39 protein-coding genes and 1 pseudogene are annotated in these 44672 nt (G+C 72.7%); 24 read left to right on the forward strand and 16 right to left on the reverse strand.

Annotated features, from left to right (window positions below; genetic code table 11):
* On the forward strand, window positions 1–1638 hold a 1638-nt coding region (locus DKT68_RS09340), incomplete at its 5' end, for an EAL domain-containing protein (protein ID WP_236646806.1).
* 22 nt (window positions 1639–1660) lie between these two features.
* Here the strand turns inward: DKT68_RS09340 and DKT68_RS09345 are convergent.
* Window positions 1661–2680 (reverse strand): LacI family DNA-binding transcriptional regulator, encoded by a 1020-nt coding sequence (locus tag DKT68_RS09345; protein WP_109817026.1) that lies wholly within the window; start codon window positions 2678–2680, stop codon window positions 1661–1663.
* A gap of 411 nt (window positions 2681–3091) precedes the next feature.
* Here DKT68_RS09345 and DKT68_RS09350 point away from each other — a divergent pair, with 411 nt between their 5' ends.
* The 5 genes from DKT68_RS09350 (at window position 3092) to DKT68_RS09370 (ending at window position 9656) form a co-directional block, all read left to right on the forward strand.
* Window positions 3092–4372: an ABC transporter substrate-binding protein gene (locus DKT68_RS09350; protein WP_109817027.1), complete on the forward strand. Its 1281-nt coding sequence runs from the start codon at window positions 3092–3094 to the stop codon at window positions 4370–4372.
* A gap of 89 nt (window positions 4373–4461) precedes the next feature.
* A complete protein-coding gene (locus DKT68_RS09355) occupies window positions 4462–5481 on the forward strand; it encodes a carbohydrate ABC transporter permease (RefSeq protein ID WP_109817028.1) in 1020 nt (339 codons plus the stop codon).
* Between the two features lie 65 nt (window positions 5482–5546).
* On the forward strand, window positions 5547–6389 hold the full coding sequence (locus DKT68_RS09360; RefSeq protein WP_109817061.1) for a carbohydrate ABC transporter permease: 843 nt from the start codon (window positions 5547–5549) through the stop codon (window positions 6387–6389).
* Window positions 6386–8836, forward strand: coding sequence for a glycoside hydrolase family 2 protein (locus DKT68_RS09365; RefSeq protein ID WP_109817029.1), 2451 nt, complete (start codon window positions 6386–6388; stop codon window positions 8834–8836). The genes DKT68_RS09360 and DKT68_RS09365 overlap by 4 nt, the downstream gene beginning before the upstream one ends.
* A gap of 274 nt (window positions 8837–9110) precedes the next feature.
* The gene (locus DKT68_RS09370; protein WP_109817030.1) at window positions 9111–9656 is read left to right on the forward strand and encodes a hypothetical protein; all 546 of its coding nucleotides are present in this window, start codon (window positions 9111–9113) and stop codon (window positions 9654–9656) included.
* Window positions 9657–9754: 98 nt separating this feature from the next.
* On the opposite strand, the gene DKT68_RS09375 is transcribed toward DKT68_RS09370, so the two are convergent.
* The 6 genes from DKT68_RS09375 to DKT68_RS09400 are packed head-to-tail and all read right to left on the reverse strand — an operon-like array spanning window position 9755 to window position 14748.
* Window positions 9755–10498 (reverse strand): copper homeostasis protein CutC, encoded by a 744-nt coding sequence (locus DKT68_RS09375; RefSeq protein WP_109817031.1) that lies wholly within the window; start codon window positions 10496–10498, stop codon window positions 9755–9757.
* The gene (locus DKT68_RS09380; protein WP_109817032.1) at window positions 10495–11511 is read right to left on the reverse strand and encodes an asparaginase; all 1017 of its coding nucleotides are present in this window, start codon (window positions 11509–11511) and stop codon (window positions 10495–10497) included. The genes DKT68_RS09375 and DKT68_RS09380 overlap by 4 nt, the downstream gene beginning before the upstream one ends.
* Window positions 11508–12377 (reverse strand): amino acid ABC transporter permease, encoded by an 870-nt coding sequence (locus tag DKT68_RS09385; protein WP_109817033.1) that lies wholly within the window; start codon window positions 12375–12377, stop codon window positions 11508–11510. Before DKT68_RS09385 ends, DKT68_RS09380 begins: the two co-directional genes overlap by 4 nt.
* A complete protein-coding gene (locus tag DKT68_RS09390; protein ID WP_109817034.1) occupies window positions 12374–13018 on the reverse strand; it encodes an amino acid ABC transporter permease in 645 nt (214 codons plus the stop codon). The genes DKT68_RS09385 and DKT68_RS09390 overlap by 4 nt, the downstream gene beginning before the upstream one ends.
* 16 nt (window positions 13019–13034) lie before the next feature.
* Window positions 13035–14000: a glutamate ABC transporter substrate-binding protein gene (locus tag DKT68_RS09395; RefSeq protein ID WP_109817035.1), complete on the reverse strand. Its 966-nt coding sequence runs from the start codon at window positions 13998–14000 to the stop codon at window positions 13035–13037.
* 19 nt (window positions 14001–14019) lie between these two features.
* On the reverse strand, window positions 14020–14748 hold the full coding sequence (locus DKT68_RS09400; protein WP_109817036.1) for an amino acid ABC transporter ATP-binding protein: 729 nt from the start codon (window positions 14746–14748) through the stop codon (window positions 14020–14022).
* Window positions 14749–14939: 191 nt separating this feature from the next.
* Between DKT68_RS09400 and DKT68_RS09405 the strand changes: the two genes are divergently transcribed.
* Window positions 14940–16130, forward strand: a complete 1191-nt coding sequence (locus tag DKT68_RS09405) for an ROK family transcriptional regulator (protein ID WP_201748971.1) — start codon at window positions 14940–14942, stop codon at window positions 16128–16130.
* A 154-nt stretch (window positions 16131–16284) separates the two neighbouring features.
* Here DKT68_RS09405 and ilvD read toward each other — a convergent pair whose 3' ends face one another.
* Complete coding sequence (gene ilvD, locus DKT68_RS09410; RefSeq protein ID WP_109817063.1) at window positions 16285–18132, reverse strand: dihydroxy-acid dehydratase; 1848 nt, start codon at window positions 18130–18132, stop codon at window positions 16285–16287.
* Between the two features lie 129 nt (window positions 18133–18261).
* Between ilvD and DKT68_RS09415 the strand changes: the two genes are divergently transcribed.
* The 5 genes from DKT68_RS09415 (at window position 18262) to serA (ending at window position 26415) form a co-directional block, all read left to right on the forward strand.
* Window positions 18262–20616: a putative bifunctional diguanylate cyclase/phosphodiesterase gene (locus tag DKT68_RS09415; RefSeq protein WP_407940714.1), complete on the forward strand. Its 2355-nt coding sequence runs from the start codon at window positions 18262–18264 to the stop codon at window positions 20614–20616.
* A 187-nt stretch (window positions 20617–20803) separates the two neighbouring features.
* Window positions 20804–22687: an acetolactate synthase large subunit gene (locus DKT68_RS09420; RefSeq protein WP_109817038.1), complete on the forward strand. Its 1884-nt coding sequence runs from the start codon at window positions 20804–20806 to the stop codon at window positions 22685–22687.
* Entirely contained in the window at window positions 22687–23202 is a 516-nt protein-coding gene (gene ilvN, locus DKT68_RS09425; protein WP_109817039.1) for an acetolactate synthase small subunit, read from the forward strand. Before DKT68_RS09420 ends, ilvN begins: the two co-directional genes overlap by 1 nt.
* A 56-nt stretch (window positions 23203–23258) precedes the next feature.
* Complete coding sequence (ilvC, locus tag DKT68_RS09430; RefSeq protein ID WP_109817040.1) at window positions 23259–24272, forward strand: ketol-acid reductoisomerase; 1014 nt, start codon at window positions 23259–23261, stop codon at window positions 24270–24272.
* Between the two features lie 544 nt (window positions 24273–24816).
* The gene (gene serA, locus DKT68_RS09435; RefSeq protein ID WP_109817041.1) at window positions 24817–26415 is read left to right on the forward strand and encodes a phosphoglycerate dehydrogenase; all 1599 of its coding nucleotides are present in this window, start codon (window positions 24817–24819) and stop codon (window positions 26413–26415) included.
* 84 nt (window positions 26416–26499) lie between these two features.
* On the opposite strand, the gene DKT68_RS09440 is transcribed toward serA, so the two are convergent.
* Together DKT68_RS09440 and DKT68_RS09445 are read right to left on the reverse strand one after the other, a co-directional pair.
* The gene (locus DKT68_RS09440; RefSeq protein ID WP_109817042.1) at window positions 26500–26856 is read right to left on the reverse strand and encodes a hypothetical protein; all 357 of its coding nucleotides are present in this window, start codon (window positions 26854–26856) and stop codon (window positions 26500–26502) included.
* A 450-nt stretch (window positions 26857–27306) separates the two neighbouring features.
* Window positions 27307–28149 carry an FAD:protein FMN transferase gene (locus tag DKT68_RS09445; RefSeq protein ID WP_109817043.1) on the reverse strand — a complete coding sequence of 281 codons (843 nt, stop codon included), beginning with the start codon at window positions 28147–28149 and terminating at the stop codon, window positions 27307–27309.
* A gap of 226 nt (window positions 28150–28375) precedes the next feature.
* On the opposite strand from DKT68_RS09445, the gene DKT68_RS09450 reads away from it, so the two are divergent.
* The gene (locus tag DKT68_RS09450; RefSeq protein ID WP_109817044.1) at window positions 28376–29407 is read left to right on the forward strand and encodes a 3-isopropylmalate dehydrogenase; all 1032 of its coding nucleotides are present in this window, start codon (window positions 28376–28378) and stop codon (window positions 29405–29407) included.
* A 171-nt stretch (window positions 29408–29578) separates the two neighbouring features.
* The gene (locus tag DKT68_RS09455) at window positions 29579–30676 is read left to right on the forward strand and encodes a branched-chain amino acid aminotransferase (protein WP_109817045.1); all 1098 of its coding nucleotides are present in this window, start codon (window positions 29579–29581) and stop codon (window positions 30674–30676) included.
* A 98-nt stretch (window positions 30677–30774) separates the two neighbouring features.
* On the opposite strand, the gene DKT68_RS09460 is transcribed toward DKT68_RS09455, so the two are convergent.
* The 3 genes from DKT68_RS09460 to DKT68_RS09470 all read right to left on the reverse strand — a co-directional run bounded on the left by DKT68_RS09460 (window position 30775) and on the right by DKT68_RS09470 (window position 32700).
* Window positions 30775–31515: a tyrosine-protein phosphatase gene (locus tag DKT68_RS09460; protein ID WP_109817046.1), complete on the reverse strand. Its 741-nt coding sequence runs from the start codon at window positions 31513–31515 to the stop codon at window positions 30775–30777.
* Window positions 31516–31573: 58 nt separating this feature from the next.
* Window positions 31574–32032, reverse strand: a complete 459-nt coding sequence (locus DKT68_RS09465; protein ID WP_109817047.1) for a hypothetical protein — start codon at window positions 32030–32032, stop codon at window positions 31574–31576.
* 137 nt (window positions 32033–32169) lie between these two features.
* Window positions 32170–32700: a carboxymuconolactone decarboxylase family protein gene (locus DKT68_RS09470; protein ID WP_109817048.1), complete on the reverse strand. Its 531-nt coding sequence runs from the start codon at window positions 32698–32700 to the stop codon at window positions 32170–32172.
* Between the two features lie 430 nt (window positions 32701–33130).
* Here DKT68_RS09470 and cimA point away from each other — a divergent pair, with 430 nt between their 5' ends.
* Window positions 33131–34714, forward strand: coding sequence for a citramalate synthase (cimA, locus tag DKT68_RS09475; RefSeq protein ID WP_109817049.1), 1584 nt, complete (start codon window positions 33131–33133; stop codon window positions 34712–34714).
* A 69-nt stretch (window positions 34715–34783) separates the two neighbouring features.
* Here cimA and DKT68_RS09480 read toward each other — a convergent pair whose 3' ends face one another.
* Window positions 34784–35779, reverse strand: a complete 996-nt coding sequence (locus DKT68_RS09480; protein WP_109817050.1) for an endonuclease/exonuclease/phosphatase family protein — start codon at window positions 35777–35779, stop codon at window positions 34784–34786.
* Between the two features lie 339 nt (window positions 35780–36118).
* Here DKT68_RS09480 and DKT68_RS09485 point away from each other — a divergent pair, with 339 nt between their 5' ends.
* From DKT68_RS09485 to DKT68_RS09525, 9 genes are all read left to right on the forward strand, one after another.
* On the forward strand, window positions 36119–36625 hold the full coding sequence (locus DKT68_RS09485; RefSeq protein ID WP_109817051.1) for a hypothetical protein: 507 nt from the start codon (window positions 36119–36121) through the stop codon (window positions 36623–36625).
* Window positions 36626–36858: 233 nt separating this feature from the next.
* Window positions 36859–37908, forward strand: coding sequence for an AAA family ATPase (locus DKT68_RS09490; protein WP_109817052.1), 1050 nt, complete (start codon window positions 36859–36861; stop codon window positions 37906–37908).
* Window positions 37905–38918: a DUF58 domain-containing protein gene (locus DKT68_RS09495; protein ID WP_109817053.1), complete on the forward strand. Its 1014-nt coding sequence runs from the start codon at window positions 37905–37907 to the stop codon at window positions 38916–38918. The genes DKT68_RS09490 and DKT68_RS09495 overlap by 4 nt, the downstream gene beginning before the upstream one ends.
* Entirely contained in the window at window positions 38915–39874 is a 960-nt protein-coding gene (locus DKT68_RS09500; protein ID WP_109817054.1) for a VWA domain-containing protein, read from the forward strand. The genes DKT68_RS09495 and DKT68_RS09500 overlap by 4 nt, the downstream gene beginning before the upstream one ends.
* Before the next feature lie 37 nt (window positions 39875–39911).
* Window positions 39912–40772: a S1C family serine protease gene (locus DKT68_RS09505; protein ID WP_109817055.1), complete on the forward strand. Its 861-nt coding sequence runs from the start codon at window positions 39912–39914 to the stop codon at window positions 40770–40772.
* 109 nt (window positions 40773–40881) lie between these two features.
* The gene (locus DKT68_RS09510) at window positions 40882–41178 is read left to right on the forward strand and encodes a hypothetical protein (RefSeq protein ID WP_109817056.1); all 297 of its coding nucleotides are present in this window, start codon (window positions 40882–40884) and stop codon (window positions 41176–41178) included.
* 34 nt (window positions 41179–41212) lie between these two features.
* Window positions 41213–41638, forward strand: a complete 426-nt coding sequence (gene arfB, locus DKT68_RS09515) for an alternative ribosome rescue aminoacyl-tRNA hydrolase ArfB (protein WP_109817057.1) — start codon at window positions 41213–41215, stop codon at window positions 41636–41638.
* Between the two features lie 108 nt (window positions 41639–41746).
* Window positions 41747–42745, forward strand: a complete 999-nt coding sequence (locus tag DKT68_RS09520) for an aldo/keto reductase (RefSeq protein WP_109817058.1) — start codon at window positions 41747–41749, stop codon at window positions 42743–42745.
* Window positions 42746–42818: 73 nt separating this feature from the next.
* Window positions 42819–43415, forward strand: a complete 597-nt coding sequence (locus tag DKT68_RS09525) for a TetR family transcriptional regulator (RefSeq protein WP_109817059.1) — start codon at window positions 42819–42821, stop codon at window positions 43413–43415.
* 16 nt (window positions 43416–43431) lie between these two features.
* On the opposite strand, the gene DKT68_RS09530 is transcribed toward DKT68_RS09525, so the two are convergent.
* Both DKT68_RS09530 and DKT68_RS09535 read right to left on the reverse strand, forming a co-directional pair.
* On the reverse strand, window positions 43432–44298 hold the full coding sequence (locus DKT68_RS09530; protein WP_109817060.1) for a 3-methyladenine DNA glycosylase: 867 nt from the start codon (window positions 44296–44298) through the stop codon (window positions 43432–43434).
* 34 nt (window positions 44299–44332) lie between these two features.
* Window positions 44333–44672 (reverse strand): annotated as a pseudogene (locus DKT68_RS09535) (hypothetical protein); the annotation flags it as partial.

A 44672-nucleotide genomic window follows, 5' to 3' on the forward strand; every position in this document is an offset into this window, starting at 1 on the left:
GGTCAGCAGGACGCCGCCCCGGCAGATCGCGGTCCCGGAGCCTCGGTGCTCCCGGCGGCGTTGCTGCTGCTGGCGGCCGGCCTGCACCTGGGCGGTGGCCGTGCACCGGACCGGACGAGCGTGCTGCTCGCCGTGGCGACGCTGCCGCCGCTGGTGCTGCGCGAGCTGCTGCGCTCCGGCGACGCGACCAGCACCGACCGGCGTGCCGCGCACCGCCGCCATGCCGGCGGCCGGGGGGTCCGGCACCGCCGGGCGGCGCCGCCGCGCTGGCTCGGCGCGTCGGACCGTCGGGTCGGTGCGCCCGACGACGCGCCCACCACCTCGAACGGCGTCGGCGCGACCTGGCCGTCCGGCGACGAGGTGTCGTGGTCGGCGCTGAGCGGGGAGTGCCTTCCGGCTGGTGGCGTCCCGGGTAACCGGGCGGCCCTGCTGGACGCCCTCGCCGCGATGGGCGACGTGCCGGCGCCGACCGGTGCTCTGCTGCTGGTCGATCTGCACGGCGCCGACGGTGTCGGCCCGGCGGTCCGGGAGGACGTGCTGGTCGAGGCGGTCCGCCGGGCCCGGGCGGTTGTCGCCGCCGGCGACCTCGTCACCGGGTGCACGAGCGCCGGCTTCGCGGTGGTCACCACCGCCGGCCCGGTGCTGGCGTACGCGCTGGGCATCCGGCTGCTGACCGCGCTCAACCCGCCGTACCAGCTGGGCGGGGCGGTGCTGCGCGTGCAGGCGAGCATCGGGCTGGCCGAGGTGAGCGGCACCGGCCCGGCGGACGTGCTCCGCCAGGCCGAGCTGGCCCGGCGGCGGGCCGTGCAGCTCGGCCGGGAGCGGGTCGAGTGGTACGACGCGTTCCTCGAGGAGCAGCTGGTCCGCCGGCTCGACCTGGAACGGGAGCTGCCCGGCGCGGTGGCGCGCGGCGAGCTGGACCTGGTCTACCAGCCGGTGCTCGGCCTGGCCGACCGGCAGCCGGTGGGCGCCGAGGCGTTGCTGCGCTGGCGCAGTCCGGTGCTCGGCACGGTGCTGCCGGCCGAGTTGCTGCCGGTCGCGGAGGACCTGGACCTGGTCGGCGAGCTGGAGTGGTGGGTGCTGGACCGGGCCTGCCGCCAGTTGGCCGACTGGTCGGCGGGCACCCGGGAGCTGTGGATGGCGGTCAACGTCACCACCCGGGAACTAACCACCCCCGACTTCGTGCAGCGTGCCGCGGCGGTGCTGGCCGCGTACGGGGTGTCGCCGGAGCGGCTGGTGGTGGAGGTCGCCGAGCCGAGGATCGCCGCCGACCTGCCGACCGTGGTGGCTCGGCTGGCCGGGCTGCGGTCGCTGGGGGTCCGTACGGCGCTGGACGACTTCCGGGCCGAGCACGCGTCACTGGCCCAGCTGCGCCGCCTGCCGATCGATCTGCTGAAGGTGGGTCCGGAGCTGGTGGGCGCCCGGCCGGCCGGGCAGCCGCCGCTGATCGACGTGGTGGTCAACGTCGGCGAGCGGCTGGGGGTGGAGATCGTCGCCGAGGAGTTGGAGTCGCCGGCCCAGGTCGACGGGGCGCACCGGGCCGGCTGCCGGTACGGGCAGGGCTTCGCGCTGGCGCGCCCGGCGACGGCCGAGCGGGTCGAGGCGTACTTCGAGGAGTTTCCCTCGACGTCCCGCTGACCCGTCGCCGGGATGAACCGGTTCACCTCTCCCGTGGCGGTGCGGTGCTGCCGCGCGGGGTGAGGTGCGGCGTCTCGTCCTGGACCCGGGTCGCGGCCTGGCCGCCGATGACGGCGAGCAGTTGCCGGGCGGCGTGCGCCCCGTACGCCGGGATGTCGCGGCCCAGCGCGGTCAGCGGCGGGTGGACCAGCCGGCACAGCGGTGAGTCGTCCCAGGCCACGATGGACAGGTCGCCCGGCACGGTGAGCCCCATCTCCTGGGCGACGGAGAGCCCCGCGATGGCCATCACGTCGTTGTCGTAGATGACGGCGGTGGGCCGCTGGGCGGAGCTGAGCAGCCGGCGGGTGGCCCGACCGCCCTCCTCGCCGGTGTAGTCCGACCAGACGGTGACGGCGTCGACCAGGCCGAGCCGCTGGCACACCGTGCCGAACGCGTCGGTGCGGATCTCGGTGTGCCGCAGGTCGGGCAGGCCACCGACCCGGGCGATCCGGCGGTGCCCGAGCGCGACCAGGTATTCCACCGCCTCGGTCAGCGCGGCCGCGTCGTCGGACCAGACGCTGGCCAGGTCGCCGGTGCCGCCCGGCCCGCCGATCACCACGGCGGGGAGCTGGAGCTGTTCGAGAGCGGGGATGCGACGGTCGTCGGTGCGCAGATCGCAGACGAGCACGCCGTCCACCCGTCGCTCGCCCCACCAGCGCCGGTAGACCGCGATCTCGGCGTCCTGGTCGGCCACCACCTGAAGGGTCAGCGCGTACGAGCGGGCGGAGAGTTCCGCCTCGACGCCGCTGATCAGCTCCATGAAGAACGGCTCGATGCCCAGTATCCGGGCCGGCCGGCACAGGGCCAGGCCGACAGCCTCGGCGGTGGCGCCGGAGAGGGCCCGGGCGGCGCTGCTCGGGCTGAACCCGATCTCGGCGGCGATGGCCAGGATGCGCTGCCGGGTCGTCTCGGAGACGCCGGGCTGCCCGTTCAGCGCGTACGACACGGCGCCCTTGGACACCCCGGCGCGTCGGGCGACGTCGGCGATGGTCGGCCGCTTCACCGGCGTGCTCCTCCACTCTCGCCCCGGCAGGGGTCGGATCTCCTGGCTGCCGCTGGGCGCGGGCCCGGCCAGCGGGTCGCGGGGTGTCGGCGGCCTCAACCTAGCGCAGTCGGCGTCGGCGGTCGCCGGCCGACCGTCCACGGTCGACGCCGGCCGTCGGAGCGGGCCGGCTTGTCCGGTTCAGCGTGCCGGTGCCGTCGCGGGGTGGACGGGCCGCCCGGCGTGCGGAGCTGCGGCGGAAAGCGCTCCACCACGCATGTCGCGCTCCCATGCGACTCTCCTTGCGCGAATCCGGCACGGCGTTAACACGTCGTTGACACCCCTGGAACCGGCCCGTACGGTGGCTTCACTTATCCGGTTCAGTCAACGCCTCTCGATGTCGGGAGCGTTCCCACTTGCTCGGAGGATGCCATGAAACGCTCCTGGACCCGGTGGGCCCGCGCGGTCGCCGCGGGTACGGTCGGCCTCGCCCTGGTCGCCGCGTGCAGCGGTAAGAGCGGGCAGGATTCCGGCGCGGCAGACGGTCAGGTCACCCTGAAAATCAACTTCTGGGGCGACTTCGGCCTCCAGGACCTCAAGACGAAGTACGAGGCGGCCAACCCGAACGTCAAGATCCAGCTGAACTCCGGCGAGTACAACGCCCAACACGAGGACCTGCAGAAAAAGCTGGTCGCCGGCTCCGGCGCGCCGGACATCGCCGCCATCGACGAGGGCTTCATGGTGCAGTTCCGGAGCCAGTCCGACAAGTTCGTCAACCTGCTCGACAAGGGCGCCGGGGAGTACGAGAGCAAGTACCTGCCGTGGAAGTGGAAGCAGTCGCTCTCCGCGGACGGCAAGACCCAGATCGGACTCGGCACCGATGTCGGCGGCCTGGCCATGTGCTACCGCACCGACCTGTTCAAGGCCGCCGGGCTGCCCACCGCGCCTGACCAGGTCTCCGCCCTCTGGCCCACCTGGGACCGGTTCATCGAGGTCGGCCGGCAGTACACCGGCAAGACCAACAAGAAGTTCATCGACGCCGGCAGCAACCTGTTCAACCCGATCCTCGGCCAGCAGCCGGTCGGCTTCTACAACGAGCAGGACCAGCTCCAGATGGAGCAGGGCCCGAAGGTCGCCTTCGACTACACCATCAAGGCGATCCAGGCCGGCCTCTCCGCCAACCTGGCCACCTTCCAGGCCGACTGGGACAAGGGCTTCACCAGTGGCTCCTTCGCGGTGCTCGCCTGCCCGGCCTGGATGCTCGGGCACATCAAGGACACCGCGCCCGGCACCGAGGGCAAGTGGGACATCGCCGCGGTGCCGGGTGGCGGCGGCAACTGGGGCGGCTCCTTCCTCACCGTCCCCAAGCAGAGCAAGCACGCCGACGAGGCGTACAAGCTGGTGGAGTGGCTGGTCCAGCCGGAGCAGCAGATCGAGATCTTCAAGAAGGTCGGCAACCTGCCGTCGCAGCCGGCCCTCTACAGCGATCCGGCCATCGCCGACTTCAAGAACCCGTTCTTCACCAACGCGCCGGTCGGGCAGATCTTCCCGAAGATGGCGCAGGGCCTGACCCCGCAGTACCTGGGCAAGAAGAACGGCCCGACCCGGGTTGCCGTGGAGAACGTGCTGATCCGGGTGCAGAACAAGACCCTCAAGCCCGAGGCCGCCTGGGCCGAGGCGGTCAAGGAAGCCGAGAAGGTTAGCACCTCCTGAGCACCTCGGGCGCGGGGGTGGGCCGGACACCGGGTCGCCCCCGCGCCGCCCGCGCGCGTACCCCGTCTCTTCGGCCCTGGAGTGTCCCGATGTCCACCACCCGCGCCGCGCCCGCGTCGTCGGGCCGTCGAGCCGCCGCCGGGCGGCACGAGCACGGCACCGACCCGGACCACCGCCGGCTGAGCTGGCGCGACCGGCTGTACCGCTTCGACATGCGCTACATGCCGTACGTGTTGATCGCGCCCTTCTTCCTGATCTTTCTGATCTTCGGGCTGTTCCCGCTCGTCTTCAACGGCGTCGTCGCGCTGCGCAACTACCGGCTGGACGACCCGACGCTGACCGGCTGGGCCGGCCTGGCGAACTTCCGCCAGCTCTTCGGCGACGACGACTTCTGGAACGCGCTCTACAACACGTTCGGCATCTTCCTGCTCTCCTCGGTGCCGCAACTGCTGTTCGCGCTGATCGTGGCGTCGTTGCTCAACCGGCGGCTGCGGGCGCAGACCTGGTGGCGGGTGGGCGTGCTGCTGCCGTACGTCACCCCGATCGTCGCCTCGACGATGGTGTTCAGCGTCTTCTTCTCCCGCGACTCCGGGATGGCCAACTGGGTGCTCGGCCTCGTCGGCATCGGCGGCGACGAACCGATCAACTGGCGGGCCGACAAGCTGCACGCCTGGATCGCCATCGCCACGATGGTCAACTGGAAGTGGATCGGCTACAACGCGCTGCTCTACCTGGCCGCCATGCAGTCCATCCCGCGCGACGTCTACGAGGCCGCCGCGGTCGACGGGGCCGGCCCGTGGCGTCAGCTCTGGCGGATCACCGTGCCGATGATCCAGCCGGTGATCGTGTTCACCGTCATCCTCTCCACCATCGGCGGGTTCCAGCTCTTCATCGAGCCGATGCTGTTCGACCTCAACTCCCAGGCCGCCACCGGTGGGCCCAACGGCGAGTGGCAGACCATCGCCCAGCTGATCTACAAGGTCGGCTGGAAGGACCTGAACCTCGGGTACGCGGCCGCGATGAGCTGGGCACTCTTCCTGATCATCCTGGTCGTGGCCGGGATCAACACGCTGCTGACCAACCGACTCTCCGGAGGGCGATCCAGGTGAGCGCCGTCGACACCGCACCGCCCTCGCCGGCGGTCACCACGAGCCGCCGCCGGCGGGCCGCCCTGATGGGCCGGGCGCCGCAGGACACCCCGGCCGGCATCGGGACGTACCTGCTGCTGGCCACCACCATGCTGTTCGCGGCATTCCCGCTGTACTGGATGTTCGTCATCGCCACCAGCAACGACGAGGCCCTGGCCCAGATCCCGCCGACGGTGGTCCCCGGCGACCGGTTCCTGGTCAACCTGGACGAGGTCTTCTCCCTCCAGGACGTGTACTTCGCCGCCTCGCTGGTCAACAGCGTGATCGTCTCGACGGCGGTGACCGCGGCGATGCTGTTCTTCTGCTCGCTCGCCGGGTTCGCGTTCGCCAAGCTGCGCTTCGCCGGCAGCCGGTGGCTGATGCTGTTCGTGGTGCTCACCCTCACCGTGCCGAACCAGCTCGGCGTCGTCGCGCTGTACATCGTGATGGGCAAACTGGGCTGGAACGGCACCCTGCTGGCGGTCATCGTGCCCGGCCTGGTCACCGCGTTCGGCGTCTTCTACATGCGGCAGTTCATCGTCAACACCGTGCCGGACGAGCTGGTCGAGTCGGCCCGGATGGACGGCGCGACCACCATGCGGGTCTACCGGTCCATCGTCCTGCCGGCGATCCGGCCGGCCCTCGCGGTGCTCGGCCTGCTCACCTTCGTCGCGACCTGGAACGACTTCCAGTGGCCGCTGATCACCCTGGGCGGCACCGACTACCCGACGTCGATGGTCGCCATCTCCGACCTGGCCAGCGGCAACTACGTCATCTACCGTCGGGTGCTCGCCGGGGCCTTCGTGGCTACGATCCCTCTGTTGATCATGCTGTTCATCGGTGGACGCCAGATCGTCCGCGGAATCATGGAAGGTGCGGTGAAATCGTGAGCCGACAGGCACTCCACGACGGCTGGACCCTGCGGGCGGCGCCCGGAGCGCAGGTCCCGCCGGAGATCGCCGACCGATCCGTGCCGGCCACCGTGCCCGGGTGCGTGCACACCGACCTGCTCGACGCCGGGCTGATCCCCGACCCCTACCTCGACGACAACGAGCTGGCGCTGGCCTGGATCGGGCACACCGACTGGAGCTACCGGACGACCTTCCGACGCCCGCCGGACGACCATGACCGGGTCGACCTGGTCTGCGCCGGCCTGGACACCGTCGCCACCCTCACCGTCAACGGTGTGGAGGTCGGCCGCACCGAGAACATGCACCGCGGCTACCGCTTCGACGTCCGCTCCCTGCTGCGCGACGGCGACAACGACCTGGTCGTCACGTTCGACTCCGCCTACCGGTACGCCGAGGCGCAGCAGGAGCGGCTCGGCGACCGGCCGAACGCCTACCCGGAGCCGTTCCACTTCATCCGCAAGATGGCCTGCAACTTCGGCTGGGACTGGGGGCCGACGCTCGTCACCGCCGGCATCTGGCAGGAGATCGGCCTGCACGCCTGGTCCACCGCCCGGTTGGCCACCGTCCGCCCGCTGGTGACCCTGGCCGGCCGGGACGGGCGGGTCGAGCTGCACGTCGAGGTCGAGCGGGTCGCGGACGTCCCGCTGACCGTCCGGGCCACCGTCGCCGGCGCCCACGCCGAGGTGGTCGTCCCGGCCGGGCAGCGCACGGCCGTGCTGACCCTCGCCGTCCGCGAGCCCGCGCTGTGGTGGCCCCGGGGGTACGGCGAGCAGGCCCGCCACCCGCTGGAGGTGACCCTGCACGCGCCCGACGGCGACACCCTCGACAGGTGGTCCCGGCGGATCGGCTTCCGATCGGTCCGGTTGGACACCACCCCCGACGAGCACGGCACCTCGTTCGCGCTGTCGGTCAACGACGTCCCGGTCTTCGTACGCGGGGTCAACTGGATCCCGGACGACGTGTTCCCCAACCGGGTCACCCGGGAGCGGCTGGCCGGGCGGTTCGACCAGGCCGCCGAGGCCAACATCAACCTGCTGCGGGTCTGGGGCGGCGGCCGGTACGAGTCGGCGGACTTCTACGACCTCGCCGACGAGCGGGGGCTGCTGGTCCAGCAGGACTTCCTGTTCGCCTGCGCCGCGTACCCCGAGGAGGAACCCTTCGGCAGCGAGGTTGCCGCCGAGGCCGCCGAACAGGTGACGCGGCTGGCGCCGCACCCGTCGCTGGTGCTCTGGACCGGCAACAACGAGAACATCTGGGGCTGGCACGACTGGGACTGGCAGGAGCCACTGGACGGGCGCACCTGGGGGCGCGGCTACTACCTGGACGTGCTACCCCGCATCGTCGGCGAGCTGGACCCGACCCGCCCGTACTGGCCGGGCAGTCCCTGGTCGGGCACCGAGGAGATCCACCCCAACGACCCGGCGCACGGCACCACGCACATCTGGGACGTGTGGAACACCGACGACTACACGAAGTACCGGGAGTACGTGCCCCGCTTCGTCGCCGAGTTCGGCTACCAGGGCCCGCCGGCGTACGCCACGTTGCGCCGGGCGCTGAGCGACGAACCGCTCGCCCACGACTCGCCGGGAATGGCACACCACCAGAAGGCGACCGGCGGTGACGCGAAGCTCCAGCGGGGCCTGGACGCGCACCTGCCCGCCCCGGCGGACTTCGACGACTGGCACTACCTGACGCAACTCAACCAGGCCCGGGCGATCCAGCTCGGCGTGGAGCACTTCCGCTCGCACCGGGACATCTGCGCCGGCACGATCGTCTGGCAGCTCAACGACTGCTGGCCGGTCACCTCCTGGTCGGCCGTCGACGGCGACGGCCGGCGCAAACCACTGTGGTACGCGCTACGCCACGCGTACGCCGACCGGTTGCTCACCGTTCAGCCCCGCGACAACGGCCTCGCGCTCGTCGCGGTGAACGACGGCGGCACACCCTGGCGGGCGTCGGCGTCGGTGACCCGGCTGACCCTCACCGGCGAGCCGCGGGCGAAGACGACGGTGGAGCTGGACGTCCCCGCGTACTCGGCGGTGACGCTGGCGCTGCCCGCGGAGCTGGCGCGGCCGGAGGAGGCCCGGCGGGAGCTGCTGGTCGCCGAGGCGGGGGAGAGCGCCGAGCGGGCACTGTGGTTCTTCGCCGAGGACCGGGACGTCGACTGGCCGGCGGCGGCCTGGGACGCGACGGTCGAGCCGGTCGACGACGGGCAGCGGGTCCGGGTCACCGCCCGCACGGTGCTGCGCGACCTCACCCTCTACGCGGACCGGCTGGACCCGTCCGCCGAGGTGGACCAGGCACTGGTCACCCTGCTGCCCGGCGAGTCGGTCACCCTCACGGTGCGCGCCGACGCCGCGCTGGACCCGGCTCTGCTGACCGCCCGACCGGTCCTGCGCTGCGTCAACGACATCACGTCGAGCTAGCGGCACCCCCCGGAACTCGCGATCGCCGGTCGTCTCTGCCGGGGCAAGCAGTCGGATGAGCGCGATACCTCAGAGGTATTTTTATGCCTCTGAGGTATCGCGTTCCAAGAGGACCGGGCGCCGACAGGCGACTGCATCTCCCTCAACCATGTGTGATTGGCGTCGTCCGAATGTCAACTGCCGGCCGTGCCCCCGGGCGCTTGAGCGGCCGAAGCTGTCGCATAGCGGATAGCAGACGTCCTGCCGGCCGGGCGGGAGCGGTTCAATGACAGGCATGCGGGGGATCAGCGGCACGGCGAAGGCGAAGGCACTCATCCTGGCGGCCATCCCGGCGGGCGCCGTCGGTTTCCTCCTCACCGGCCGGTGGGCGATCGTCGCGATCGTGGCCAACCTCGTGCTGCTCGCCGCCGGTGGCGGCCTGTGGTGGTTCGAGGTTCGTTGGGCACGGCGCTGGCCTCGCCTGAACCGGGTCGGCGTACCCGACGACGTCCCCGAGCCCGAGGGCGACGACGCCTACCGCGGCGCTCTTGATCACGGGGATCCCGAGTCGGTGGTGTTGGCCTCGCGACGGGTTCGCAGGCATCAGCTGACGTTGTCGACGACGAGCCGGCTTCGCCGGTACGGGATGCGGCGGTCGGTCACGGACGAGTCGGCCGGTGGCGCCAAGGACCTGACGATGGTGGCGAACAGCCTGACCCAGATTCAGGGTGTGCTCCAGTCGGCGCAGCGCAACGCCCGGCGTGAGCAGCTGTGGTGGTTGGTCGCGGGGCTCGCGGCGTCCATCCCGATCGGCGTCGCCATCAACCTCGCCACCGGTTAGGCGGCCGGGCGCGTCACGCTGGACCGGTCGACAGCGCGAGCGGTGGACCGGAAGGGACGTCCCTCCAGGCCCACCGCTGATCAGAAGCGCGCGGCGGTTCAGGCCCGGGCGGCGGCGAGCACCTGGCCGACCAGCGCCCCGGACGTGCCGGACCGCTCGTACTCGGGCCGGTGCAGGGTGCCGCCCATGAGCGGCGCCGGGTTGCGGTGCACGGCCGGGCTGTCGGAGCTGACCAGGGCCGCGAAGTGGTACTCGTCGGCCCCGGTCGCCTCGACGATGCGGGCGATGTTGCGCGGGGTGATGCCGCCGCCCGGCATGATGACGATCCGCCCGGCGGCCCGGCGGACCAGGTCGGCGATGAGCGGGGCGCCCTCAAGCACGCTGACCTCCTGGCCGGAGGTGAGCACGCGGTGCACTCCCAGCTCGATGAGCTGCTCCAGCGCGGCGTACGGGTCGCGGACCATGTCGAACGCGCGGTGGAAGGTGATGCTGGCGTCACCGGCGGCGGCGATCAGCCGGCGGGTGGTCGGCACGTCGACGTCACCCTCGGCGGTGAGTGCGCCGATCACGATGCCGTGCGCGCCGGCCGCCACCGCGGCTCGCACGTCCCGCTCCATCGCCTCGATCTCGAGCGGCGAGTAGATGAAGTCGCCGGCGCGGGGGCGGACGATCACGTGCACCCGGATCCGGGTGACGGTGCGCAGGGTCGTCTCGATGGTGCCCAAGCTGGGCGTCAACCCGCCGTCGAAGAGCGCGGAGCACAGCTCCACCCGGTCGGCGCCGGCCTCCTCGGCGGCAACCGCTCCCTCGACGCTGTCGATGCAGATCTCGAATGTGCTCATGACTCTTCCTTTTCGGTGCGAGAGGGTGCCCGGGTCCAATCGATGGCGGCGGTGACGGCGCCGACCGGTTCGCCGCCGCCGAGCACCGGCACCCGGCGGAGCGCGTCGGCCCCGTCGACGGGTACGCCCACGGCGTCCAGGGCGGCGAGCACGATGGCGGTGGTGGCTCGGGGCGAGCCGTCGACCACCTTCACCGCGACCGCGTGACCGTCCGGGGTGGCCACCGCGAGGACGCCCTCGGCCCCGCCCTTAGCGAGCACGCCGGGCAGCGCCCGCATCAGGTCGGTGTTCGGGTGCCCGTGCCAGCCGCCCACGTACTCCGGGTACTGGCGCATCGCCTGGGCGACCCGCTCCTCGGGGCTGCCCGCGGGCGCGGTGACCAGCGCCTGGAACGTGCGGGCCAGGCCGGTCAGCGGCAGACCGAACAGCGGTGCGCCGCAGCCGTCGACCGCACGGTGGGCGATCGGCGTTCCGGCGAGCCGCGCGACGGTGGCCGCGGTCTCCCGCTGGAGCGGGTGGTCGGGGTCCAGGTAGTCGTGTGTGCTCCAGGACCGGGCCACGCACGCGACGAGCATCGCGGCGTGCTTGCCGGAGCAGTTCATCCGGATTCGCTCGCGCTGCCCGCCGGCGCGGATCAGCCGGTCCCGGGTCGGCTCGTCCTCCGGCCAGTCAACCGGGCAACCGAGCGCGTCCTCGGTCAGGCCCGCGTCGGCGAGCATCGCCCGGACCACCTCGACGTGCCGGTCGTCACCGGTGTGGCTGCCGGCGGCGAGCGCCAGTGCCGGCCCTTTCAGCGTGTCGGTGCCGCCGAGCGCTCCGGTCGCCGCGACGAGGCAGGCCAGTGCCTGCACCGGCTTGAGGGTGGAGCGGGGGAGCGCCGGCTCGTCGGGCACACCGGCGGCGTGCGCGACCGCGCCGTCCGGGTCGAGCACCACGACGCTGCCGTAGTGCCGGCTCTCGACGAAGCCGTTGCGGACGACGCGGGCCAGTTCGGCGTAACGGGGAATGGTCACCGGACGGTGGTCCCTTCGGTGAGCGGCGGCGGGAGGTCCGCGGTCCGTCGTCCGCGCCGGCCGGTGAGCCGGCCGTTGCGGGCCTGGAGTACGCGGGCGAACTTCGACAGCGACGCGTTGACCACCAGGTAGATCAGCGCCACCACCAGGAACGTCTGGATCAGCAGATGGGTGTACGAGGAGAGCACCTGACCGCTGTAGAGCAGCTCGGTGTAGCTGACCACGAAGCCGAGCGAGGTGTCCTTGAGCAGTCCGACCAGCTGGCTGACCAGGGACGGTGCCAGTTGGAGCAGCGCCTGTGGCAGGACGACCAGCGCCATGACCTGCCCCCGGCGCAACCCGACCGCGAGGCCGGCCTCGGTCTGCCCCCGGTCCAGGGCCAGGATGCCGGCCCGGAAGATCTCCGCGAACGCCGCCGAGTTGGAGACCACCAGCGGCACCACGAGCTTCCAGAACAGGGGGAAGTTCATGCCGTACTGCGGCAGCGCGAACAGCGTCACGTAGATCAGCAGGAGGGCGGGCACGGTCCGGAAGATCTCCACGTACGCGCCGGCCGCCCAGCGGAGCGGTCGACGTGCCGACAGCCGGCCGAGCGCCAGCAGCAGCCCGAGCGCGGCGCTGAGCACAGCGGTCGCGGCGGCGGCGCGCACCGTGGCCCAGAGCCCGGTCAGCAGGTACCGCCAGATCGGCCACGTGGTGAACGGCTCCCAGCGTTCGGCGGCCAGTTCGCCGTGGCTGGCGAACTGGCGCACCGCCGCGACGACGGCGCCGGCGAGGACCACCGCGCCCAGCACGGTGGCGATCCGGATGCGCCGCCGGGCCCTCGGGCCCGGCTCGTCGAAGAGGATCTGTCGGGTCTGGTTCATCGGACGATCGCCAGCCTTCGTTCGAGCAGGCCGGTGACCTGACCGATGATCAGCGCCAGCAGCATGTAGGCGAGGCCCGCGCCGGTGAAGACGGCGATCGGCTGGGCCTCGAGGAGGTTCACGTTGTTGGCGGCCTGGGTCAGCTCGACCACCCCGACGGCGGCGGCCAGCGACGTGTTCATCAGCAGCGCGATGCAGATGTTGCCGATCGGCTGGATCACCGCCCGCAGTCCCTGCGGCAGGATCACGTGCCGCAGGGACTGGCCGAAGGTGAGCCCGATGGCGCGTGCCGCCTCGGCCTGGCCCACGCCCACCGTGTTGATCCCGGCCCGGATCGCCTCGGCCAGGTACGCCCCCTCATAGGCGGCGATGACGATGGCGGCGGAGGTGAACAGCGGGAACGAGATGCCGATGGTCGGCAGCGCGAAGACGAAGAGCACCAGCAGCGCCAGCAGCGGCAGGTTCTGGAGCACCTCCACGTACGCCGTGCCGATGGCGCGCAGCAGCGGGACGGGGGCGATCCGCAGGGTGGCCACGGCGATGCCGAGCAGCATCGCCCCGACGGTGGTCACGACGGTCAGTTCGACCGTCGTGACCAGGCCGTGGCCGAGTTCGCTCAGGTGGGTGGTGAGGGCGTCCATCGGCGCGGGAGGCTGCTCAGGAGCCGTCGGCGGAACCGAGGGCCGGCGGGTTGGGCGCCCCACCCTCGACCACCGAGCCGAGGGTGGCCTCCCAGACCTTCGCCCAGGTGCCGTCTGCCTGGATCTTCTTCAGCCAGTTGTTGACGAACTCCTTGAACTGCGCGTCCTCCCGGTTCAGGCCGATGCCGTACGACTCCGTGGTGAACGGCTCGCCGACCACCTTCATGCCGGGGTTGGCCTTGGCGTTCGAGGCGAGGAGGGTGAAGTCCTGCACGTACGCGTCGCCGCGGTTCTGCAGCAGCGCCTGCACCGCCTGCGGGTCGGTGCCGAACGCGACCTGGTTGGAACCGGGCGCGGCGCTGGGCAGCGCGGTGACCGCGGGGGTGTTCGCCCCGACGATGACCGTCTTGCCGGCGAGGTCCTGCACGCTCTTGATCGCGGTGTCGTCCTTGCGGACCGCGACCGCGAGGCCCGAGGTGAGGTAGGGCCCGGCGAAGGCGACCTGCGTGGCCCGCTGCGGGGTGATGGTGTACGTCTGGAAGACGACGTCCACCGACTTGGCCTGGAGCATCGCCTCCCGGGTCTGGGTGCCGATGGTCGTGGTCTTCACCTCGGGCTTGCCGGTGATGTACTTCGCCAGCAGCTTGGCCATGTCGGCGTCGAAGCCCTCGATGGTGCCGGTGACCGGGTTCTGCTGGGACAGCAGCGGGGCGTCCAGGGAGCCGCCGACGGTCAGGTGGCCGCGCTTGCGGATCGCGTCCATCGTGGAGCCGGCCGGGATGTCCGCGTCGGTGGCCACCGGCGCGGCGTCGTACACCGACTGGGCGACCACGCCGTCGCCGCCCAGGCCCGGGTTGCCGGGCAGGGCCGGCGTGCTGCCGCCGTCGCCGCCGCAACCGGCGGCGGCGAGGGCCACCGCCACGGCGGTGGCGCCGAGCGCGAGCGAGCGACGCCTGGTGAAGCTCGTCTTGAGGATTGACATGCCACCCTCCCGTTGGGGGCTAGTGCTGGAGGATCTTGGACAGGAAGTCGCGGGCCCGCTCGGTGCGGGGGGCTGCGAAGAAGTCGTCGGGGGTACCGGACTCGATGATCCGGCCGTCGTCCATGAAGACGACGCGGTCGGCGGCGCGGCGGGCGAAGCCCATCTCGTGGGTGACCACGATCATGGTCATCCCCTCGGCGGCGAGGGAGACCATCACGTCGAGGACCTCGTTGACCATTTCCGGGTCGAGGGCCGAGGTCGGCTCGTCGAAGAGCAGCACCTTCGGTCGCATGGCCAGCGCGCGGGCGATGGCGGCGCGTTGCTGCTGCCCGCCGGAGAGCTGGGCCGGGTGGTGGTCCGCCTTGTCGGCGATGCCGACCCGCTCCAGCAGCGTCATCGCCTGCTGGCGTGCCTCGGTTCGGGAGGTCCGGCGGACCCGGGTGGGGCCGAGGGTGATGTTGTCCAGCACCGTCTTGTGCCCGAAGAGGTTGAAGGACTGGAAGACCATGCCGACGTCGGCGCGCAGTCGGGCCAGCGCGCGGCCCTCGGCGGGTAGCGGCTCACCGTCGATCTCGACGCTGCCCTGCCCGACCGTCTCCAGACGGTTGAGGCAACGGCACAGGGTCGACTTTCCGGAGCCGGATGGGCCGACCACGACGACCACCTCACCGGCGGCCACCGTCAGGTCGATGTCCTTGAGCACGTGCAGCGGCCCGAACCATTTGTGCAGGCCACGGACCGACACCATCGGCCGGTCCGGCCCTGTCGTCCCGGGCCGGCCGGCGAGGTCGGACGCCGTCGTCGGTGCCACTACACGCCTACTTTCTTCGACTACAAAACGAAGTTCTCTACATATCGAAGCAACAGCGCCATCTAAAGGTAGAGAGCAAATTAAGTCAACAGGTTGCTGGAACAAACTCCGGGTGCTAAGAACCTGACGTGACGATTGACGACGCGCCGCGCGACGCCCTCCGGGGCGGCCCCCGGGAGCTGCTGCGGTGGGTGGCCAGTGGGGCGGCCGTCAGTCGTGCCGACCTGGCCCGGCTCTCCGGGCTGTCCCCGTCGACGGTCTCCCAACGCGTGGAGGCGTTGATCAGTCAGGGTCTGCTGGAGGAGGCCGGCGCCGGCCGGTCGCGGGGTGGCCGGCGGCCCCGCCAGCTCGCCGTGCCCACCGGCGGGGCCGTGGTCGGCGCCATCGACCTGGGCGCGCATCACGCGCGCGTCGGCACACTGGATCTCTCCGGCCGGGTGGTTCAGGCCCGCACCCTGCCGGTGCGCATCGAGGACGGTCCGGAGGAGGTGCTCGACGCGCTGCTGGCCGAGGTCTCCGCGCTGGTCGCCGTGCCCACCGGGCCGGACGGGGAGGCGGCCGACGGCGAGTCGGCGGCGGGCGCGCTGCGGGGCATCGGCGTCGGCATACCCGGCCCGGTGCAGCATGCGACCGGCCGGATCGTCAGCCCGTCACGGATGCCCGGCTGGAACGGCTTCGACGTCGCCGCCTTCTGCGCCGGCCGGGTCGAGGTGCCGGTCGTCGTGGACAACGACGCCAACCTGATGGCACTCGGCGCCCACCGCACGACACACCCCGACCTGGACCATGCCGTCTACATCAAGGCCGGCACCGGCATCGGCTCCGGAGTGATCTCCGACGGACGGCTGCACCGGGGCGCACAGGGCTCCGCCGGGGACATCAGCCACTGCCGGGTGGTGGCCGATCCCGCGCCGCCGTGCAGCTGCGGCAACGCCGGGTGCCTGGAGGCGGTGGCCAGCGGCGCAGCCCTGGTCACCGCGCTACGCGACCAGGGCGTGCCGGTCACCGACCTCACCGGCGTGATCCGCCTGATCGACGACGGCGACCGGCACGCCACCGCGCTCGCCCGGCAGGCCGGCCGGGCCATCGGCGAGATCCTGGCCGTGGTGGTCAACTTCTTCAACCCGCAGGTGGTGGCCATCGGCGGCCGGCTCGCCGACTGCGAACCCCTGCTGGCCAGCATGCGCGCCACCCTCTACGAGCGGTGCCTGCCGTTGGCCACCCAGACCCTGCTCATCGAACGGGTCGCCACCGGCCAGGATGTCGGCATCACCGGCGCCGCCCACCTGGTCATCGACCACGTCGTCGCGGCCGGCTGAGCCGGTCCACTGCGGAACGCGGGTCGACCCGGCCCGTGTCGGGGCGATGATCGACACGGGATCGCTGATGTCGCGGTGTCCGGGTCGACGGGATACCCCGATATCAGCTGGTCTCGTGTCGATCACGTGAGCGCCAGCGCAGCCGCTCCGACGCCTACTCCGGGACGCGGCGGTAGGCGCCGTCGCTGGCCGAGGTGGCCATCGAGGCGTACGCGCGCAGCGCCGCCGACACCGGCCGCTGCCGGTCGAGCGGGGTGTACGGCTTGTCGCGCTTCTCCTCGGCCACCCGTCGCGCCTCCAGCTCGTCGGACGGCACGTTCAGCTCGATGGACCGGCCGGGGATGTCGATGACGATCTCGTCGCCCTCGCGCACCAGCGCGATCAGGCCGCCCGAGGCCGCCTCGGGGGAGGCGTGCCCGATGGAGAGCCCGGAGGTGCCGCCGGAGAAACGGCCGTCGGTGAGCAGCGCGCAGGACCGGCCCAGCCCGCGACCCTTGAGGAACGAGGTCGGGTAGAGCATCTCCTGCATGCCGGGGCCGCCCTTGGGCCCCTCGTACCGGATGACCACCACGTCCCCGGCGACGACCTGCTTGGCGAGGATCGCCGTCACGGCGTCGTCCTGCGACTCGTACACCTTGGCCGGGCCGCGGAAGGTCAGGCAGTCGTCCGGAACGCCGGCGGTCTTCACGACGCAGCCCTCCGGCGCGAGGTTGCCGTGCAGGATGGCCAGCCCGCCGTCGGCGGAGTACGCGTGCTCGCGGTCGCGGATGCAGCCCTCGGCCGCGTCGGTGTCCAGGGACGACCAGCGGTTGGTGGTGGAGAACGGCTCGGTGGTGCGCACCCCGCCCGGCGCCGCGTGGAACAGCTCGACGGCGGTCGCCGTCGGCGAGCCGCCCCGCACGTCCCAATCGGTCAGCCACTGCGCCAGGGAGGGGGAGTGGACGGCGTGCACGTCCCGGTTGAGCTGCCCGGCCCGGTCCAGCTCGCCGAGGATCGCCGGGATGCCGCCGGCCCGGTGCACGTCCTCCATGTGGTAGTTCGGCGAGTTCGGCGCGACCTTGGCCAGGCAGGGGACCCGCCGGGAGATCGCGTCGATGTCGGCCACGCCGAAGTCCAACTCCGCCTCACGGGCGGCGGCGAGCAGGTGCAGCACCGTGTTGGTGGAGCCGCCCATCGCCACGTCCAGGGCGACGGCGTTCTCGAAGGCGGCCTTGGACGCGACCACGCGGGGCAGCACCGAGTCGTCGTCGCCGTCGTACCAGCGCTTGGCGATCTCGACGACGGTGCGGCCGGCCTCGACGAAGAGCGACCGGCGCGCGGCGTGGGTCGCCAGCGTCGAGCCGTTGCCGGGCAGCGCCAGCCCGATCGCCTCGGTGAGGCAGTTCATCGAGTTGGCGGTGAACATCCCGGAGCAGGAGCCGCAGGTGGGGCAGGCGGAGCGCTCGATCTCGCCGAGCTGGTCGTCGGTGACGGCCTCGTTCGACGAGGCGATCATCGCGTCGATCAGGTCGATCTTGCTGTGCACGACGCCCTCGATCGCCATCGTCTTGCCGGCCTCCATCGGGCCGCCGGAGACGAAGACGGTCGGGATGTTGAGCCGCAGCGCGGCCAGCAGCATGCCGGGTGTGATCTTGTCGCAGTTCGAGATGCAGACCAGGGCGTCCGCGCAGTGCGCGTTGACCATGTACTCCACGGCGTCGGCGATCAGCTCCCGGCTGGGCAGCGAGTAGAGCATGCCCCCGTGGCCCATCGCGATGCCGTCGTCGACCGCGATGGTGTTGAACTCCCGGCCGACCCCGCCGGCCTCGGCCACCGCGTCGGCGACGAGGCCGCCCATGTCCTTGAGGTGTACGTGACCCGGCACGAACTGGGTGAAACTGTTGGCGATGGCGACGATCGGCTTGCCGAAATCGTCGTCGGTCATCCCGGTGGCCCGCCAGAGGGCCCGGGCGCCGGCCATCGTCCGACCGTGCGTGGAGGTCTTCGACCGCAGCTCAGGCATGCGTACCAGCATGACACCGCCTGCGCGCCGACCGGCCGGAGAGTACGCCGTGTCCCAACAGATGCACACCCGGTCCCCCACGACGAGCGCTCATCCGGCACTCTTGGATGCGTGCACTTCCCCCCGGGCATGGTCGCGGTCGCGGCGCTGAGCGGGCTCGTGGCCACTGCCGCCGCCGTCCTGCTGGCCGTGGTCGCCCGGCGGCGCACCGGCCCCCGCCGTCCGGCGCACGTGCTGCTCGCGGTGGCCGCCGGCGCCGCCCTGCTGAGCCTGCTGGTCGGGGTGGCGACCGTCCTCGCCGCGGGCGACCACTGGGCGCACGAGCAGGGGCAGCGCACCGGGTGGGCCACGGTGGTCGCGATCGGCACGGCGGTGAGCGGGCTGGCCTTCGCCGCCGGTCTGCTCCGGCTGCCCGGGGTGGCCGCCACCGCGCCGGGGACCGCCCGGCTCGCCCTGGACGGCTTGATCATGGCCGCCGCGCTGTGGTTCGTCGGCTGGGTGCTCTTCTCCGAGCCCACCCGGCTGCTCGGCGCCGCCACCCCGATGGCGTGCCCGGCGATCCTGGTGGCCACGGTGAGCGCCGCGCTCGGCGCCGGGCTCGCCGTGATCGTCGTCTTCCGGGCCGCCGCCCCGCGTCGGCGGCTGGCCGCGCTCGGCGCGGGCATCAGCGCGGTGAGCTGCGGCGGCTTGGGTCTCGCCGCCGGGCTCTGCCAGGCCGGGCCGACCATGGCGCTGACCGGCGCGGCGGTGCTCGCCGCCGCCCTGCTGACCGTCGCGCTCGCGGTGTACCGGGCCGACCGGCCGGGGCAGGTCGACCTGGACCTGATCGGCAGCGACGGCGAGTACGCGGTCGCCCCGATGCTGGCGATGGCCGCCTCGGCGATGTACCACCTCCTCCAGGACGGCAGGTTCACCGCGGCGGGCATCGTGGCCGGCAGCGTGGAGGGCTTCGCCCTGGTGGCCCGGCAGTACCTCACCCTCAAGGACGTCCGGAACTACGCCGGCCGGCTGGCCGAGCGGGAGGCGCACTTCCGCGAGCTGGCGCACACCGACCCGCTGACCACGCTGGCCAACCGGCGCGGGCTGCTGCGCGCGCTGCACGACAGCGCGGCGGCGGGCACCCCGTGCGTGCTGCTCGGGCTCGACCTCGACGGCTTCAAGAACGTCAACGACATGCGGGGCCACGACGTGGGCGACGCCGTGCTGGCCGAGGTGGGCCGGCGGCTGCGCGGCAACCTGCGCCCCGGCGACGTGGCGGCCCGGCTCGGCGGCGACGAGTTCGCCGTGCTCATGCCCGGCCGGCCCGCCGACGCGGACCGGGTCGCCGAGCGGCTGCTCGGGGTGCTCAACCGGCCGTACGACCAGGCGGAGGGGCCGGTCTTCCTGTCGGTGAGCATCGGCGTCGCCGGGTGGGCCGGTGAGCCGGACGTGGAGCTGCTGCTGCGCCACGCCGACCTGGCGCTGCGCTACGCCAAGCAGCGCGGCAAGAACCGGATCGAGCGCTACGACGCCACGTACGACCAGCTGCTGCGCCGGCGCACCACGCTGGAGCACGAGCTGCGTGGCGCCATCGAGCGCGACGAGCTGCGGCTGGCGTTCCAGCCGGTGGCCTCACTGCCGTCGGTGCGCCCGGTGGGCGCCGAGGCGCTGCTCCGCTGGCACCACCCCGAGCTGGGCAACGTTCGCCCGGACGAGTTCATCCCGCTGGCCGAGGAGTGCGGGATGATCTCGACGCTCGGCGCCTGGGTGCTGCACCAGGCCTGCTACCAGCTCTCCCGGTGGCTGGCCGACGGGCACGATGTGTGGGTCTCGGTGAACGTCTCGCCGCGCGAGCTGCACGCCCCGGAGTACGTGGTCCAGGTCGCCGAGGCGCTGCGCGCCCACCACGTGCCGCCGCAGCGGCTGGTGCTGGAGGTCACCGAGCACGCGGTCGCCACCGACCTGGACGAGCTGATCCGCCGGCTGACCGCGCTGCGGCTGACCGGCGTCCGGATCGCGCTCGACGACTTCGGCGCCGGCTACTCCTCGCTGGGGCAGTTGCGCCGGCTGCCGATCGACATCCTGAAGATCGACCACAGTCTGGTCGCCGAGCACGAGCCGGTCCGCCCGGTCGGCGCGGACGGTCCGGCGTTCGCCCCGATGGTCGACATCGTGATGCGACTGGGGCACCAACTGGGGCTGGAGGTGATCGCCGAGGGGGTGACCACGCCGACCGAGCTGGCCGCGGTGGTGGCCGCCGGCTGCCGGTTCGGCCAGGGCGCGCTCTTCGGCTGGGGCGTGCCGTCGGAGCACCTGGAGGCGATGCTGGAGGCGGCCACCTCGCCGGGCGCGCGGCCCGCGCCGCTGCCCACGCCGCGCCGGCCTCTCGGCGGATCCGGGCAGGTCACCCCGGTTGCCGAGAGCGCGTCGCCGGCCGACGCGCCGCGCTCCGTTAACCAACATGTGGGATCAGTTGACTCATCGCGTGAGATGCGTCAGGCTTAGCCGCATGTCGTCGTACCGGTCGCTGCGAGTACTTACCTGAGCGCACTCTCCCTCATCGAGAGTGCGCTGGCCCCGTGCATCTGCACGAGGGCCGTTTTTATTGCCATCGGAACCTGTCGGGGCGGGCCCCGCCCGCGTCGCATCGCTTGACAAGCCCCAGCCATTCCAGCCGAAGGCCAGAACCGCCATGACGAGACCCACGCCCGAGACTCTCGCCCACACCGCCCGGCGTGCCCGCGCGGCCGCCGAGCCGGCCGGCACCGTCGACCCCGCCGCCGCGCGCGCTGCGGCCACCCCGGCCGTTCCGGTGGTACGGCCATCCGCTCCGGCGCCGGTCTCCGGCGCCGGCTCGCTCGTGCGGTCCCTGGAGGCGCTCGGCGTCGACGTCGTCTTCGGCATCCCGGGCGGCGCCATCCTGCCCGCGTACGACCCGCTCTACGACTCCAGCGTCCGGCACATCCTGGTCCGGCACGAGCAGGGCGCGGGGCACGCGGCGACCGGGTACGCGCAGGCCACCGGCAAGGTCGGTGTCTGCATCGCCACCTCCGGCCCCGGCGCGACCAACCTGGTCACCCCGATCGCCGACGCGTACATGGACTCGGTGGCGATGGTGGCGATCACCGGCCAGGTGGCCCGCCCGTCGATCGGCACCGACGCCTTCCAGGAGGCGGACATCCAGGGCATCACGCTGCCGATCACCAAGCACAACTTCCTCGTGCAGAACGCCGAGGAGATCCCGCAGGTGCTGGCCGAGGCGTTCCACCTGGCCAGCACCGGCCGGCCCGGCCCGGTGCTGGTCGACATCCCCAAGGACGTGCTCCAGGCGTCGACCACGTTCGCCTGGCCGCCCACCCTGGACCTGCCCGGCTACCGGCCCACCCTGCACCCGCACGGCAAGCAGATCCGGGAGGCGGCCCGGCTGATGGCGGCCGCCCGCCGGCCGGTGCTGTACGTGGGCGGCGGGGTGCTCAAGGCCGGCGCCACCGAGGGTCTGCGCCGGCTGGCCGAGCTGACCGGCATCCCGGTGGTGACCACGCTGATGGCGCTCGGCGCGTTCCCCGACTCGCACCCGCAGCACCTGGGGATGCCCGGCATGCACGGCACCGTCGCGGCGGTCTACGGCCTGCAGAAGGCGGATCTGATCGTCGCTCTGGGCGCCCGGTTCGACGACCGGGTCACCGGCAAGCTGGACTCGTTCGCCCCGGACGCGGCGGTGGTGCACGCCGACATCGACCCCGCGGAGATCGGCAAGAACCGGCACGCGGACGTGCCGATCGTCGGCGACGCCCGGCACGTCATCGACGAGCTGATCGCGGCGGTGACGGCGGAGCGGTCGACCGGGCACGACAGTGACCTGGGCGACTGGTGGACCCAGCTCGACGACCTGCGCAACCGCTACCCGCTGGGCTACGACGAGCCGGCCGACGGCACGCTCTCCCCGCAGTACGTGATCAAGCGGCTGGGCGAGATCGTCGGCCCGGACGCGATCTACGTGGCCGGGGTGGGCCAGCACCAGATGTGGGCGTCACAGTTCATCTCCTACGAGAAGCCGCACACCTGGCTGAACTCCGGCGGCCTCGGCACGATGGGCTACGCGGTGCCGGCGGCGATGGGCGCCAAGGTCGGCAAGCCGGACACGGTGGTCTGGGCGGTCGACGGCGACGGCTGCTTCCAGATGACCAACCAGGAGCTGGCCACCTGCGCGTTGGAGGGGATCCCGGTCAAGATCGCCGTGATCAACAACGGCAACCTCGGCATGGTCCGGCAGTGGCAGACGCTGTTCTACAACGAGCGCTACTCCAACACCGACCTCGGCACCCACAAGCACCGCATTCCCGACTTCGTCAAGCTCGCCGAGGCGCTGGGCTGCGTCGGGCTGCGCTGCGAGAACGCCGACGACGTGGACAAGACCATCGCCGCCGCCATGGAGATCAACGACGCCCCGGTGGTGATCGATTTCGTGGTCGGCAAGGACGCCATGGTCTGGCCGATGGTCGCGGCCGGCACCAGCAACGACGAGATCATGTTCGCCCGCGGCGTCCGCCCGGCCTTCGACGAGGATGACATCTGATGACGATGCACACGCTTTCGGTTCTCGTGGAGAACAAGCCCGGCGTGCTCGCCCGGGTCTCCGGCCTGTTCTCCCGGCGCGGGTTCAACATCGACAGCCTAGCCGTGGGCGAGACCGAGAACCCGGACGTCTCCCGGATCACCATCGTGGTCAACGCCGAGTCGTCCCCGCTGGAACAGGTCACCAAGCAGCTCAACAAGCTGGTGAACGTGCTCAAGATCGTCGAGCTGGACGCGCAGGTCTCGGTCGCCCGGGAGCTGCTGCTGGTGAAGGTCCGCGCCGACCGGTCCGCGCGGACACAGGTGCTCGAGACGGTCAACCTGTTCCGCGCCCGGGTGGTCGACGTGGCACCGGACACGCTGACCATCGAGGCCACCGGCACTCCGGACAAGCTCGACGCGCTGCTGCGCGACCTCGAGCCCTTCGGCATCAAGGAAATGGTCCAGTCCGGGCTGGTGGCGATCGGTCGCGGCTCGCGTTCGATCACCGCCGGTCCCGCGCTGCGGGCCGCCTGACCCATCCGCACAGTCCACGACGGGCCGCCCGGGCCGTCGTACGAAAGGGAAGTCTCATGAGCGTTGAGGTGTACTACGACGACGATGCCGACCTCGGCCTGATCCAGGCCAAGAAGGTCGCGGTGATCGGCTACGGCAGCCAGGGCCACGCCCACGCGCTGTCGCTGCGCGACTCCGGCGTCGACGTGGTGATCGGTCTGCCCGAGGGCTCGAAGAGCCGTCCCAAGGCCGAGGAGCAGGGCCTGCGGGTCGTCACGCCCGCGCAGGCCGCCGCCGAGGCCGATGTGATCATGGTGCTCGCACCGGACACCGCCCAGCGTGCCCTCTACACCGAGTCGATCGCCCCGCACCTCGCTCCGGGCAAGGCGATCTTCTTCGGCCACGGTTTCAACATCCGGTACGGGCTGATCAAGCCGCCGGCCGAGGTGGACGTGGCGATGGTCGCGCCGAAGGGCCCCGGCCACCTGGTCCGTCGCCAGTACTCCGACGGCAAGGGGGTGCCGTGCCTGGTCGCCGTCGAGCAGGACGCCAGCGGCAACGCGCTCGCGCTCGCCCTCGCGTACGCCAAGGGGATCGGCGGCACCCGCGCCGGCGCGATCCGGACCACCTTCACCGAGGAGACCGAGACCGACCTCTTCGGCGAGCAGGCGGTCCTCTGCGGCGGAGCGGCGGCACTGGTGCAGACCGGTTTCGAGGTGCTCACCGAGGCGGGTTACGCCCCCGAGGTGGCCTACTTCGAGTGCCTGCACGAGCTGAAGCTGATCGTCGACCTGATGTACGAGGGCGGCATCGCGAAGATGCGGTACAGCATCTCCGACACCGCCGAGTACGGCGACCTCTCCCGTGGCCCGCGGATCATCGACTCCCGCGTCAAGGACGAGATGCGCAAGATCCTCGGGGAGATCCAGTCCGGCGAGTTCGCCCGGGAGTGGGTGGCCGAGGACGAGGCGGGCCGGCCCAACTTCACCAAGTGGCAGGCCGAGGGTGCGGCGCACCCGATCGAGGAGACCGGCAAGAAGCTGCGCGGCATGATGAGCTGGGTCGACCGCCCGATCACCGAGACCGCCTGACGTCGCCCGCGGGGACCGTCCGGCCGTCCAGTCACGGCCGGACGGTCTCCGCGCGTCCATACCGGGATCCCGGCCGGGGAACGTGCTCGCAACCTGCGCCGGGCACCGCGCCGGTGGCGTCGGCCTCCCGGACGTCTCTGCTGAACGTGATACCTGTGAGTCATATCGATGACCCACAGGTATCACCGTCACAAATGTGCGACCCGGCGGACTCAGCAGGTGGGGCGAGCCCGGCCGCGGGCGGCCGGCCGGCGGCGCGATGCCGCGAGACCAGCGGCCCGACCCGCGCCTCCCCGAGGGCCGCTGCCTTCGCTCATCGTTGGTCCGCGCAACCGTGACGGCCTGGTGAACGGCCGATGTCCACCGTCCGACCCGGCGTGTGAGGGCCCTCACCCCGAAGACCGGAACATACCGACCAGCGCGGCCCCTACGATCGCGGGTAGGTGCGCAGCCGGCACCTGACAGCCACGGCACGACCAGCGCAGGGTGCAGTGCGGCGCCCTGCCACCCGGGCCGATCGCAAACACGACCTCTACGAGGACCGATGAATCCTGTCGTACTGATCGCCGAAGAACTCGCCCCCGCCGCCATCGAGGTGCTCGCCCACGACTTCGACGTCCGTCATGTCGACGGCACCGACCGTCCGGCCCTGCTCTCGGCGCTCTCCGAGGCCGACGCCGTCATCGTGCGCAGCGCGACCCAGATCGACGCCGAGGCGATCGCCGCCGCGCCCCGCCTCAAGGTGGTCGCCCGGGCGGGCGTCGGGCTGGACAACGTCGAGGTGCCGGCCGCCACCGCGCGGGGCGTCATGGTCGTCAACGCGCCCACCTCGAACATCGTCTCCGCCGCGGAGCAGGCCGTCGCGCTGCTCCTCGCCGTGGCCCGCAACACCGCGAGCGCCAGCGCCGCGCTGAAGGCGGGGGAGTGGAAGCGGTCGAAGTACACCGGCGTCGAGGTGCAGGGCAAGACCGTCGGCGTGGTCGGGCTCGGCCGCATCGGGGTGCTGTTCGCGCAGCGCATCGCCGCGTTCGGCACCCGGCTGATCGCGTACGACCCGTACATCCAGCCGGCCCGGGCGGCGCAGCTCGGCGTGCGCCTGGTCGGGCTGGAGGAGCTGCTGCGGGAGAGCGACTTCATCTCCATCCACCTGCCGAAGACCCCGGAGACGGTGGGCCTGATCGGTGAGAAGGAGCTGGCGATCGTCAAGCCCGGCGTCCGCATCGTCAACGCCGCCCGTGGCGGTCTGGTCGACGAGCAGGCGCTCGCCGACGCGATCGCCGAGGGCCGCGTCGGCGGCGCCGGCGTGGACGTGTACTCCAAGGAGCCCTGCACCTCCTCGCCGCTGTTCGCCTTCGACAACGTGGTGGCGACCCCGCACCTGGGCGCCTCCACCCACGAGGCGCAGGACAAGGCCGGCCTGGCGGTGGCCCGGAGCGTGAAGCTGGCGTTGCAGGGCGAGTTCGTCCCGGACGCGGTCAACGTGCAGGCCGGCGGCGTGGTCGCCGAGGATGTCCGGCCGCTGCTGCCGCTGGCCGAGAAGCTCGGCCGGGCGTTCACGGCGGTCGCCGGCGGCGTCGCCGCCAGCGTCACGGTCGAGGTCCGCGGCGAGATCGTCGGCCACGACGTGTCGGTGCTCAAGCTCGCCGCCACCAAGGGCCTGTTCAGCTCGGTGGTCGAGGAGCAGGTCACCTACGTCAACGCCCCCCACCTGGCTGCCGAGCGGGGCGTCGAGGTGACCCTGGCCAGCCTGGCCGAGACGGCGGAGCAGCCCACCCTGGTCACGGTGCGGGGCGCGCTGCCCGACGGCCGGACGGTCAGCGTCTCCGGCACGGTCACCCACTCGGGTGCCCGCGACGTCCTGAAGCTCACCGAGGTGGACGGCTTCGACGTGGAGATCGGCGCGGAGGGCATCCTGCTCTTCCTGCGCTACGCCGACCGGCCGGGCGTCGTCGGCGTCGTCGGCACGCTGCTCGGCGAGTCGGGCATCAACATCGCCGCCATGCAGGTGGCCCGTCGCGAGGCGGGCGGCGAGACCCTCATGACGCTCACCGTCGACCAGGCGCTCGGCGCCGACCTGCTCACCTCGGCGGCCGACTCGATCGGCGCGACGGCGGCCAGCGCGGCGGATCTGCGCGACGAGTAGTCACGGCAGCACCGCGAGGGGCCCGGCTCTGCGCTGGGCCCCTCCGTCGTACCCCGGGGTCGGGTTTCCTGCCGCCCGGCTGTGTCAGCCGGGCAGCCGGGCCGGGGGTGGGTAGACCGAGCCGTCCTGCGGGTCGAAGAGCATCAGCCCGTTCTCGCCGGCCAGCCGCTCGATGTCCAGCAGCACCTGGTCCGCGCAGTTCGGGTCCAGGTTCAGCTCGACATGGTCGTGGGCGGCGTGCAGTGGCGCCACCGCCCACGGGCTGTCCGGGCCGGGGTGTCGGTCCGGGTAGGAGGCGGTGATCGCCCGGTAGAAGGCGACCACTCGCGGGTCCGGGTAACGGTCCACGTGCCGCCCCTGCCGGCAACCCTCGACCGCGCCCCGCACGTCCTCGGGCGTCGCCCCGTCCTCCAGGGCCCACACGCTCAGATCGAAACTCACGGCGGACAGCGTGCCATCCGTCGTTCACCATGTCGAAACTGCCTCGCCGCAGGCCAATCACTGATCCGCTGCGGTCCGGCCACGACGGTCCGGTGTGGAGACTCTTGCGTCGAGTTGCGTCGATTCGCTAGCGTACCGACTGCGGTCACTGGCCGAGTTCGCGGCGCCGGCCCGTCTTCGGGTGGCGCGGTCGACGTCCGGCCCGACCGGTCCGCACCCCTCGATTGTGCGAGCCACGCGCACTCGTCGCTGACCGGCCCCCACGGCCGTTGCCGAGGCTGTGGGGGCCGATCGCAGCCCGACCGGCCGGCCCGAGGGACGGCCGAGGTGCGAATCGGGCTCCAGGGCGAGCCTCCCGCATCGCCGCCGGTGCCTCGTCCCGGCTCGACGAGATCCAGGAGACACGCCCCCGCGCCGCGGGGAGGCAAGCTCGGTGCGGCGACGTCCCGCTCAGCGCCGGTGGGCGAAGAGCGCGCGGTAGTCGGAGCCGCCACGGAACCAGGCCAGGCCGGTGGGGCCGGCGGCGTAGAGCGCGGTGGCGTAGGCGTCGGCGACCGTCAGGTCGGGGCCGACGACCGTGGCGGCGACGAGCTGACTGGCCGGCTCGCCCGTGTGCGGGTCCACCACGTGCCCCTGCCGTCCGGTCACCCCGGAGGTGCCGACCGCGCCGTCGGTCATCTCCAGCACGAGCGGCGCGCGGTCGGGCGCGGTCGGGTGGTGTACCGCCACCCGCCACGGCCCGCCGTGCGGCGCGCGACCGCGGACCACGAGGTCGGCCCCGGTGAGGACCGCGTAGTCGTGGATGCCCGCGGCACGCAGGCGGGCGGCGGCGCGTTCGACCGCCCAGCCGCCGAGCAGGCCGCCCGGGTCGAAGCCACCGGGCACGGCCCAGGCGTCGAACCACCCGTCGGTGGCGGCGCGCATCGCCGTGCAGCGGTCCACCAGGTCGGCCAGCGGCGGGTACGAGTCCGGGCTGATCTCGCCCCGGCGCAGCATGGAGACGAGGCTCTCCGGCCGGTTCGGGCCGTAGGTGAGGTCGATGGCGCGCAGCTCGGCGACGCTGTCCCGCAGCGCCTCGCCGACACCTCGCCGGCCGAGCCACTCGGGCGCATTGAGCAGCAGGGTGTACTCCGCGGTCGGGGTGCGCACCGTGTGCTGCACGGCGATCCGGCCCTGGCCGCTGACGGCGGGGTCGATCCGCTGCCGACGGCTGCCGAGCCGGAGGTCCGGCCGGCGGTTCCGGAAGGCCGACGGATCGGGCCAGCGGGTCCTCGGCTGCTCGTCGATGCGCATGACGCCTGCCCCCTAGCAGTCGGGGCCGCGTTGTCGGCGACCACCGTCCGCGGGCCCCCGCGACCCGCTGACCCCCACCGTAGGCAGCGGAGATGACCGGCACATGAGTTCCGCCTGAGAGGGTCCTGTGTATCGGAGGCTCCCACAATGTGGAAGCGGCGTACCGGGAGGCGGGACAGCGACGTACCGTTGCGGCGACGGTGCAGTCGAGCAGAGGAGTACGGGCGTGGCGCGGATCGCGGTGGTGGCCGGGGACGGCATCGGGCCCGAGGTGGTCGCGCAGGCCCGCAAGGTCCTCGACGCCGTGCTGCCCGGCGTGCAGGCCACCGAGTACGACCTCGGCGCGGCCCGCTGGCACCGTACCGGAGAGGTGCTGCCCGACTCGGTGCTGACCGAGCTGGCCGGCCACGACGCGATCCTGCTGGGCGCCGTCGGTGACCCGACGGTCCCCCCGGGCGTGCTGGAGCGGGGTCTGCTGCTCAAGCTCCGTTTCGCCTTCGACCAGTACGTCAACCTGCGTCCGTCCCGCCTCTGGCCCGGGGTCGCCGGCCCGCTGGGCAACGTGAAGCCGGGCGAGGTCGACCTGGTCGTGGTGCGCGAGGGCACCGAGGGGCTCTACGCCGGGGCCGGCGGTTCTCTGCACCGGGACACCCCCGCCGAGGTCGCCACCGAGGAGAGCCTGAACACCCGGCACGGCGTGGAGCGGGTCATCCGCGACGCGTTCGCCCGGGCCGGCCGCCGGGAGCGGCGCAAGGTCACCCTCGTGCACAAGACCAACGTGCTCACCCACGCCGGGTCGCTCTGGGCGCGCGCCTTCGACGCCGTCGCCGCCGAACACCCGGACGTCGACACCGAGTACCAGCACGTCGACGCGGCCGCGATGTTCCTGGTCACCCAGCCGCAGCGCTACGACGTGGTGGTCACCGACAACCTGTTCGGCGACATCCTCACCGACATCGCCGCCGCCGTCACAGGCGGGATCGGGCTGGCCGCCAGCGGCTGCATCAACCCCGAGGGGGCGTACCCCTCGATGTTCGAGCCGGTGCACGGCTCGGCGCCGGACATCGCCGGGCAGGGCGTCGCCGACCCGGTCGCCGCGGTGCTCTCCGCCGCGCTGCTGCTGGAGCAGCTCGGCCACGCCGAGGCCGCGGCCCGCGTCAACGCTGCGGTCGCCGCCGAGCTCGCCGGGCGGACGCCGGGCGTGCCGCTGCGTACCGCCGAGGTCGGCGACCGGCTCGCGGCCCACGCCGTATCCTGACCGCCCCGGGCCACCGGCGGCGCGCCGGTCCGACCCGGCACGGCCTCCATTCGGGGCCCTCTATGACCCCGATCGGCGCTACCCGCTGAACGACCGTTCGGGGTAAGTTTCTGGCACAGCCATGTCGGTGTGCGATCCCGCATGCCGTTGTCCCGCAGGGAGGTCAGCGCGATGAGCGGTGGTGACAAGCTCGACTTCGAGATCCGTCCGAATCCCGCGCCGGTATCCGCCGCCGACCGGGCCGCCCTGCTGGCCAACCCCGGGTTCGGCCGGGTGTTCACCGACCACATGGTCACCGTCCGCTATGCCGACGGCAAGGGTTGGTACGACGCCCGGGTGGAGGCGCGCGCGCCGATCCCGATGGACCCGGCCAGCGCGGTGCTGCACTACGCGCAGGAGATCTTCGAGGGGCTGAAGGCGTACCGGACCGCCGACGGCGGTGTGACCATGTTCCGGCCGGACGCCAACGCCGCCAGGTTCGTCGCCTCGGCGCAGCGCATGGCGATGCCGGTGCTACCGCCCGAGGTCTTCGTCGACTCGCTGCACAAGCTCATCGAGGTCGACCAGGAGTGGATCCCGACCGGTGAGGACGGCAGCCTCTACCTGCGGCCGTTCATGTTCGCCAGCGAGGTCTTCCTCGGCGTCCGCCCGGCCAACGAATACCTCTACATGGTGATCGCCTCGCCGGTCGGCGCGTACTTCACCGGCGGGGTCAAGCCGGTCACCGTGTGGGTCTCACCGGACTACACCCGGGCGGCGCCCGGCGGCACCGGCGCGGCCAAGTGCGGCGGCAACTACGCCGCGTCACTGGCGGCCCAGGCCGAGGCCATCGACGCCGGCTGCGACCAGGTGGTCTTCCTGGACGCGGTGGAGCGGCGCTTCGTCGACGAGTTGGGCGGCATGAACGTCTTCTTCGTCTACGACGACGACACGGTGGTCACCCCGCCGCTGACCGGCACGATCCTGCCGGGCATCACCCGGGACGCGGTGCTCACCCTCGCCGGCGCGGCCGGTCACCGGGTCGAGGAGCGGCCGGTCACCTTCGCCGACTGGCAGGCGGACGCGGCCAGCGGCCGGCTCCGCGAGGTCTTCGCCTGCGGCACCGCCGCGGTGATCACGCCGATCGGCGGGGTCCGCTTCCCGGACGGCGAGTTCCTGATCGGCGGCGGCGAGCCCGGCCGCGTGACGATGGCGCTACGCCAACAACTGGTCGACATCCAGCGCGGCAAGGCCACCGACCCGCAGGGCTGGGTGCGCCGGGTCCTCTGACGCCCGCCGGCACGGCTGCACGCGGTCCGACCGACATCGGTTCGTCCGGGCGCGACGCCTCAGGGTCATCCGATGGCCCCGAGGCGTCGCGCCGACGGCTAGTCCAGCAGGTGATCGCGGAGGGCCGCCAGTTGCTCGTCGGTCACCCCGGCGTGGCGTAGGTAGCCTTCCACCGAGCCGTGACCCTCGCGCAGCTCGGCGAGGAAGGTCTCCATCGTCTCGGCGGGCGAGGCCAGGAACGGCGCCGGCAGGTTCGCCCCGCCCGGCGTGGTGGCGGCCAGCCAGGCGCTGAAGCGGGCCGACGCCTCCGTGCTCAGCGCGTAGTCCGCGACGATGTCGGCGTCGTCGACGCCGAGCACGGCGAGGGTCAACGCGCACACGATGCCGGTGCGGTCCTTGCCCGCGACGCAGTGCACCACCACCGGGGCGTTCGCGGAGTCCGCGATCAGCCCGACCGCCTCGGCCAGCCCGGCGGTGCCGGTCTGGGCCAGGTCGGCGTAGCGGTCCGCGAGGTAGCGGGCCAGGCTGACACCCTCCTCGTGCGGCTGCTCGGCCCAGTCCGCGTGCTCCGGGTGGATGTGCCGGTAGGTCAGCCCCGGGTACGCCGGAACCCGACCGTCGCGGTCCACCTCGGCCGGGCGGCGCAGGTCGATGACGGTGCGGATGCCGATCGCGGCGAACGCGTCCCGGTCGTGCTCGCCGAGGCGGTGCAGCGAGTCGGAGCGGTAGAGCCGGCCCCGGCACACGGTGCGGCCGTCGTGGGCGGCGTAGCCACCGACGTCGCGGAAGTTGAAGGTCGCGGGCAGCGAGATGTGTCGGTTGTCATCGATGGCGTCCACGGTGACACGGTAACGGCCGGTGGGGTCGAGCCCCCACCGGCCGTCGGGTCCGGTTCGGCTACCGCGCGGTGCCCGGCGGGAGCGCGCCGTACGTCTCGTCGTAGTAGCCACCCAGATGGTCCCGGTATGCCGGGTCGCTGTGGCTGGTCTCGTCGTACTCGGGGGCGGCCTTGATCTGGTCGCGGGTCCGGTCGACGGAGACGGTGCGCTGGTCGTGGTCGACCTGGTTGACCGTGCCGGCCGGCAGCATCACCTTCTTGCCGAAGATCCACGGGCCGGTGTCCACCACCAGGTAGCTGCCGTCCACCTCGTGGCTGGCGCTGTCGATCTTGCCGATCCCACCGTCGGTGGCCTCGACCTTGTAGCCGACCAGGTCGGCGTCGGCCACCCCGGCCTGGTCACGGTAGCGCCAGGGGTCGAAGGCGCCGGCCGGCGCGCCGCCGGGCACCGCGCCCTGGTCGCTGCCGGGCAGGGGGTCCGGCGCGGCGTGCGTGGCGTGCGGGTCGATCCTGTCCATCCCGTTCACTCCTGACTGTCGCCGATCGCCTCGGCGTGGGTGAGTGCGTCCCCGCAGGAGCTACCCGGCCGCCGGGGGCCGGAAACGGCGACGGGCCGACACCGCGGGTGCGGCGGCGGCCCGTCGGGGCGTACCGGTCAGGCGAGGGCGGCCTCGGCGTCCAGGGTGACGGCCGCGGCGTGCACCACGGCGGAGATCCGCAGCGCCTCGTGCACCTGCTCCCGGGTGAAGCCGCTGCGGCGCAGCGCCTTCTCGTGCGACTCCAGGCACACCCCGCAGCCGTTGATCGCCGAGACGGCGAGGCACCACAGCTCGAAGTCGCCCTTGTCCACCCCGGGCCGGGCGATGATCTGCATCCGCAGCCGGGCCGGCGTCGAGGCGTACTGCTCGTCGCCGATGAGGTGCTTGGCCCGGTAGTAGACGTTGGTCATGGCCATGATGGCCGCGGCGCCCTTGGCGGCCCGGACGCCCTCCGGCTCGAGGTGCCCGAGCGCCTCGGCGGCGATCTCGCGGAGCACCACGGGGTTGCGGGAGGCCACCGCGCAGGCCAGCGCGGTGCCCCAGGCCTGCACCGGAGTCAGCGTCGAGGTGCCGACGATGGAGCCCAGGTTGAGCCTGATGTCCTTGGCGTACTCGGGCAGAGCCGCCGTGATCGCGTCCAGGCCCACGGTCAGGCCCCGGCGCCGGCGAGGAGGTCGGCGTCCAGGGACACGCAGGCGGTGAGTTCGTACTCCGGGAAGGGGTTACCGACAGTGAGCAAGGGTCCTCCTGGGGAGCGGCGCAGGGGCCGGTAACTGGATCTGTTCCAGATGCTTCCCTAGGACTGTTCGCGCCGCTGAGCGGGCAGGTGACGTGTGAAGCCGATCACGAGCGGCGGGTTGTGCCCGCGACGGGACCATGCCCGGGTGTGGCGACACTGCGTCACCGTCTCGCGATGTGGATTATTTCTCCCAAAATCAGGGGAGGGGTGGCAGAGTGGCGACCGTGACCAGCACAGCCCTGATTATTGCGACCTAGCGCGCCGGCTCTCCCTCCGCCGAGCGCGCAGACCTCCCGCATCCGCGGGAGGTCTTTTTGTTGCTCCGAGAAAGGATCCTGATGACGTTCCAGGTCTACGACACGACGTTGCGCGACGGCGCCCAGCGCGAGGGGCTCACCTACTCGGTGGTCGACAAGCTGGCGGTGGCCCGACTGCTCGACGAGTTCGGTGTCGGCTTCATCGAGGGTGGCTGGCCGGGCGCGGTGCCCAAGGACACCGAGTTCTTCCGCCGGGCCCGCACCGAGCTGGACCTGCGGCACGCCGTGCTGGTCGCGTTCGGCGCCACCCGCAAGGCCGGTGTCGCGGTGGCCGACGACCCCCAGGTGCGCGGCCTTCTGGACGCGCAGACCCCCGCGGTGGCGCTGGTCGCGAAGGCCGACACCCGGCACGTCGAGCGCGCGCTGCGCACCACCGGCGCGGAGAACCTGGCGATGATCCACGACACCGTCAGCCACCTCGTCGGCGAGGGCCGCCGGGTCTTCGTGGACGGGGAACACTTCTTCGACGGCTACCGGCACGACCCGGCGTACGGCGCGGCCGTGGTGCAGACCGCGCTCGCCGCCGGGGCCGAGCGGATGGTGCTCTGCGACACCAACGGCGGAATGCTGCCGTCGCAGGTGACCGCCGTGATCGCCGACCTGACCGGCCGGCTGGGGATCGACCCCGGGCTGCTCGGCATGCACGCGCAGAACGACACCTCGTGCGCGGTGGCCAACACGATCGCGGCGGTGGAGGCGGGTGTCCGCCACGTGCAGGGCACCGCCAACGGGTACGGCGAGCGCCCCGGCAACGCCGACCTCTTCGCGGTCGTCGCCAACCTCCAACTCAAGCTGGGCATGCCCGTCCTACCGGAGGGCTGCCTGGCGCAGATGGTGCGGGTCTCGCACGCCATCGCCGAGATCGCCAACATCGCCCCCGACACCCACCAGGCCTACGTCGGGGCCGCCGCCTTCGCCCACAAGGCGGGGCTGCACGCGAGCGCGATCAAGGTCGACCCGTTGCTCTACAACCACGTGGACCCGTCGGTGGTGGGCAACGACATGCGGATCCTGATAACCGAGATGGCCGGCCGGGCCAGCGTCGAGCTCAAGAGTCGCGAGCTCGGGCTGGACCTGGCCGGCCGTCCGGAGGCGCTGACCCGGGTCACCAAACGGGTCAAGGAGCTGGAGGCCGGCGGCTGGTCCTTCGAGGCGGCGGACGCGTCCTTCGAGTTGCTGGTCCGCTCCGAGCTGCCGGAGGGCGGTCCGGCGCGGCCGTTCACGCTGGAGTCGTACCGGGTGCTGGTGGAGCACCGCGAGGACGGCGCGGTGGTCTCCGAGGCGACCGTGAAGATCCGGGTACGCGGGGAGCGGGTGATCGCCACCGCCGAGGGCAACGGCCCGGTCAACGCGCTGGACGAGGCGCTGCGGGTCGGGCTGGCGCGGCACTACCCGCAGCTGCGCGACTTCGAGCTGGCCGACTACAAGGTGCGCATCCTGGAGGGCAGCCACGGCACCGGCGCGGTGACGCGGGTGCTGCTGGAGACCGCCGACGGCGGCGGCCGGGACTGGACCACGGTGGGCGTGCACCCCAACGTGGTCGAGGCCAGTTGGCACGCCCTCGTCGACGCCCTCACCTACGGCCTGGCCCCCGCGCCCGTCTGATCCACCTCTCACCCGCCCTGCGCGGCGCGCAGGGCGGCGCGGCTGGCCCCCGGTGGGTCGGCGCGTGGGTCAGCCGGTGGGGAGGGTGAGGGTTGCCAGCACGGGGCGGTGGTCGCTGCCGGGGAGGGCGAGCACCGTCACCGAGCGGACCGCGATGCGACGGTCGACCAGCACGTGGTCGATGGTGACCGGCGGGATCAGGTCGCCGTCGTACGGGCCCCACGTGCCGGTCAGTCCCGCCCCGGTGGCGTCGGCGGCGTCGACGTAACCGGTGCGCAGCAGGGCCCGCAGCGGGCCGTGGTCGAGGGTGGCGTTGAAGTCCCCGGCGAGGATGCGCAGGCCACCGTCCGGAGTGGCCGGTGGCTGGGCCGCCAGGTCGGCACGCCACGCGCCGACCTGGTCCAGCGCGTACGGCGCCGACGGGTGCGCCGACTCGACGCGGACCGGGGGTGTGCCGGGGACGGCCAGCGTGCCGTACGCCTGGGTGAAGCCCCAGCCGCCGCGGTTGTGCCGGATGCCGGCGTCGGCGATCGGCCAGCGCGAGTAGAGCCCGGAGCCGGGCGTGCCGATCTGCGGGTTGAGCTGCCGGTGGGGTAGCAGCTCATCGAGGCCGAGCCGACGCAGGGCCGCCTGTGCGTCCGGGGTGAACTCCTGCACGGTGAGCACGTCCACCCGGTGGCGCCGGACCAGCTCGACCAGGGTCCGCGCGTCACCGGCGCCCGCGAGCAGGTTGGCGGTGAGCAGCCGCACGGTCGGGCCGGTCACCGTCGGCTGCGGGGCCGCCAGCGCCCGGGGCGCGACCACGCCGAGCAGCGCCACGGCGGCCAGCGCCGCGACGGCCGCCGGCCACCAGCGCCGCAGGGCGAGGGTGAGGGCCACGGCCGGCACGCTCCAGCCCGCGACGTACGGGGTGAAGGCGAGCGCCTGCACCAGCGGCCCCCGGTCCAGGCCGGCCAGCCGGACGGCGGCCCAGGCGACCGGCGGTACGACCGCCAACCAGCAGACCACCGAGCCGATCTGGGCGAAGCGGCCTCGGGTCGGCGTGGACGCAACGTCGACGATCATGGCCGTCAGCCTAGCGGGAACCCGCCGTCCCCCATTTCATGAATGGTTTTCCGTTCACCTTTCACAATTATCTGACGCCTGGCCGACAGCTCGATAAAGTGAGATCAACTATTGACGTTCGGCTTTTTCCGGTGCTACGTTCCATCTGGCCTAAACGACGCAACTCTGAGTAGTAATCCCAGCTCAGGCCGGACGTAGATCGTTGAGAAATCAACCTCACCAGGTGCGCGTGAGAACACTTGCTCCGGTCTCATTGTCGTCGTCCACCTATTACAGGCAGTCATCCGTCCCGCCCCGCGGGTCGGCCGAATTCGCACGGTCACACAAGGGGGACCTGTCATGAGCACATCTTTCCGACGTAAGGCGGCGGCGGTCACGTTCGCCGTCCTGGGCCTCAGCCTGGCTGGGGGCGGGATCGCCGTCGCCCAGCCGACCGCGAAGGCTCCGGCGGAGGCCGTCCAGCCGGCGGCCCGCAGCACGAACGCCCAGCCGCCGGTGACGGCGGAGTCGGCCCGCAAGGCCAAGGCCGCGCTGAAGTCCGGTGCGACCACACTCGCGGCCAGCACCACCATCGTGGTCGTCAACGCCAACGGCACCAGGGCGCGCGGCACCGGCACGGTGATCAAGTACGGCGTCGGCCAGTACGAGGTCCAGTTCGCCAACACCGTGACGAACGCCGTCTTCGTGGCCACCATCGGGCGGGCTGACGCCTGCTGCATCCCGCCGGCCGGCGAGATCTCGGTCGCAGCTCGGCTGGGCACGCCGAACGGGGTCTTCGTGCAGACCCGAAACTCGGCGGGCACTCCGGCCGACCTGGGTTTCCACCTGGTCGTCCACACCTCCTGACGGTCCGGGGGGCCGGCCTGGTCAAGGGCCGGCGACCCGGGTTGTCCCGATGAAGCCGCCGGCCCGCCCGGCGGCTTCGCCCTGCACTCCGTCTGACGTCGTGCGCGTGGCTCGTGCCGTCCCGGGGCGGTTGTCACCCATCCGAACAGTTCATCCCGACCCGGGGTGCGTTCGGGCCGTTCGGCGCTGATAATCCGACGTTTGCCGGGCTGCCGCCCCGGGAAGCAAGCACCGTGACGGACATCTCGGACACCCTGGCCAGCATGCCCACCTCGGTCGATCCCGAGCCGAGCGGCGTCGAGCTGGAACAGACCCTCTTCGAGGTCAAACGCGTGATCGTCGGGCAGGATCGGCTCGTCGAACGCCTGCTCACCGCTCTGGTCGCCAACGGGCACTGCCTCCTCGAAGGGGTCCCCGGTGTGGCGAAGACGCTGGCCGCGCAGACCCTCGCCACCGTGGTCGGCGGCACCTTCTCCCGAATCCAGTTCACGCCGGACCTGGTGCCCTCCGACATCGTCGGCACTCGGATCTACCGGGCCTCCAAGGAGACCTTCGACATCGAGCTGGGCCCGATCATGGCGAACATGGTGCTGGCCGACGAGATCAACCGGGCCCCGGCCAAGGTCCAGTCGGCGCTGCTGGAGGCGATGGCGGAGCGGCAGGTCTCGATCGGTGGGCGCAGCTGGCCGGTCCCGGCGCCGTTCCTGGTGCTGGCCACCCAGAACCCCATCGAGTCCGAGGGCGTCTACCAGCTCCCGGAGGCACAACGCGACCGGTTCCTGATGAAGGTGGTCGTGGACTACCCGAGCGATGCCGACGAGCTGGCCATCCTCTACCGCATGAGCACCGACCGGCCGAGCGCACGCCAGGTGCTCGACGCGCAACGGCTGCGGGACCTCCAGGCCCATGCCGAGCGGGTCTTCGTGCACCACGCCCTGGCCGAGTACGTCGTCCGGCTCATCCTCGCCACCCGCGACCCGGGCCGGTTCGGGCTGCCGGAGCTCGCGCCGCTGCTCGCGTACGGGGCCAGCCCCCGGGCCACCCTCGGCCTGGTCGCGGCCGCCCGGGCCCTGGCGCTGCTGCGCGGACGCGAGTACGTGCTGCCCGAGGACGTCCGCGAGCTGGCCGTCGACGTGCTCGCCCACCGGCTGGTGCTCTCCTTCGACGCGGTCGCCGACGGGGTCTCGGCCGAGGGCGTGGTGCGCCGGCTGGTGGAGGCGGTGCCACCGCCCCGGCTGGCCAACGGGCAGCCGCAGCAGTCAGCCGACCTGGCCGCGGCATGAGGCCCGTGGTCACCACGCCGGCCGACCCGAGCCTGGCCGAGCTGGCGCCGGACCAACGACTGCGCCGCCTGGAGCTGACCGTCACCCGCCGGCTGAACGGCCTGCTGCACGGTCAGTACCGGGGCCTTCTGCCCGGGCCGGGCAGCGAACCCGCCGGCAGTCGCGAGTACCGGCCGGGCGAGGACGAGGTCCGCCGGATGGACTGGGCCGTGACCGCCCGGACCGCCGTGCCGCACGTCCGGCAGGTCGACGCGGACCGGGAACTGACCACCTGGCTGCTGGTCGACGCCAGCGCCAGCATGGAGTTCGGCACCGCCGAGCTGGACAAGCGGGAGCTGGCGGTGGCCGCGGTCGCCGCGATCGGCTTCCTGACCGCCGGCGTCGGCAACCGGCTCGGGGCCCAGGTGCTGCGCGCCGACGGGGTCCGCCGCTTCCCGGCGCGCAGCGGGCGTACCCATCTGCTCGGTCTGCTCCGCGCGCTGCTGGCCGCCCCGCGTGCCAGCGGGCCCGGCGACCGGCCGGGGCGGAGACCGTCGGTCGAACCGCCGGAGCTGGCGGACGGGCTCGACGCCCTGCACCGGGTCGCCAACCGGCGCGGGCTGGTCGTGGTGGTCTCCGACTTCCTCGACGGCCTGCCCGACGATCCCGACCAGCCGCCGCCCTGGGAGCGGACCCTGCGCCGGCTGGCCGCCCGGCACCAGGTGCTGGCGGTCGAGGTGACCGACCCGCGCGAGCTGGAGCTGCCGGACGTCGGCCTCATCACGCTCGTCGACCCGGAGACCGGCCGCCATCGGGAGGTGTGCACGTCGGACCGTCGACTGCGGGAGCGGTACGCCGAGGCCGCGGCCGCCCAGCGGGACCAGGTCCACCGGGCGCTGCGTCGCAGCGCCGCCACCCACCTGGCGCTGCGCACCGACCGGGACTGGAGCGCGGACATCGTCCGGCACGTGCACGCCCAGCGCCGGTTGGCCGCCGCGCCGGCCGGGGCCGCCCGGGGAGGTGCCGCGTGATCTGGCAGTCGCCGGTACGACTCTGGCTGCTGATCGGCGTGCTCGCCCTGGTCGTCGTGTACCTGGTGATGCAGCGCCGACGCAGCCGGTACGCGGTCCGCTTCACCAACCTGCGGCTGCTGGACCGGGTCGCGCCGGAGCGGCCGGCGTGGCGGCGGCACGTCCCGGCCGGGCTGTTCCTGGCCATGCTGGCGCTGCTCGTGGTCGGCTTCGCCCGGCCCACCGCCGAGGTCCGGGTGCCCCGGGAACGGGCCACGGTGATGGTGGCCGTGGACGTGTCCACCTCCATGCTCGCCACCGACGTGGACCCGGACCGCCTGGCGGCGGCCAAGCAGGCGGCGCGGCGCTTCGTCGACGGCCTGCCCGACGAGTTCAACGTCGGTCTGGTCGCGTTCGCCGGCAGCGCGGCCGTGCTGGTGCCACCCGGCACCGATCGGGAGGCCCTGGACGAGGGGATCGGCCGGCTCGCCGAGGGGGTGACCGGCGTGCAGGGCACCGCGATCGGCGAGGCCATCAACACCTCGCTCGGTGCGGTCAAGGGCCTGGACAGCCAGGCCGCCACGGACACACCGCCGGCCCGGATCATCCTGCTCTCCGACGGGGCGAACACCTCCGGGATGGACCCGATGGAGGCGGCGGCGGACGCGGTGGCGGCGAAGGTGCCGGTGCACGCCATCTCCTTCGGCACCCCGTCCGGGTTCGTGGACCGGGGCGGGCGGCCGATCCAGGTGCCCGTCGACGGGCAGACCCTCAAGGCGGTCGCCGACGAGACCGGCGGGATGTTCCACGAGGCCAGCACCAGGGACGAGCTGCGCGCCGTCTACGACGACATCGGTAGTTCCGTCGGCTACCGCACCGAGCGGCAGGACGTCTCGGCCCGGTTCATCGGCCTCGGACTGGTCTTCGCGATGGGTGCGGCCGCCGGCTCGATGCGCTGGTTCTCCCGACTGCCCTGACCCGCCGGGTAACGGACTTCGACCGGAAGGAGCACGCATGGCAGTGCAGACCGGACTGGGCGAACCACGCGGTCCCTGGTTCATCTCGCCGGAACTCGACCCGGACGGGCGCGGGTGGTGGGACGCGCCGGGCGGCGGTAGGGAGCCCGGCGGGCGGCGGCCGGGCCGACTGCTCGCCACGCTGGCCGTGGTGGCGCTCTCCGCCGTCTCGGGTGCCCTGGCCGGTGGCGTGGTGGCGAGCCGGGACGGCGCTCCGGGCGAGGCCGCGGCGTCCGCCGCCCCGGTGCCGGCGGAACTGGTGACCGCCGCCGAGCGGACCGTGCCGGGAGTGGTGTCGGTGCTGGCCGGCGGCGCGAACGGGGCGTCCGCGACCGGCTCGGGCTTCGCCGTGGACGACCAGCAGCACCTGATAACCAACGACCACATCCTGGCGAAGGGGGGCACCGGTTCGGTGACGGTGGAGCTGCCCGACGGTCGCCGGTTCGCCGCCGAGGTGGTCGGGCGGGAGCCCCGCAGTGACCTGGCGGTGCTGAAGGTGCCCGCGTCCGCCGGGCTAGCCCCGCTGCCGCTGGCCAAGCCGGGCGCCACCCGGGTCGGTGAGCCGGTGCTCGCGGTGGGCTCGCCGCTCGGTCTGTCCGGAACGGTCACCGCGGGCATCGTCAGCGCGTTGGACCGTCAGGTGCGGTTGGGCAACAACCGGCACAGCGCGGTGCAGACCGACGCGTCCATCAACCCCGGCAACTCGGGTGGGCCGTTGGTCAACGCCCGTGGGGAGGTGGTCGGGGTGAACACCGCGATCGCCACCATCGACGGGAACGGCTCCATCGGCATCGGCTTCGCGATCCCGATCGAGCAGGTGCAGCAGACCGCCGACACGATCATCGGCAAGGGCGGCTGAGCTGCCCGGACGCCTCGCCGCAGCCGGTGGGATCGCCGCCTCTGTCGGATATCCGGCCGGAGAGCATCGGGCCATGGAAATATCACGCTCGGTATGGATACTGGCGGAGGTGGAGCGTCCTCTTCTCGCGGTCCTCCTGCTGGTGGGCCTGATCATCGGATGTGCAGTGGGGTCGGCGTACACCCGCGCGCGGCGCGGGTGGAGTGACTACCAGACCGTCAAGAAATCGGTGCCGGGTGCCCGCCGCAACGCGTGGGTGCTGATCCGGGCCGTCGCCACGAAGGCCGGGGTGATCGCGCTGCTGCTGTTCGGCGCGGCGGCGTACGCCGCGGTCGGCTCGGACGACGAGACCGCCGGCCCGGCGCCCAGCCCGTCCGCGACGCAGAGTGAACCGCCGCACCGGTGACCCTCGGGGCGTCGGTGCGGGTTAGCCTCGGGGCGTGGACGACGGACTGCGGGTGACCGACCGGTGGGTCGTCCCCGCCGGGGAGCTGCGGGAGCGCTTCTCCCGTTCGTCCGGGCCGGGCGGGCAGGGTGTGAACACGGCCGACTCCCGGGTCGAGCTGAGCTACGACCTGGCCAACTCGCCGTCCGTGCCCGAGTCGGTCCGGGCGCGGGCGCTGGCCCGGCTGGCCAACCGCCTGGTGGACGGGGTGCTGACGATCGCCGCCAGTGAGCACCGGGCGCAGTTGGCGAACCGCGAGGCGGCCCGCGAGCGGATGGTCGCGCTGCTGCGCGAGGCGGCCGCCCCTCCACCCCCGCCGCGCCGGGCGACGCGCCCGTCCCGCGGCGCCAAGGAGCGCCGGCTGGCGGAGAAGAAGCGCCAGTCCCAGCGCAAGCGCGACCGCCGCGTCGACGGCGAGTAACCCGGGTCCACCCGTTCCCGCGGCCCCCCCGACTATCGGATGACAGAATCTAGAATCTGTTAGCCAAAGGATGTACGCTCAACGGGTCACCCCAGGAGAGGAAGACCCATGGAAACCCGCACCCTCGGCACCACCGGCCCCACCGTCTCCGCGCTCGGGCTCGGCCTGATGGGCATGTCCGACCTCTACGGCGCCGCCGACGAGGCCGAGAGCATCGCCACCATCCACGCCGCGCTGGACGCCGGCATCACGTTGCTGGACACCGGCGACTTCTACGGGATGGGCCACAACGAGATGCTGCTGCGCGAGGCGCTGCGCGGCCGCAACCGGGACAACGCCGTGATCAGCGTCAAGTTCGGCTCGCTGCGCGATGTCGAGGGCGGCTGGAACGGCAGCGACATCCGACCCGTCGCGATCAAGAACTTCCTCGCGTACACCCTGCGCCGACTCGGCACCGACCACGTCGACATCTACCGCCCCTCCCGGCTTACGCCGGACGTGCCGGTGGAGGAGGTGGTGGGCACCCTCGCCGAGCTGGTCAAGGCCGGCCACATCCGGCACATCGGCCTGTCCGAGGTGAGTGCCGAGACGCTGCGCCGGGCGCACGCCGTGCACCCCATCACCGACCTCCAGATCGAGTACTCGCTGATCTCCCGCGACCCCGAGGCCGCGATCCTGCCGACGGCCCGTGAACTGGGCGTCGGGATCACCGCCTACGGGGTGCTGTCCCGGGGCCTGATCAGCGGCCACTGGACGGCGCAGCGGGAGACCGCCGGCACCGACTTCCGCAGCCACCTGCCCCGGTTCGCCGGCGCCAACCTGGACCGCAACCTCGCCCTGGTGGACGCCCTGCGCGCCATCGCCGAGGCTCGCGGTGTCACCGTGGCGCAGATCGCCATCGCCTGGGTGCTCGCTCGGGGCGAGAACATCGTGCCCCTGATCGGCGCCCGCCGCCGGGACCGGCTGACCGAGGCGCTCGGCGCCGCGGCGATCACCCTGACCGAGGCGGACCTGGCCGCGATCGAGGCCGCCGTCCCGGCCGGCGCGGCCGCCGGCGCCCGCTACGCCGAGGCGCACATGGCGCACCTGGACAGCGAGCGGGCATGACCGCCCGGCCGTGGCGCGACCGCCGGCCGGGGGCCGCGCCACGGCCGTCCGCGCGGTCAGGGAGGCTGGAGGCATGAGCGACGCCACCGCCCTGACGGCCGACCGCATCCTCGACACCGCCGAGGAGGTGCTGCGCCGGTACGGGCCGGCCAAGGCCACCGTGCTGGACGTCGCCCGCGCGCTGGGGGTCAGCCACGGCAGCGTCTACCGGCACTTCGCCAGCAAGGCTGCGCTGCGCGAGGCGGTCGCCGAACGCTGGCTGGCCCGGGTCTCCACCCCGCTGATCGAGGTCGCCACCGGCGCCGGCCCAGCCCCGCAGCGGCTGCGCCGGTGGCTGGCCGAGCTGAGCGGCACCAAGCGCCGGATGGCCCGGGAGGACCCGGAGCTGTTCGACAACTTCCACCAGCTCGCCACCCTCTCCGAGGGCGCCGTCGCCACCCACCTGGAGGTGCTCGCCGGCCAGCTCAGCCTGATCGTCGCGGACGGGGTGGCGGCCGGCGAGTTCACCGTGCCCGACGCGGCGCTGGCCGGCCGGGCGATCCTCCAGGCCACCGCCCGGTTCCACCACCCGGCTCACCGCGCGGAGTGGAGCGAGCCGGGCCTCGACGACGACATGGCAGCCGTGGTCGCCCTGCTGATCGACGGCCTGCGGACCCGCCCGGCGCGCTGACCCGGACGCTCCCGGGTCAGGCCGGCACGGCGGCGAGCAGCCGGTCGCGCAGCACGGCGGCCCGGTCGGCGAACCCGCGCTGCGCCGCGGCGTACTCCGCCCGGCCCTCCGGCGTCTCCACCCGTACCGGCGGATGACCGAGCGCCGCCAGGTCGTACGGGGAGGCCCGCATGTCCAGGGTGCGGATCTCGCGGGCCAGCGCGAAGCAGTCCGCGACGAGCTCCGAGGGCAGCAGCGGCGACAGCTTGTACGCCCACTTGTAGAGGTCCATGTTGGCGTGCAGGCAGCCCGGCTGCTCGTGCGCGTGCTGGGTCTCCCGGGTCGGGCTGAGCACGTTCAACGGCCGGGCCGGCGGCGTGAAGAACCGGAACGCGTCGAAGTGGCTGCACCGCACGCCCCGCTCCTCGACGACCGCCGCGGTCCGCTCCGGGTCCAGCCGCAACGGCCAGGCGTTGTGCCGCACCTCCTCGCGGGTCTGCCGGTAGACCATCGCCCACTCGTGCATCCCGAAGCAGCCGAAGTGCGGCGTCCGCCCGGCGGTGGCCACCAGCAGCGAGCGGATCCAGCCGATCGAGTCGCCGCGCCGCGCGCGTACCGCCTCGGTGTCGAGGGTGACCCCGGCGGTGGTGGCGCGGTAGTCCCGCCCGAACCCGGCCGGGTCGGCGCCGCGCAGCTCGACCCCCGCGCCCGGGTGCCAGCGACGCAGCTGGGCCGGACGGTGCGAGTAGTAGGTGAACAGGAAGTCGGCCACCGGGTGCCGCTCGCCGCGCCGTCGGCGGGCCAGGTGCGGGGTCAGCCAGGCGTCCACCCGCTCCTCGTGCGCCCGGCGGCGGGCCTGCCAGGCCGCCACGTCGAGCACGGCGGGGGCGAGGGCGGCGGTCACGGACCCCAGGGTACGACCGCCGCCCGCCCGCCGGTCAGGGCATGTCCACCCGCACGCCGGCGGAGAACACCCCGCTGCGCAGCTCCAACTGCCGGGGCGGGTCCCGCCCGTCGACCGTGAAGACCAGCGGGAGCACCACCCGGCTGCCCGCGGCCATCGGGTCGGCGAAGACGTCCCGCCCCAGGTTGGCCGCCCGGGTGGCCGGCTCGTCGGTGCTCACCCAGCGCCCCCCGGGCAGGTAGGCCCGTTGCAGCTGGCCGTGCCAGGGCTGCTGGTCACCGGTGACGTTGCGCACGCCGACCGTGGCCTGGCAGCGGCGACCGGTGGCCGGCGCCGCGCCGTCGGCCGGCCCGGCGGCGCCGGCCGCGCCGCAG

It is taken from the genome of Micromonospora acroterricola, from assembly GCF_003172955.1.
GTDB classification, from domain to species: Bacteria; Actinomycetota; Actinomycetes; order Mycobacteriales; family Micromonosporaceae; genus Micromonospora; species Micromonospora acroterricola.

Excerpts from the sequence above, each read along its gene's own strand:
- DKT68_RS09390 (WP_109817034.1), bottom strand. The coding sequence starts at position 13,018 with ATGGACGCCCTCACCACCCACCTGAGCGAACTCGGCCACGGCCTGGTC.
- DKT68_RS09375 (WP_109817031.1), bottom strand. The coding sequence starts at position 10,498 with ATGAGCACATTCGAGATCTGCATCGACAGCGTCGAGGGAGCGGTTGCC.
- DKT68_RS09395 (WP_109817035.1), bottom strand. The coding sequence starts at position 14,000 with ATGTCAATCCTCAAGACGAGCTTCACCAGGCGTCGCTCGCTCGCGCTC.
- ilvD (WP_109817063.1), bottom strand. The coding sequence starts at position 18,132 with ATGCCTGAGCTGCGGTCGAAGACCTCCACGCACGGTCGGACGATGGCC.
- DKT68_RS09400 (WP_109817036.1), bottom strand. The coding sequence starts at position 14,748 with ATGGTGTCGGTCCGTGGCCTGCACAAATGGTTCGGGCCGCTGCACGTG.
- DKT68_RS09415 (WP_407940714.1), top strand. The coding sequence starts at position 18,262 with ATGGTCGCGGTCGCGGCGCTGAGCGGGCTCGTGGCCACTGCCGCCGCC.
- cimA (WP_109817049.1), top strand. The coding sequence starts at position 33,131 with ATGACGTTCCAGGTCTACGACACGACGTTGCGCGACGGCGCCCAGCGC.
- DKT68_RS09360 (WP_109817061.1), top strand. The coding sequence starts at position 5,547 with ATGGGCCGGGCGCCGCAGGACACCCCGGCCGGCATCGGGACGTACCTG.
- DKT68_RS09525 (WP_109817059.1), top strand. The coding sequence starts at position 42,819 with ATGAGCGACGCCACCGCCCTGACGGCCGACCGCATCCTCGACACCGCC.
- DKT68_RS09420 (WP_109817038.1), top strand. The coding sequence starts at position 20,804 with ATGACGAGACCCACGCCCGAGACTCTCGCCCACACCGCCCGGCGTGCC.
- ilvC (WP_109817040.1), top strand. The coding sequence starts at position 23,259 with ATGAGCGTTGAGGTGTACTACGACGACGATGCCGACCTCGGCCTGATC.
- DKT68_RS09505 (WP_109817055.1), top strand. The coding sequence starts at position 39,912 with ATGGCAGTGCAGACCGGACTGGGCGAACCACGCGGTCCCTGGTTCATC.
- DKT68_RS09495 (WP_109817053.1), top strand. The coding sequence starts at position 37,905 with ATGAGGCCCGTGGTCACCACGCCGGCCGACCCGAGCCTGGCCGAGCTG.
- DKT68_RS09350 (WP_109817027.1), top strand. The coding sequence starts at position 3,092 with ATGAAACGCTCCTGGACCCGGTGGGCCCGCGCGGTCGCCGCGGGTACG.
- ilvN (WP_109817039.1), top strand. The coding sequence starts at position 22,687 with ATGACGATGCACACGCTTTCGGTTCTCGTGGAGAACAAGCCCGGCGTG.
- DKT68_RS09485 (WP_109817051.1), top strand. The coding sequence starts at position 36,119 with ATGAGCACATCTTTCCGACGTAAGGCGGCGGCGGTCACGTTCGCCGTC.
- DKT68_RS09480 (WP_109817050.1), bottom strand. The coding sequence starts at position 35,779 with ATGATCGTCGACGTTGCGTCCACGCCGACCCGAGGCCGCTTCGCCCAG.
- DKT68_RS09385 (WP_109817033.1), bottom strand. The coding sequence starts at position 12,377 with ATGAACCAGACCCGACAGATCCTCTTCGACGAGCCGGGCCCGAGGGCC.
- DKT68_RS09455 (WP_109817045.1), top strand. The coding sequence starts at position 29,579 with ATGAGCGGTGGTGACAAGCTCGACTTCGAGATCCGTCCGAATCCCGCG.
- DKT68_RS09520 (WP_109817058.1), top strand. The coding sequence starts at position 41,747 with ATGGAAACCCGCACCCTCGGCACCACCGGCCCCACCGTCTCCGCGCTC.
- DKT68_RS09370 (WP_109817030.1), top strand. The coding sequence starts at position 9,111 with ATGCGGGGGATCAGCGGCACGGCGAAGGCGAAGGCACTCATCCTGGCG.
- DKT68_RS09465 (WP_109817047.1), bottom strand. The coding sequence starts at position 32,032 with ATGGACAGGATCGACCCGCACGCCACGCACGCCGCGCCGGACCCCCTG.
- serA (WP_109817041.1), top strand. The coding sequence starts at position 24,817 with ATGAATCCTGTCGTACTGATCGCCGAAGAACTCGCCCCCGCCGCCATC.
- DKT68_RS09355 (WP_109817028.1), top strand. The coding sequence starts at position 4,462 with ATGTCCACCACCCGCGCCGCGCCCGCGTCGTCGGGCCGTCGAGCCGCC.
- DKT68_RS09445 (WP_109817043.1), bottom strand. The coding sequence starts at position 28,149 with ATGCGCATCGACGAGCAGCCGAGGACCCGCTGGCCCGATCCGTCGGCC.